Annotated in this window: 47 protein-coding genes (2 of these 47 cut by a window edge); 21 read left to right on the forward strand and 26 right to left on the reverse strand. The window is 70.7% G+C overall.

The annotated features are described in order from the left end of the window. The 3 genes in view from CAP_RS24145 to CAP_RS24155 are tightly spaced (at most 34 nt apart) and all read left to right on the forward strand, a layout consistent with a single transcriptional unit that may run on beyond the window. Positions 1-658 carry the 3' end of an ABC transporter permease gene (locus CAP_RS24145; protein ID WP_044245032.1) on the forward strand. 1058 nt of this gene lie to the left of the window's left edge, so only the last 658 of its 1716 coding nucleotides appear in the window; its start codon lies beyond the left edge, outside the window; the stop codon is at positions 656-658. 34 nt (positions 659-692) lie between these two features. Next, positions 693-1568: an ABC transporter ATP-binding protein gene (locus CAP_RS24150; protein ID WP_081865209.1), complete on the forward strand. Its 876-nt coding sequence runs from the start codon at positions 693-695 to the stop codon at positions 1566-1568. Then, positions 1565-3091: an ABC transporter permease/substrate-binding protein gene (locus CAP_RS24155; protein ID WP_044245033.1), complete on the forward strand. Its 1527-nt coding sequence runs from the start codon at positions 1565-1567 to the stop codon at positions 3089-3091. Before CAP_RS24150 ends, CAP_RS24155 begins: the two co-directional genes overlap by 4 nt. On the opposite strand, the gene CAP_RS45440 is transcribed toward CAP_RS24155, so the two are convergent. Both CAP_RS45440 and CAP_RS24165 read right to left on the reverse strand, forming a co-directional pair. Then, positions 3092-4426, reverse strand: a complete 1335-nt coding sequence (locus CAP_RS45440; RefSeq protein ID WP_052375804.1) for a PAS domain S-box protein — start codon at positions 4424-4426, stop codon at positions 3092-3094. A gap of 430 nt (positions 4427-4856) precedes the next feature. After that, on the reverse strand, positions 4857-6200 hold the full coding sequence (locus CAP_RS24165; RefSeq protein WP_052375806.1) for a PAS domain-containing protein: 1344 nt from the start codon (positions 6198-6200) through the stop codon (positions 4857-4859). A 474-nt stretch (positions 6201-6674) separates the two neighbouring features. Between CAP_RS24165 and CAP_RS24170 the strand changes: the two genes are divergently transcribed. From CAP_RS24170 to CAP_RS24180, 3 genes are all read left to right on the forward strand, one after another. After that, positions 6675-8060, forward strand: a complete 1386-nt coding sequence (locus tag CAP_RS24170) for a sigma-54-dependent transcriptional regulator (RefSeq protein WP_044245034.1) — start codon at positions 6675-6677, stop codon at positions 8058-8060. Positions 8061-8118: 58 nt separating this feature from the next. Beyond that, positions 8119-10320, forward strand: a complete 2202-nt coding sequence (locus CAP_RS24175; protein WP_044245035.1) for a HAMP domain-containing sensor histidine kinase — start codon at positions 8119-8121, stop codon at positions 10318-10320. Positions 10321-10831: 511 nt separating this feature from the next. Continuing rightward, the gene (locus CAP_RS24180; RefSeq protein ID WP_044245036.1) at positions 10832-11986 is read left to right on the forward strand and encodes a lysylphosphatidylglycerol synthase transmembrane domain-containing protein; all 1155 of its coding nucleotides are present in this window, start codon (positions 10832-10834) and stop codon (positions 11984-11986) included. A gap of 128 nt (positions 11987-12114) precedes the next feature. On the opposite strand, the gene CAP_RS24185 is transcribed toward CAP_RS24180, so the two are convergent. From CAP_RS24185 to CAP_RS24195, 3 genes are all read right to left on the reverse strand, one after another. Continuing rightward, entirely contained in the window at positions 12115-12420 is a 306-nt protein-coding gene (locus tag CAP_RS24185; protein ID WP_044245037.1) for a PIN domain-containing protein, read from the reverse strand. Positions 12421-12451: 31 nt separating this feature from the next. Continuing rightward, positions 12452-13111: a hypothetical protein gene (locus CAP_RS50850; protein ID WP_156041096.1), complete on the reverse strand. Its 660-nt coding sequence runs from the start codon at positions 13109-13111 to the stop codon at positions 12452-12454. Positions 13112-13512: 401 nt separating this feature from the next. Next, positions 13513-14487 (reverse strand): hypothetical protein, encoded by a 975-nt coding sequence (locus CAP_RS24195; protein WP_156041097.1) that lies wholly within the window; start codon positions 14485-14487, stop codon positions 13513-13515. 540 nt (positions 14488-15027) lie between these two features. On the opposite strand from CAP_RS24195, the gene CAP_RS24200 reads away from it, so the two are divergent. The 3 genes from CAP_RS24200 (at position 15028) to CAP_RS24210 (ending at position 17683) form a co-directional block, all read left to right on the forward strand. After that, positions 15028-15450, forward strand: coding sequence for a hypothetical protein (locus CAP_RS24200; protein WP_231511658.1), 423 nt, complete (start codon positions 15028-15030; stop codon positions 15448-15450). 66 nt (positions 15451-15516) lie between these two features. Continuing rightward, positions 15517-16119 (forward strand): hypothetical protein, encoded by a 603-nt coding sequence (locus CAP_RS24205; RefSeq protein ID WP_044245041.1) that lies wholly within the window; start codon positions 15517-15519, stop codon positions 16117-16119. Positions 16120-16165: 46 nt separating this feature from the next. Next, positions 16166-17683, forward strand: a complete 1518-nt coding sequence (locus CAP_RS24210; protein ID WP_044245042.1) for a glycogen synthase — start codon at positions 16166-16168, stop codon at positions 17681-17683. A gap of 54 nt (positions 17684-17737) precedes the next feature. Here the strand turns inward: CAP_RS24210 and CAP_RS24215 are convergent, their stop codons facing one another. Continuing rightward, positions 17738-19048 carry a DUF3829 domain-containing protein gene (locus tag CAP_RS24215; RefSeq protein WP_052375808.1) on the reverse strand — a complete coding sequence of 437 codons (1311 nt, stop codon included), beginning with the start codon at positions 19046-19048 and terminating at the stop codon, positions 17738-17740. Between the two features lie 248 nt (positions 19049-19296). Between CAP_RS24215 and CAP_RS24220 the strand changes: the two genes are divergently transcribed. From CAP_RS24220 to CAP_RS24240, 5 genes are all read left to right on the forward strand, one after another. Then, positions 19297-20115 carry a hypothetical protein gene (locus CAP_RS24220; protein WP_044245043.1) on the forward strand — a complete coding sequence of 273 codons (819 nt, stop codon included), beginning with the start codon at positions 19297-19299 and terminating at the stop codon, positions 20113-20115. 376 nt (positions 20116-20491) lie between these two features. Continuing rightward, positions 20492-21907, forward strand: coding sequence for a hypothetical protein (locus tag CAP_RS55090; RefSeq protein ID WP_156041098.1), 1416 nt, complete (start codon positions 20492-20494; stop codon positions 21905-21907). Between the two features lie 34 nt (positions 21908-21941). After that, a complete protein-coding gene (gene recN, locus CAP_RS24230) occupies positions 21942-23648 on the forward strand; it encodes a DNA repair protein RecN (RefSeq protein ID WP_044245045.1) in 1707 nt (568 codons plus the stop codon). 403 nt (positions 23649-24051) lie between these two features. Beyond that, positions 24052-24939, forward strand: a complete 888-nt coding sequence (locus CAP_RS24235; protein WP_231511662.1) for a hypothetical protein — start codon at positions 24052-24054, stop codon at positions 24937-24939. A gap of 37 nt (positions 24940-24976) precedes the next feature. Next, positions 24977-27091, forward strand: coding sequence for a hypothetical protein (locus CAP_RS24240; protein WP_044245047.1), 2115 nt, complete (start codon positions 24977-24979; stop codon positions 27089-27091). A 36-nt stretch (positions 27092-27127) separates the two neighbouring features. On the opposite strand, the gene CAP_RS24245 is transcribed toward CAP_RS24240, so the two are convergent. The 3 genes from CAP_RS24245 to CAP_RS24255 all read right to left on the reverse strand — a co-directional run bounded on the left by CAP_RS24245 (position 27128) and on the right by CAP_RS24255 (position 30222). Further along, entirely contained in the window at positions 27128-28648 is a 1521-nt protein-coding gene (locus tag CAP_RS24245; RefSeq protein ID WP_044245048.1) for an FAD-dependent thymidylate synthase, read from the reverse strand. A 150-nt stretch (positions 28649-28798) separates the two neighbouring features. Then, entirely contained in the window at positions 28799-29617 is an 819-nt protein-coding gene (gene map, locus CAP_RS24250) for a type I methionyl aminopeptidase (protein ID WP_044245049.1), read from the reverse strand. Then, positions 29614-30222, reverse strand: a complete 609-nt coding sequence (locus CAP_RS24255; RefSeq protein WP_044245133.1) for a hypothetical protein — start codon at positions 30220-30222, stop codon at positions 29614-29616. Before CAP_RS24255 ends, map begins: the two co-directional genes overlap by 4 nt. A gap of 118 nt (positions 30223-30340) precedes the next feature. Between CAP_RS24255 and CAP_RS24260 the strand changes: the two genes are divergently transcribed. After that, positions 30341-31204 carry a hypothetical protein gene (locus CAP_RS24260; protein WP_044245053.1) on the forward strand — a complete coding sequence of 288 codons (864 nt, stop codon included), beginning with the start codon at positions 30341-30343 and terminating at the stop codon, positions 31202-31204. Positions 31205-31348: 144 nt separating this feature from the next. Here the strand turns inward: CAP_RS24260 and CAP_RS24265 are convergent, their stop codons facing one another. The 14 genes from CAP_RS24265 to CAP_RS24330 all read right to left on the reverse strand — a co-directional run bounded on the left by CAP_RS24265 (position 31349) and on the right by CAP_RS24330 (position 43241). Then, positions 31349-31558, reverse strand: a complete 210-nt coding sequence (locus tag CAP_RS24265) for a NifU family protein (RefSeq protein ID WP_231511663.1) — start codon at positions 31556-31558, stop codon at positions 31349-31351. Positions 31559-31716: 158 nt separating this feature from the next. Beyond that, positions 31717-33015: a M28 family peptidase gene (locus CAP_RS24270; protein ID WP_044245055.1), complete on the reverse strand. Its 1299-nt coding sequence runs from the start codon at positions 33013-33015 to the stop codon at positions 31717-31719. A gap of 14 nt (positions 33016-33029) precedes the next feature. Next, positions 33030-33878 (reverse strand): hypothetical protein, encoded by an 849-nt coding sequence (locus CAP_RS24275; RefSeq protein ID WP_044245056.1) that lies wholly within the window; start codon positions 33876-33878, stop codon positions 33030-33032. A 122-nt stretch (positions 33879-34000) separates the two neighbouring features. Next, complete coding sequence (locus CAP_RS24280; RefSeq protein ID WP_044245058.1) at positions 34001-35245, reverse strand: OmpA family protein; 1245 nt, start codon at positions 35243-35245, stop codon at positions 34001-34003. Next, on the reverse strand, positions 35242-35910 hold the full coding sequence (locus tag CAP_RS24285) for a hypothetical protein (protein ID WP_156041100.1): 669 nt from the start codon (positions 35908-35910) through the stop codon (positions 35242-35244). The genes CAP_RS24280 and CAP_RS24285 overlap by 4 nt, the downstream gene beginning before the upstream one ends. A 77-nt stretch (positions 35911-35987) precedes the next feature. Next, entirely contained in the window at positions 35988-36458 is a 471-nt protein-coding gene (locus CAP_RS24290; RefSeq protein ID WP_044245060.1) for a hypothetical protein, read from the reverse strand. 14 nt (positions 36459-36472) lie between these two features. After that, a complete protein-coding gene (locus tag CAP_RS24295) occupies positions 36473-37243 on the reverse strand; it encodes a DUF4349 domain-containing protein (RefSeq protein WP_231511664.1) in 771 nt (256 codons plus the stop codon). 173 nt (positions 37244-37416) lie between these two features. Then, positions 37417-37974 (reverse strand): CDP-alcohol phosphatidyltransferase family protein, encoded by a 558-nt coding sequence (locus tag CAP_RS24300; RefSeq protein ID WP_044245062.1) that lies wholly within the window; start codon positions 37972-37974, stop codon positions 37417-37419. A 56-nt stretch (positions 37975-38030) separates the two neighbouring features. Further along, entirely contained in the window at positions 38031-38477 is a 447-nt protein-coding gene (locus tag CAP_RS24305) for a universal stress protein (RefSeq protein WP_044245064.1), read from the reverse strand. An 85-nt stretch (positions 38478-38562) separates the two neighbouring features. Next, positions 38563-39096: a DUF4398 domain-containing protein gene (locus tag CAP_RS50855; protein ID WP_044245066.1), complete on the reverse strand. Its 534-nt coding sequence runs from the start codon at positions 39094-39096 to the stop codon at positions 38563-38565. Then, positions 39093-39401 (reverse strand): DUF4398 domain-containing protein, encoded by a 309-nt coding sequence (locus CAP_RS47125; RefSeq protein WP_231511665.1) that lies wholly within the window; start codon positions 39399-39401, stop codon positions 39093-39095. Before CAP_RS47125 ends, CAP_RS50855 begins: the two co-directional genes overlap by 4 nt. Positions 39402-39803: 402 nt before the next feature. Next, the gene (locus CAP_RS24320; RefSeq protein WP_044245068.1) at positions 39804-40775 is read right to left on the reverse strand and encodes a hypothetical protein; all 972 of its coding nucleotides are present in this window, start codon (positions 40773-40775) and stop codon (positions 39804-39806) included. Further along, positions 40775-41758, reverse strand: coding sequence for a hypothetical protein (locus CAP_RS24325; protein ID WP_044245070.1), 984 nt, complete (start codon positions 41756-41758; stop codon positions 40775-40777). Before CAP_RS24325 ends, CAP_RS24320 begins: the two co-directional genes overlap by 1 nt. Before the next feature lie 7 nt (positions 41759-41765). After that, the gene (locus CAP_RS24330) at positions 41766-43241 is read right to left on the reverse strand and encodes a serine/threonine-protein kinase (RefSeq protein WP_044245072.1); all 1476 of its coding nucleotides are present in this window, start codon (positions 43239-43241) and stop codon (positions 41766-41768) included. Between the two features lie 347 nt (positions 43242-43588). On the opposite strand from CAP_RS24330, the gene CAP_RS24335 reads away from it, so the two are divergent. The 4 genes from CAP_RS24335 (at position 43589) to CAP_RS24350 (ending at position 49743) form a co-directional block, all read left to right on the forward strand. Further along, a complete protein-coding gene (locus CAP_RS24335; RefSeq protein WP_044245077.1) occupies positions 43589-45400 on the forward strand; it encodes a serine/threonine-protein kinase in 1812 nt (603 codons plus the stop codon). 139 nt (positions 45401-45539) lie between these two features. Further along, the gene (locus tag CAP_RS24340) at positions 45540-46544 is read left to right on the forward strand and encodes a DUF362 domain-containing protein (RefSeq protein ID WP_052375815.1); all 1005 of its coding nucleotides are present in this window, start codon (positions 45540-45542) and stop codon (positions 46542-46544) included. 2 nt (positions 46545-46546) lie between these two features. After that, entirely contained in the window at positions 46547-48565 is a 2019-nt protein-coding gene (locus CAP_RS55095; protein ID WP_269324572.1) for a 4Fe-4S binding protein, read from the forward strand. Then, the gene (locus CAP_RS24350) at positions 48562-49743 is read left to right on the forward strand and encodes a hypothetical protein (RefSeq protein WP_044245079.1); all 1182 of its coding nucleotides are present in this window, start codon (positions 48562-48564) and stop codon (positions 49741-49743) included. Before CAP_RS55095 ends, CAP_RS24350 begins: the two co-directional genes overlap by 4 nt. A gap of 49 nt (positions 49744-49792) precedes the next feature. Here CAP_RS24350 and CAP_RS50860 read toward each other — a convergent pair whose 3' ends face one another. Continuing rightward, complete coding sequence (locus CAP_RS50860; protein WP_052375817.1) at positions 49793-52189, reverse strand: thrombospondin type 3 repeat-containing protein; 2397 nt, start codon at positions 52187-52189, stop codon at positions 49793-49795. A gap of 172 nt (positions 52190-52361) precedes the next feature. Between CAP_RS50860 and CAP_RS24360 the strand changes: the two genes are divergently transcribed. Continuing rightward, positions 52362-54308, forward strand: coding sequence for a hypothetical protein (locus CAP_RS24360; protein ID WP_044245080.1), 1947 nt, complete (start codon positions 52362-52364; stop codon positions 54306-54308). Between the two features lie 453 nt (positions 54309-54761). Beyond that, positions 54762-56174, forward strand: a complete 1413-nt coding sequence (locus CAP_RS24365; protein WP_052375819.1) for a glycosyltransferase family 2 protein — start codon at positions 54762-54764, stop codon at positions 56172-56174. Positions 56175-56203: 29 nt separating this feature from the next. Here the strand turns inward: CAP_RS24365 and CAP_RS24370 are convergent, their stop codons facing one another. Both CAP_RS24370 and CAP_RS24375 read right to left on the reverse strand, forming a co-directional pair. Next, on the reverse strand, positions 56204-56830 hold the full coding sequence (locus CAP_RS24370; protein WP_044245081.1) for a cysteine hydrolase family protein: 627 nt from the start codon (positions 56828-56830) through the stop codon (positions 56204-56206). Positions 56831-56868: 38 nt separating this feature from the next. Then, positions 56869-57671: the 3' portion of an aldo/keto reductase gene (locus CAP_RS24375; RefSeq protein ID WP_044245082.1), read on the reverse strand. Its footprint extends 253 nt past the window's final position; 803 of the gene's 1056 nt are visible here — the last part of the coding sequence; the start codon falls outside the window, past its right edge; its stop codon occupies positions 56869-56871.

Here is a 57671-nt window from a genome sequence, read left to right on the forward strand (position 1 = left end):
GATCGCCGTCTTCGAGGCGGGCTTCGACCAGTACGACTCCAAGCTCGTCTACACCGACCTCTACGAGGCCCAGGCCTTCTACGACCAGGGCGACACGGTGACCGGCGTGGAGATGAAGGTCGCCAACATCGACGACGCGCCGGACATCGCGAAGGAGGTCTCGCGCACGCTGGGCAGCGGCCTCTATCACACCATGGACTGGGAGGAGCTGAACCACGGCCTGTTCACCGCGCTCCGCATCCAGCAGATCGGGATGAGCGCCGTGCTCGCGCTGATCATCGTGGTCGCCGCCTTCACCGTGGTCGCCACCCTGATCATGGTGGTGCTCGACAAGAAGAAGGAGATCGCCGTCCTCAAGGCCATGGGCGCGACGAACTTCGCGATCCTGCGCATCTTCGTCTACCAGGGCGGGATCATCGGCGTCGCCGGCACCACCCTCGGCCTGCTCCTCGGCCTCGCGGTGTGCAAGGGCCTCCTCGTCTACGGCTTCCCCCTGGACCCCAAGGTCTACTTCATCTCCCACCTGCCCGTGCTCGTGCGCTGGACGGAGTTCGTGATCACCGGCGTCATCGCCATCGCGGTGTGCCTGTTCGCGACCATCATCCCCAGCACCTACGCCGCCTCCCTCCACCCCGCCGAAGGCTTCCGCGACCGCTAGTCGCCCGCACACCCACCCGCATGCCCGTGCGCCGATGATCGAGCTGCAGAAGGTCACGAAGCGCCACGGAGACCTCCTCGCCGTGGATGGCGTCTCTCTCCGCGTCGAGCCGGGAGAGCTGCTCGTCCTCCTCGGCGGCTCCGGCTCGGGGAAGACCACCACCCTGAAGATGATCAACCGCCTGATCGAGCCGACCTCCGGGCGGATCCTGCTCGACGGGCGCGACGTGGCCGAGACGCCCCCGCACGCGCTGCGGCGCAGCATCGGCTACGTCTTCCAGCAGATCGGCCTCTTCCCGCACCTCACCATCGCCGAGAACATCGCCATCACCCCCTCCCTGCTCGGCTGGGCCCCTGCCCGCATCCGGGCCCGCGTCGACGCCCTCCTCGATCTCGTCGAGCTCGACCCTGCCGCGATCCGCGACCGGCGCCCCGACGAGCTCTCCGGAGGACAAGCCCAGCGGGTGGGGGTCGCACGCGCACTCGCCGCAGAGCCGAAGGTGATGCTCCTCGACGAGCCCTTCGGCGCCCTCGATCCCCTCACCCGTGACCGGCTGCAACGCTCCTTCCTGCGGATCCGGCGGCAGCTCGGGCTCACCGCGATCTTCGTGACCCACGACATGATCGAGGCCATCCTGCTCGGCGACCGCATCGCGGTGATGGGCCGCGGGCGCCTCCTCCAGGTGGGCACGGCCCGGGAGCTGGCGCGCGCCCCGGTCGACGACGAGGTGGCGCAGCTCCTCAGCACCCCGCAGCGGCAGGCGCGCCGGGTGGAAGCGCTCCTCGGCGGTGAAGGCGGCGAAGGCGGCGACGACGGCGACGACGGCGACCACAGCGACGACGGCGCGGCAGGGGACACCGACGTTTCGCCAGGCGAAGCACCGGGCGAAACGTCGAAGGAAACGCCATGAAGGAGCAGCTCGCGCTCCTCCCGGGCTACCTCGTGGCGCACCTGCAGCTCACGCTGGTCGCGCTCACGCTGGGGGTGGGCCTCAGCGTGCCGCTCGGGATTGCCCTCTCCCGCTCCCGCCGGCTGGAGGCGCCGGTGCTGGCGGTCGCGAGCATCATCCAGACCATCCCCAGCCTGGCGCTCCTCGCGTTCATGGTCCCCGCCCTCGCGGCGCTCGGCCTGAAGAGCATCGGCTTCGCGCCCGCGATCGTCGGGCTCTTCCTCTACAGCGTGCTTCCCATCCTCCGGAACACCGTCGCCGGGCTCGCCGCGGTCGATCCGGCGCTGCGCGAGGCGGCGCGCGGGGTGGGCATGACCCCGGGCGAGCAGCTCCGCCGGGTCGAGCTGCCGCTCGCGATGCCGGTCATCGTGGCCGGCATCCGCACCTCGGCGGTGTGGACCGTGGGGACCGCGACCCTCTCCACGCCCGTCGGCGCCCCGAGCCTGGGGAACTACATCTTCAGCGGCCTCCAGACGCGCAACTACACCGCGGTGCTCGTCGGGTGCATCGCGGCGGCGGCGCTGGCGCTCCTGCTCGACACGCTGGTGCGCGCCCTGGAGGCCGGCATCCGGCGGCGTAGCCGCGCCCTCGTGGGGACCAGCCTGGCGGCCCTCGGCGCGCTCGGCGTGATCGCCGCCGGCTCGTTCGTCGCCAGCGCGGCCGCGGCCCGCAGCGAGGGCGACCGCATCTCCATCGGCGCCAAGACCTTCACCGAGCAGTACATCCTCAGCCGCATCCTCGCCGGCGCGATCGCCCGCGAGACCGGCCTCCCCACCGAGGCCGTCGACTCCCTGGGCTCCACCGTCGCGTTCGACGCGCTCCGGAACGGCCAGATCGACGGCTACGTCGAGTACACGGGGACGCTCTGGACCACGATCATGAAGCGGAGCGAGATCCCCGGAGATCGCGCCGCGCTGCTCCGCGAGGTCGACGACTACCTGCGCGCCGAGCACGGCATCGTGGTCGCGGCCGCGCTGGGCTTCGAGAACACCTACACGATCGCGGTGCGGCGCGCGGACGCCACCCGCCTCGCCCTGCGGACCGTGGGCGACCTCGCCCCCCACCTCGGCGCGATGTCGCTCGGCGGCGACTACGAGATCTTCCAGCGCCCCGAGTGGCGCTCCCTCCAGCGCGCCTACGGCCTCGCCCCCCGCGAGCAGCGGAGCATGGACCCCTCGCTCATGTACGAGGCGATCCGCGCCCGGCAAGTCGACGCGATCACCGCCTTCTCCACCGACGGCCGCCTCGTCTCGTACGACCTCCAGGCCCTCGACGACGACCGCCACGCCATCCCCCCGTACGACGCCATCGTCCTCGTCAGCGCCCGCACCGCGCGTGAGCACGGCGACGTCGTCACCGCGCTGCGCGGGCTCGCCGGCAGCATCGACGCCGACCGGATGCGGCGCATGAACGCCGCCGTCGACGAGCAGGGCGACACCCCCGCGACCGTCGCCGAGCGCTTCCTCCGCGAGCGCCTTCCCTAGTCAGCCACCCCGCCGGCGCGTCGGCCCTTGCGCCGCGAGCGCGTACGCCACCCCCCGCTCCAGCGTCCCGAGCGTCACGATACCCCCGAGGTCCGCCCCGCCCTCCACGAGCGACTGCGCGACGCTCGGCCGGATCCCCGTCAGGACCACCTCGGCCCCGAGGAGCCGCACGCTCCGCGCTGCCATCAGGATCGCCTCCGTCACCTCCAGCCCCGCCTCCGGCACGCCGGTCACGTCGAGGATCGCGATGCGCGCCTGCTGCCCCGAGATGCCATGCAGCAACGTCTCCAGCGCCCTCGCCGCACGCTCCCGCGTCATCTCGCCGACGAGCGGCATCACCACCACCCCCTTGGCGATGGGGATCAGCGGCGTCGAGATCGCCTCCAGCGTCTCGCGCTGGATCTGCAGCATCTCCTCCTGCAGCTTCCGGTTCCTCTCCTCGACCCGCACCCGCGCGGTGATGTCCGTGGAGATCGCGCAGGTGCCCAGCGGGCCGTACGTCTCGTCGATGACCGGGAAGGTCGTGGAGAAGTAGACGTGCTCGCCGTCCGCCTCTTCCCAGTGATGCTCGCCCAGGATCGGCTCCCTCGAATCCAGGCACGCCTGGTCGAGCTTCCGGACCGCCTCTGCCTCCGCGCTCGCGCCCGGCATGATCTCGTCGAGTGTCTTGCCGAGCATGTACGCCGCGTCCATCGACATGACCTTCGCGTTCATCTCGTTCATGACCACGTGCCGCCCCTCCAGATCGCGCACGCAGATGGGCATGGGCGCGTTGTGGATGACCGCCCGCAGCAGCGCCGCCATCCGCTGCTGCTGCTCCTCGGCCTCCTTCTGCGTGGTGACGTCGAAGCTGTGGGCCACCACCAGCCGCCCCCCGGCCCCGTCGTCGATCGGCGCCAGCGTCGCCTCGCGCCACAGACGCGACCCGTCGTCGGCGGTGAACGGCGTCGCCGGTCCCCGCACCACCTCGCCGGCGAACGCCCTTTCGAGGAGCGCGCGGTAGCCGTTCTGCGCCGACTGCTTGAGCGCGAAGATGTTGACCTTGCCCTCCACGTCGACGCGCTTGCGCCCGAAGCTGCCGCAGTGGGCCTCGTTGCAGGCGACGATGAGCCCATCGGACCTGTAGATCGCGAACGGGATCGGCAGCGCCTGGAAGATGGCCTCGTAGGAGACGCCCTCCACCATCTCCCGCGCGCTGCCCGCCCGCGTCCCTTGCGCGACCTCGGGGAGCAGCCCGCGCTCGATCTCCTCGACGCGCGCCCTGAGCCGCGCGTTCTCTGCTTCGAGCGCCGCGATCCTCGCCTGCGCGTCGCCCATCACCTGCTCGCTGTTCACGACCGGACTCCCTCTCTTGCTCTGACCGGTGAACGCGTCATGCGGAGCGCACGACGTGCACCACCTCGCGGCGCACCACCTCCACGGCGGACATGGGCGCGGCTAACGAGCGACAGGAGCGCCTGGGCGCCGAGCGGTGGGGGTGGCGTTGCGTCAGGCCATGCTTCATGACAAGGCGTCCAGCGCTTGAACGCCCCCCCCGAGCCCGCGACCGGGCGGCGTCCGAACCGCGCAAGCTAGCCTCTGTGCGACGCCGCGCACAACCAGGCAAAGCAGCCGCGCCTGCCCGGCGCCGGACGTTCACGGGCGTTCACCACGACGCGGTCATGCAGCGCCTCCGGGGTGTCCCATCTTGCCCCAAGTCACGGGGTGGCCCCTCACGATTTGAACGGGAGAACCGGGCAGGGACGCGCAATCCCTGCCGTGTGCCTCACCCGCGCCGCCTGGCGCCTGCGTACCCCTGCCCCCGCGCGGCCTGAGGCTTCGTGGAGAGTGCGTGGGCCACGCCGCGCTCCAGCGTCCCCAGCGTCGAGATCCCTGCGAGGTCCGCGCCCAGCTCGATCAGCGCCTGCGCCACGCTGGGCCTGACCCCGGTGAGGATCACCTCGGCCCCGAGCAACTTCACGCTCCGCGCCGCCCGCAAGATCGCCTCCGTCACCTCCGCGCCTGCCTGCGGCACCCCGGTCACGTCGAGGATGGCGATGCGCGCCTGCTGCTCCGAGATGCCCCGCAGCAGCGTCTCGACCACCTGCTCGGCCCGCTCCCGCGTCACCTCCCCGACCAGCGGCATCACCACCACCCCCTGCGCGATGGGGATGAGCGGCGTGGAGATCGCCCGCAGCGTCTCCTGCTGGACGAGGAGTACCTCCTCCTGCAGCTTCCGGTTCCGCTCCTCGACCTTCACGCGCGCGGTGATGTCCGTGGCGATCACGCAGATCCCCAGCGGCTCGCCGCCGTCGTCGAGGAGCGGGTACGTCGTGGAGAGGTAGAGGTGATCGCCGTCGGGCTGGCTCCAGCGGTGCTCGCTGGTGGAGGGCGTCCTCGACGCGATGACCGCCCGATCGATCGCCCGGACCTCGTCCGCCGCATCGGCCGGCAGCACCTCGTGCAGCGTCTTGCCGATCAGCACCCCCGGCCCCACCCCCATGATCGCTTCGTTCATCGCGTTCACGATCACGTGCCGCCCCTCCAGGTCGCGCACGCAGATCGGCGACGAAGCGTTCTGGATGACGGCGCTCAGCAACGTCACCCGGCGGCGCTGCACTTCCTCCGCCCTCTTCTGCTCGGTGAGATCCACCGTCACCGTGGCGACGAGCTTCACCCTCTCCTCGTCACGGATGGGCACCATCGTCGACTCGACCCAGATCCGATGGTCGCGCCCTTCCACCTCCACCTCCGTCGCGGGCAGCCTGGCGACCTCCCCCGCCGCGGCCTTCTTCAGGGCATGCACGTAGCCGTTGTTCGCCAGGCTCTCGTTCGCGAGGACGTTCACCTTGCCGAGCACATCCTCGCGCTGCGCCCCGAAGCGCCGGCAGTTGAGGTCGTTGAAGGCCACGATGGTCCCGTCGGTCCTGTAGACACAGAGCAACGTGGGCAACGCGTTGAAGATGGTCTCGTACGAGATGCCCTCCACCGTGCGCGGCGCCCCCGGCTCCACCCTCCCGCGCTCGGCCAGTAACCTCTCCAGCTCCTCGACCCGACCCTGCAGCCTCGCGTTCTCTGCCTCCACAAGCTGCAACCGCTCTTGCGTACTCGCCAGCTCTTCGCTCTTCAACCGCCTGCTCCCTCTGGGTCCCCGGCAGGCACTGCGCTCCTGACCCGCAGGACGCGACCTCACCCCCGCCGTGCACAGGACCATCACCGCCCCGGAGCCCGCCCGCAGAGGACGCATGACGCGTCGTCCCCTGCGTACGCAGACCGAGTTCGCCCCGGGCCGCACCCACTGTCACCCTCCCGTTGTCACCGACCCATCTGCTCGAACGTCCTGTCTGGACGCCGGCGTCACTCCGACCGGAGTCAGCTTATACGCCCTCACCATCTTCACAACTGTCCTCGCTCGGCCCCCAGCCCTCCGCGCTCCACCCGCACCACAGGCCGACACCCACCCGGCACCAGGGAAGAATTCCCTGCCCCCACCCCCTCCCTCCCCCGGCCGCTCCCACCTTTTCGCGCCCCCTCGACCCGGCCCGGGAAAACTGCCCGACCGGCGCCTCTGGCCTCGCGTGCTAAGGTCGGCCCTCCAAGCTTCATGGCGGCGCTGCGAATCCTGGTAGTCGACGACGAACCCGCCATGCGCGAGGTCCTCCACGCGCGCCTCTCGCAGTGGGGCCACGACGTGCGCACCGCCGACAGCGGCGCCGCCGCCCGCGCCTACGTGGACGCCCTCGACCCCGAGGTGGTCATCTCCGACGTCGTCCTGCCCGACCTCAACGGCGTCGAGCTGCTCCACACCCTCAAGGTCGACCGCCCCGACCGGGTGGTCCTCCTCATCACCGCCTACGGCTCCATCGGCACCGCCGTCGACGCCATGCGCCGCGGCGCCGCCGACTTCCTCACCAAGCCCCTCGACTACAACGCCCTGCGCGAGCGCCTCGCCGAGGTGATGCGCGACCGCGACGCCCGCGCCCGCGCCGCCGCCGCCGCCGCCGCCCCCGCTGCCCCCACCGCCCCCGAGGGCGCCGCCCCCGAGCCAGAGCGCCTCGGCCCCCTCGTCGGCGCATCCGCCTCGCAGCGCGCGCTCTGGGAGCTGGTCCGCCGCGTCGCCGACAGCGACGCCACCGCCCTCATCATCGGCGAGAGCGGCACCGGCAAGGAGCTGGTCGCCCGCACCATCCACGACCTCAGCGCCCGCAGCAAAGGCCCCTTCGTCCCCGTCAACGCCGCCGCCATCCCCGAGGGCCTCACCGACTCGCTCCTCCTCGGCCACATGAAGGGCGCCTTCACCGGCGCGACCGACACCGGCGTCGGCATGTTCCAGCTCGCCCACGGCGGCACCCTCTTCCTCGACGAGATCACCGAGATGCCCATCGCCCTCCAGGCGAAGCTTCTCCGCGTCCTCGAGGACGGCGTGGTCCGTCCCGTGGGCAGCACCCGCGAGCTGCGCTTCGACGTGCGGGTCATCGCCGCGACCAACCGCGACCCCATGGTCGCCGTCGAGGAGCGCCACCTCCGCCAGGACCTCCTCTTCCGCCTCGATGTCCTGCGCGTCACCATCGACCCGCTCCGCAAGCGCCGCGAGGACATCCCCGTCCTCGCCCGCCACTTCATCGCCCTCTCCAACCAGCGCCACGGCGCCACCGTCACCGGCCTCTCCGACGACGCCCTCACCGCCCTCGCCGCCCACGACTTCCCCGGCAACGTGCGCGAGATGCGCAACCTCATCGAGCGCGCCGTGGTCTTCGCCCGCGAGGGCCTCATCTCCGCCCGCCACCTCCCCTTCGGCGAGCCCGAGCCCCAGCGCTCCCCGCCCCCCACGGGCATCGTCCTCCCCGAGGGCGTCACCAGCGCCGAGGCCGAGCGCATCCTCATCATGGAGACCCTCCGCCGCACCGGCAACAACAAGGCCGAAGCCGCGCGCCGCCTCGGCATCGACGTGAAGACCCTGCGCAACAAGCTCAAGATCTTCGGCTCATGACCCTGCGCGCTCTGCACCGCGCAGCGCGCCTCGCCCTGCGCGCCTTCGCCCTGCGCGCATGACCGTCGTCGGGCGCATCTCCTTCGGCGTCACGGTCGCCCTCATCGCCCTCGTCGGCGTCACCCTCTGGCTCGTCGCCCGCGTCGACGAGCTGGCCAGGCTCAACGTCGAGACCGTCGAGGTCCAGGTCGCCGCCACCGACCGCGCCGCCGAAGCCCGCCGCCTCGTCGACCCCCTCGAATCCATCAGCAGCAAGTACCTCGTCAGCCGCGACCCCGCCTACGCCGAGCGCGCCGAAGAGCTCGAAGACGCCCTCTCCCGCGAGCTCACCGCCCTCGACGCCCTCCCCATCGACGCCGCCGAGCGCGCCGCCGAGGCCTCCCTCCAGAGCGCCTTCAAGGCCCACCTCGCCGCCTTCGGCGTCGAGCGCCTCCACGGCCTCGAAGGCACCCCCGAGCGCGTCGACGCCCTCGAAGCGTCCCTCGACACCGTGCGCCAGGCCCTCGCCGAGCTGACCCGCAGCTCCCGCCGCGCCATGACCGAGCGCTCCACCGCCGCCCTCGCCAGGAGCGAGGAGGCCGCGCGCCTCTCCTTCGCCGCCGCCGCCGTCGCCCTCCTTGGCAGCCTCGCCGTCCTCGCCTTCCTCCTCCGCACCGTGAGCCGCCCTCTGCGCGCCCTCGTCGCCGGCACCCGCGCCGTCTCCGCCGGCGACTTCTCCACCCGCATCGACGTCCGCTCCCGCGACGAGCTGGCCCACCTCGCCCGCGCCTTCAACGCCATGGTCAGCGAGCTGGAGCAGCTCGAACGCCTCAAGTCCTCCTTCGTCTCCCACATCTCCCACGAGCTGAAGACCCCCCTCGTGGGCATGATCGAGACCAACCAGCTCCTCCTCGACGAGGTCCTCGGCCCCCTCGACGATCGCCAGCGCCGCATGCTCGATCTGCAGCTCAGCTCCGCGCGCCGCCTGGAGGCGATGATCTCCGACCTCCTCGACGCCTCCGCCCACGCCGCCGGCCTGCGCTACGTCTACTCCGCCCACGACCTGCGCGCCGTCGTGCAGCGCGCCGCCGCCGTCCACGAGGCCCGCGCCCACAACCTCGGCGTCCGCCTCACCGTCACCGCGCAGCCCGACCCCATCCCCGTCCTCTGCGACGCCGACCGCATCGCCCAGGTCGTCCAGAACCTCGTCGACAACGCCCTCAAGGTCACCCCCCGCGACGGCACCCTCGACGTCACCGCCGACACCGTCGACGACCGCGACCTCGACGCCGACCTCCTCCCCCCCGGCGCCGAGCGCCCCCGCGGCCGCTTCGCCCGCATCACCGTACGCGACACCGGCCCTGGCCTCCCCGACGACGAGCGCCGCCGCATCTTCGACCGCTTCGCCCGCGGCCGCCACGCCGCCCGCGGCTCCGGCGCTGGCGTCGGCCTCGGCCTCGCCATCTGCCGCGACATCGTCTCCGCCCACCGCGGCTTCATCGGCGCCACCTCCCCCGAGGCTGGCGGCGCCGAGTTCACCGTCATCCTCCCCCTCCACTTCGCCGGCAGCGTCCCCCCCAGATCTCTCCCTGCCCTCACCGCCGCCGGTCTCCTCTCCACCCTCCCTCTCGTCTCTGCCGCGCTCCCTCTCGTCTCTGCCGCGCTCCCTCTCGTCTCTGCCGCGCTCCCTCTCGTCTCTGCCGCCGCCCTCGCCCTCGGCGCCACGGCCTGCACCCCGCCCGCGCCGCGCGCCGTGCTCCCTGGCGACACCCTCGTCTCCCGCGGCGATCTCGTCGCCGCCCGCGCCGCCTACGACCGCGACGCCACCACCTCCCCCTTCCCCGAGGAGCGCGCCCACGCCGCCTTCGCCGCCGCGATGCTCCTGCTCCACGGCGACCCCGACGACCCGCGCGGCGCCGCCCGCGAAGCCCTCTACGCCGTCGAGCAGCGCTACTCCGGCACCCACTGGTCCCGCTCCGCCCGCATCGTCCTCGACCAGATCCACGCCCGCGCCGTGGCCCGGCTATCCCTCCGCGAGGAGGCCGCGCGCCGCGCCGAACTCCAGCTCGAACTCACGACCCTCGTCCTCCGCAGCGATGAGATCTGGTACGAGATGGTCGAGATCGAGATGCGCCTCGACGAGGCCCGCGACGAGCGCGGCAAGCTCCTCGGCGAGATGGCCCTCCTCCGCGGCCGCCTCGAAAAGCTCCAGGAAGAATCCGACCGCGTCCGCGGCGAGCTCGACGCCCTGAAGCGCATCGACCTCCGCCGCCGCCCCTGAGCGCTCGAGGATCTCCGCAACCTGGTGCGGCGGCACGGCCTCCAGATCGGCGTACGTGGCCTCGCGGTGAAGGTGAACCCGGTGCCCCATGGTGTCTGTCCATCCATGGCGTGCCCCCCTTCCGGGGACGGAGGTTCGCCACCCACACCCAACCTCCCACCTGCCGACACTTTTCGTGCGGGGAGGCCTCGCAGCAGAAAACCTGCCGACACTTTTTGTGCGGGGAGGCCTCGCAGCAGAAAACCTGCCGGCACTTTTTGTGCGGGGAGGCCTCGCAGCGATCAGCTCGTCGTCCCGTGGTCCGCCAGGCAGCTTCCCGTTGTAGTGGGCGACACCATCCAGTTCACCCACCGAGGTCTGCCCGTGATCTGACCCACACCCTCGGGTCCCGCAGAGGTCCTCCGCAGCGCTGCCCCCGGCGGCAGGGGGTTGGCACGCGCGGTGCCCCGCCAGATGGGCGCCTCGATGGGGGAACGTGCCGATCGCGCAGGGCCTGTGCTAGTGCCGGGCCGTGACCTCGCCTGCTGCGGATCCCCTCGCCGCACCGCCTCGCGGCTTCCTCCAGCGCCACGCCTTCAAGATCGTGGCGTCGCTCCTGCTGGGGACGGGGCTCGCGTGGTTGCTCGCGCGCGGGGGGCTCCCTCTCGTTCCCCCGGCGCAAGCGTTCGCGAGCCTGCGGCCGTGGACGGTGTGGGCCTATGTCGGGACGCTCGCGCTGGTGCACCTGTTTCGCGCCATGCGGTGGCGGCACCTGCTCCGGCCCCTCGGCGCGGTCTCTCTGCGCAGCACCCTCGCGGTCTCGTGGATCGCGTTCGCCGCCATCCTGCTGTCGCCGCTGCGCACCGGCGAGGTGGTGCGGCCGTACCTGATCACGCGCCGCAGCCGGATCCGGCTCTGGGAGGCGACGGGCACCGTGGCCGCGGAGCGCATCATCGACGGCCTGGTAATCAGCCTGCTGCTGTTCACCACGCTCCAGCTCTCGACGCCGCTCTCGCCGCTGCCCGACCACGTGGGTGATCTCGCCGTGCCCGCGTCGGCGGTGCCCCGCGCGGCGTACGGGGTGCTCGCGCTGTTCGCGGTGTGCTTCGCGCTGATGGGGGTGTTCTTCTGGCACCGCGACCTGGCGCGCCGGGTGACGCGCGCGATGGTGGGCGTGGTCTCCGTGCCCCTCGCCGAGCGCCTCGCCGGGATCGTGGAGCGCGTGGCCGACGGTCTGCGCTTCCTGCCCTCGGCGCGGCGCCTCTTGCCATTCCTGCTGGAGACCGCGGCGTACTGGACCATCAACGCGAGCGGCGTGTGGCTCCTCGGCTGGGGCACCGGGCTCGCCGACTTCACCCTGGTGGAGGCGTGCGTGGTGGTCGGGTGCATCGGGATCGGGATCCTGGTGCCCGCCGGCCCTGGCTACTTCGGCGCGTTCCAGCTCTCGGGCTACATGGCGCTGGCGATGTTCTTCCCGGAGGCGACCATCAAGGGCCCCGGCGCGGCGTTCGTGTTCCTGCTCTACGTGACGCAGGTGGGCTTCCACATCCTCGGCGCCTTCCTGGGGCTGGCGCTGGACGCGGGGACGGAAACGTCGAACGAGGAAGAGGGCGCAGCGGTCACCAGCACGCCCGAGCCGAGGTGCGGCGACACGACGCAGGAAGGCGTGACGGCCGAGGGGCGCTGAACGGCGGGCGAGCTACGTGCTCCACCTCGCGTTCGGCCACCTCGCTGCGGAGAGACGCAGAAGGCTCGCTCACCTGTCCTGGCGAGCCACCCGGAAGACGCGACACCGCGGGAGGTAGTCTCCCCTCATCAGCATGTTCTCACCAGTGCCCTGACGAAATGCTGGTTGAGCTTTGCGAGATCCTGCGGATCCTGCGTGTACACCGTGTCCCCTTCTTGATCGGCGAGCGCCATCACGACGGCGTCCGCGACGCTGGGCCCTCCACGAACGCCGCACTGCTTGCAGACAGGGTGGGCAACGCCCTGGAGTCCCTCTGCGGCAACTCGGGCCAGGTCTTCGGTCAGCTCGATGATCTCGACCAGGTCGAGGACACGATTCAGGTTGTGGGTGGAGCCACCCGCGAGCCACTCCACGAGGATGGGAGACGGCACCATGATGGCTTGATCGTCGAGGCTGTCGCGGATCTCACTCGACGTCGCGGCAGCAGAGGGTGGCCGAGCCGAGGAGCTTAGGGGTGCCGTAGAGCTGGCCGCCCTCGGCGGTGCAACTGCCTGGATCGTTCACGTCGAAGGTGGCTTCTGCGCTGGCGATCTGAGAGGGGGAGCCGACGACGGCACTGCACGGCGCCTCCTCCGGAGCGGGATGCAGATCGTGCTCACTGTTCGTGCAGATCGCGTCGTCGTAGACATGCACCCTGGCAGAGCACGCGCTCTGAGGGCCTCGCCGGCAGGTGCATGGCGTGCAGTGGGTGTGGTCCTCGACGCCGCTGTAGAAGTTGGAGAGCTGCGGGTAGCCCATGGGGCACGCGTCGGCGTCGCCGGTCTTGAAGACGCACTGCTGGAAGCCTGGCGTGGGCGTGAGGTCGTCGGGGACGCAGATCTGCGTCCGATCGGCGCAGGGCTCCATGGGCTCCAGGGAACCGCAGGCCTTGGCCATGAGGTTCCAGGTGAAGGTGGCCCTGGGAACCTGAGACACCACCGGCTCACAGCCGCCGAGGCGCGTGGGCGCGACGCGGATCGAGGTGGGCGTGTCGATGGAGTCGAAGGGGGTGCACGCGCCGTCCCAGCCCGCAGGAAAGTCGACGGTCCGAGAGATGGCGCCACAGGTGCCGTCCGTCGTGCTCACCTCGACTCCTTCTGGAAACTCACAGGTGCTCGGGGAGCATTCGCAGGGGCCGCATGCGTCGAACATGTTCAGGCCTCTGTAGCCTTCGTAGAGGGTCATCGGCGCCCGATCAGGGCATGCTGGCGCCTTTCCGTTCTCTCCCTGCCACACCAGGATGGGTCCTTGCCAGTCGAGAGGCGCGGGCGGGGCGCACGACCCGTAGAAGCAATCTCCGCACGGGTCTCTGCACTGCACGCAAGGGTCGGAGCAGGTGTACATGTCGATGCGCCCGGTGGTGCACGAGGCCATGACGAAGGCCAGGACAGTGCCGAGAAGGAGAGCGCACAGGGTATTGCGTAGCAAGGAAGGAAGCACGGAGGCTCCAGGGTTCGAGGGTGAGTGCTGCGGATCGGACAGCGAGATCACGAGGGGGTGCGGCAGCAGAAGGTGGTCGGCTGGGCAGGCAGGGGCTGGCCAACGAGCGCACCGCCTTGCGGGATGCAGACGTCAGGCTCCGTGTCCTTGATCTCCCCTCTCAGGCTCACGAAGCGAGAGGGGCCGGCGTTGGTGACACAGCCTTCGAGCGTGGGAGTCACCGTGGTGCCCACGGAGCCGACACAGGTCTCTTGAGTGTCGAGGGTCACGAAGACGCGGCAGTGACTCTCCTCGGGGAGCTGACAAGCGCAGGGCGAGCACGAGGACTGATCGTCGACGGCGCCGTGGAAGCGGCGCAGCTCCGGGTAGCCGGCGGGGCACGTCTCGGGATCACCCTCGTTGAAGAGGCATTGCTGGAAGCCCTCGGGTGGGTGCGTGGCGCAAACGCCCGAGTCTGTGGAGCATGGGCTGAGCGCCGCGGTCGGCGCGCAGGCGCGGGCAAAGGTGTCCCAGGAGAAGGTCATGTGCTTGTCGACCTGAGGGACGAGCGGCACGCAGTCGGAGCGCGTAGATCGCTGGAAGAAGACCGAGATGGGCTTCTGGATGGGGGGAAAGGTGAAACAGGAGCCATCCCAGTTGGGGGGCACGAGGATGTCGACGAGGGGATCGACGCAATCTGGGCCGGCGGCGCTGACGCGGAGGCGCTCGGGGAAGCCGCACTCGGGCGTGGTGCAGGCGCAGGTGCCGCAGCTCCCGGTGCTGCGCAGGTCGGTGTGGCCCTCGTAGGCGAGCGCAGGGGCGCTGGGAGGACACGGGGGGGCTTCGGCCTCGGGGCCCGACCATAGCCACACGGGTCCTTGCCAGCCGAGGGGAGCCTGGGCGACGCATTCACCGCTGGGGCAAGGCGGCTGGGGCTCGGCAGGCGCTCCAGGGAGCGAACTGTCCACATCGCAGGAGACGAATGCGATCGGGAAGAGACAGAGGCAGCCGCGAAACGGCAATCGATGCAGGGCGGTATGCATGGGGGCGCTCCCCTTCCGTGAGGCAGGTAGACGTGGGCCGAAGGCGCAGGCGCTCGCCGTGCGCGTGACGTGAACCGTGATGTACCACGGGTATTACGAGCGTGAGGCGGGATCGCCAGCGAGAGATGCGCGCATAAGAATCATTGCAGACGGGCCGCGAGAATTGCCTTACGGCACGGTGTTCACCGCGATCAGCGCGTGCTCAGGGCAATGATGCAGGGTATCGATGGCCGCAGACGAGCCGCATTGCGTGACACGTTCTTGAACGTCTCCACGTAATGCACCGATCGTCGCGATCACGAAGGGAGCGCGCCGAGAAATACGGTTGCGCCGTGGGCAAGGTGGGTGAGGCTGAGGAGCAGCAGGAAGGGTGGGTGAGTGGTGCAGTCCGCTGAGCGGGGGGCGAGAGGGGCGAGAGGGGCGGGAGGGGCGGGAGGGGCGGGAGGGTAAAGAGCAGGGGTGGAGCGGGGTCCAGAAAACTTGGCCCGGGGGGCTGGGGGCGGGTAACCCCGCGGCATGCGCCGCCTGATCTCCGCTGTCGTGCTCACGTTGGCCCTCGGCGTTGCCGCCGGGGGGCTCGTCGTCGTGGAGGCGAATGCGGGGGCGGCGTACGACTCGCCCTACACGTACGAGCAGACGTTCGGCACGGCGCTGCGGATGGTGCGCGTGGACCTGGGGATGAAGGTCACGGAGAAGGATGTGGAGCACGGCTACATCCTCTTCGAGTACACGAGCCCCGAGAGCGGGAAGCGGGTGTCGCAGGGGTCGGTGGAGATCGTGGGAGGGAAGCGCGGGGTGCACGTCTCGGTGCAGCTCCCGGCGATGCCGCAGTACCATGAGCAGATGATCCTGGATGGGCTGGTGAAGAAGCTGTCCACAGAGCACGGGGAGCCGCCGCGGCGGGAAGCTCCGCCAGCGCCGGCGCCCAGCACGGACGCGGGCGCGGATGCTTCGTCGGGATGAGCCGAGGCGACGCGAGCGCGCGGCGCACGGCCTGCCAGCAACGGCCTGCCAGAAGGAGAGATCAGGATGAGCATGGTGCGGTTCCGGGCGGCGGTGATGGGGTGCGTGCTGGCGGCGGTGGCCGTGGGGTGCACGCCGCTGACGAGTTTCACGGGTGAGTCGAAGGTCCGGGGTGGCGGGCAGGGATGCGTGAGCCGCTGTCAGCAGGAAGGGCTGGAGATGAGCGCGTTCGTGGTGATGGGGGACTACTCGACAGGGTGCGTGTGTCAGGCGCCCGGCGCGGCAGCCCCGGTCGCGCCAGCGCCGGCCTCAGGGCCTCCGGCGACGTCACCAGGGTCTCCCGGGGCGCCCACGGGGCCCGCAATACCCGCGACGTCTCCCGCAGGACCCGTGACGCCCGTGACGCCCGCAGGGTCGGATGCGCCGACTGCGCCTCAAGGGTCGCTGGAGGCGCCCTCGCAGGTGGGGGCGGTCTCGCAGGTGGGGGGCGCGGGGGCGATGCCGTCAGGGGCGGGGGCGATGCCGTCAAGGGCGGGGACGACGGCGGCGGCGCGGGGGGGCGTGGGCGCTGGGGCGGCAGCGGCAGGCGTGGTCATGCAGATGCGGCGGCAGCAGGAGGAAGAGCGCAGGCGCTACTCGGAGGGTTCCCGGTCGCCGCGAAGCTGGTAGGTAGGGGGGCCGTGCGTCGGCGCGGTGTTCCACCATCGAGCTCCCTATGGCCCGTCTGAAGATCCTGTTCGCGGTCTCCGAGTGCGTTCCCTTTGCGAAGACGGGTGGGCTCGCCGATGTGGCGGGGGCGTTGCCGACGGCGCTCGCAGCACAGGGGCACGATGTGCGGGTGGTGATGCCGCGCTACCGCTCGGCGATGAAGCACCTCGTGGATGGGTCAGGGGCGCCACTGCCAGGGGTGCGGCGGCACGAGGCGCCACTCGGGGTTCCGCTCGGGGGGCACGAGGTGTGGACCGCGGTGTGGGAGGCGCGCGTCGATGCGTCCGGCAAGGTGATGCGGAGGGTGGACCGCGCCGCGCGGGCGCCGCGGGTGTACCTGCTGGAGCACGGGGTGTTCTTCGATCGGGACGGGGTGTACGGGGACTCGCTGGGGGAGTTCGGGGACAACCTGCAGCGCTTCACGCTGCTGTCGCGGGGGGCGCTGTCGCTGTGCAAGGCGCTGTCGTTCGTGCCCGACGTGGTGCACGTGCACGACTGGCAGACGGCGCTGGTGCCGGTGTACCTGAACACGCTGGAGCGGGACACGGAGCTCGGGCAGGCAGCGTCGGTGCTGACGATCCACAACATGGGCTACCAGGGGTGGTTCGAGGAGCATCTGTTCCCGCTGACGGGGCTCGGGTGGGAGGTGTTCCGGGAAGGGGGCCTGGCGGCGCACCACCAGGTGAACCTGTTGCAGGGGGGGCTGCACCACGCGACGCTGATCTCGACGGTGTCGCCGCGCTACGCGCAGGAGATCCGGACGCCGCAGGGGGGCGAGGGGCTCGACTGGGTGCTGCAAGGGCGGGGCGGGGACGTGGTCGGGATCCTGAACGGCATCGATGATGCGGTGTGGAATCCGGCGACGGACGAGCACCTGGCGGCGCGGTACTCGGCAGAGGATCTGTCGGGGAAGCAGGCCTGCAAGGCGGCGCTGCAGCGGGAGATGGGGCTGCCGGAGCGGGCCGACGTGCCGCTGCTCGGGGTGGTGAGCCGGCTGGCGAACCAGAAGGGGATCGATGTGCTGGCGGGGGCGCTGGGGCAGATCCTGTCGATGGATGTGCAGGTGGTGGTGCTGGGCTCGGGCGAGGGGTGGGCGGAGGAGCTGTTCCGGCGGCTGAGCGCGTCGGGGGATCGGTTCCGGGCGCACATCGGGATGAATGAGGGGCTGGCGCACCGGATCGAGGCGGGGGCGGATCTGTTCCTGATGCCGTCGCGGTACGAGCCCTGTGGGCTGAACCAGCTCTACAGCCAGCGGTACGGGACGCTGCCGGTGGTGCGGGCCGTGGGGGGGCTCGACGATACGGTCGACGCGAACCTGACCGGGTTCAAGTTCGGGGACCTGTCGGTAGAGGCGCTGGCGCAGACGGTGGCGTGGGCGGTGCACGCTTACCGGACGCAACCGGAGCGGTTCCGGGAGATGCAGCTCCGGGCGATGCGGAAGCCGCTCGGGTGGGCACACGCGTCGCGGCAGTACGAGGCGCTGTACCGGCTGGCGGTGGCGCGGCGGCAAGGCCGCGGACTTTAGCGTTCGGGAGGGGATGCGTTCAGGGGACGCCGGGCGACGTCCCCCGGGAGGAGATCACTCCTTGGCGGGCGCTTCTTCGGCGGGCGCGGGCGCTTCGCCGTGCGGGGCGTGGTGCGGCTCGCCAGGAGCGCCGGGTGCACCGGGTGCACCGGGAGGCGCACCGGGAGGAGCGCCCATGCCGCCGTGAGGCATGGGGCGGGGCTGGGTCTGGCCCTGGGCGATGAGGCTGCGCGAGAGGGCGCGGTGCTTGGCCTCGATGACCGAGGTGAAGGAGGTGATCACGGGGAGGAACGTCTCGGGATCGACGCCCTTGTCCGTGATCTTGGGCTCGGCGTCCTTGAGGGCGCGGAGCATGCCTTCGAGGGCGGGGGTCATGATCTTGGGCCAGGGGTCGGTCGAGTGGCTCTGGCTGAAGGTCTTGAGGGCCTCGGAGGACTCCTCAAGCTTCTTCACGGCCGCCTTGTGGGCTTCGAGGTCGACCTTCTCGCCAGCGAGGCCGGTGAGGACGAGGCGCGCGTTGTCGAACGCGGTCATCGCGACCTTCTGGCCCTCCTCCCACTTGGAGGCGTCGGCGGGGTTCTTCTCGCGGTGGGCGGTGAGGGCGGCGCCGAGCTTGCCGTGCAGCTCGTCAAGCTTGCCGAAGTCGGCGACGAGCTTCTTGTGGAGCTCCTTGCCCTTCTCGAAGCTGTCCTTCTTGTACTCCTCGCGCTGGTAGTAGTTCTGCGCGGCGGCGATGTTCTTGGCGAGCTCCACGGCGTACGGCGCGAAGGCCGCGAGGGCCGCGTCAAGCTCGGGGAGGGCCGGGTCCTTCAGGCCGGCAGCCACGGTACAGGCGCGGGCGTTGCGCTCGTGCGGGGCGCGGGCGACGAAGTTGAAGGGGCGGCCTTCGCCAGGCTTGCGGGCGCTGTCGGCAGGGCGGGCGTCGCGGCTCGGGGGGGCCTTGGGGTCGGCAGAGCCGATGGCCGGGGGCTTGGCAGGCTTGGGGAGGCCAGGCTTCGCGTCCGGTCCCTTCGCGTCGGGGCCCTTCGCGTCGCCAGGCTTGCCCGAGGGAGGCGGGCTGCCGAAGCTCGGGATCTTCTTCTCGCTGGGCTCGTCCTTGCCGAGGCTGGCGAGGTAGGCGTCGCGGGCCTCCTTCAGCGTGAGGGTGCCGTAGTAACAGACGTCGATCCGGTACTCCTTCATGGTCTGGGGATCGACCTTCGCCAGCGGGGCCACCGGGCTGCGCGGGTTCAGCTTGCCCTTGGCGCTGGCAGAGTCGGCCGGCACCGGCTCTTGCTTCGCAGGAGGCGGGTCCTCTTTGCAGCCAGCGGCGCCGATGGTGGCAAGTACGAAAGCAATCGACAGAAGCGACCGGACGGGTTTCATGGGAAGTGCCTCCTCAGCGCGGGGAGGCGGGATGCCCCCCGGCTGCCAAGAGCTGGGACGGGGCGCATCATGCCCGAGCCGCAGCGGCATGCAACTGGGCGTAAGCCCCGGGATCCGGGCTCTCTGTCCGGGGGGTCCGGGTTCAAGAGTCCGGTTGGGCCGTCAACCGTCGGAACTTCGCGGTTGTTCCTGAAAGAGGGAGCACGCTGGTCCCCGGGCCGCGATGACGCTAGAGGAGGCGCGCTCCCGTGAAGATCCGCCACCTGACCCTGGATGAGCTCACCATCGATGACGAGCGCGCGCTCCGCCACGTCGGCCTGTACGCCGCGCTGAAGGCGGCGCTGCGCCGGGATGGATACCGGTTCCTGGTGCCAGAAGGGGGGGCGAGCTGGGACCGGGTGGTGTTCCTGAACCTGACGTTCTGGAGCCCGAGCGAGGGAGGCGATCTGCTCACGGGGGATCACCTGCCCGCGGACGTGGTGACCCACGTGGCGTGGCATCACCTGGCGGCGCGGGCGCTCGGGCTCGATGGGCCAAAGCCGTCGGTGGAGGGGGCGCTCCTGGCGGAGGCGATCGCGAGCGCCTTCGATCTGTACCTGGTGGGGCGGCTCCTCGGGCGGTCGCCGGACTCCGAGTTCCTGGAGACGCAGGTGCCGGCGATGGCCGAGGCGGCCGAGGCCGCAGGGCTCGGGGAGGAGGGCTTCGAGGCGCTGCTCTCCGAGGTGGCGCAGGATCCGGATCGGGCGTTCGAGGATCTGCGGGCGCTCCTGTTCGACGCGGCGAAGGCGCTGGTGCGGTGCACCTCGATCGAGGGCGCGGCGGCGGTGCTCGACGGGCTGAGCGGGCACAGGTTCGCGCCGATCCTGCACCACTACGAGCTGTCGACCTGGATCCTGCACGCGCGGGCGGGGGGCGGGTCGATGGACGCGGATCCGGTGGCGCGCGAGGTGGACGCTGCGCTGCGCGCCGCCCCGGTCGCCCTCGACTGGCTCGAGGAGCGCTGGGTGCGGGCGGGTGAGGGGACGGCGGTGGGCGACACGACGGGCACGTCGACATCGGCGGGCTGACCAGACGCCGGGGAGCGGAAGTCGGGGACGCACGGGGCCGGGCGTCGGCGGTTCAGGCTGGGGCGACGGCGCGGGGCGGATGGGTGGAGGCGGCGGGTCCACCGCGGGTCGCCGCGGGTCGCCGCGGGTCGCTGCGGGTCGCCGCGGGTCGCCGCGGGTCGCTGCGGGTCGGCGTGGGTCGACGCAGGTCGCCTGGCCGTGAGGGCGCCGCGTTCGGCGTTGCGTGCTCAGGCGAGGTGGGTGATCTTGTCTGCACGGCATGCAGCTAGCCTGCTCGGTTTGTGGTGCGCAGGAGGAGAGCGACGCCGGACGCGAGGTGCGCCCGGCGCCTTTCGTCTGTGCGTCGTGCGAGGCGCGTCGTCGGGAGCCGGTGCGCGTGACGGACAAGGACCCCGATGATCTGGGGGCGTTCCTGCCCCCGATCGATGCAGAGGTGCCTCCTCCGCCGGAATCTGCCGAGGTGATCTCTTTGCGGGAGCTGGAGTACCTGGAGACGATGCACGCGGCCGACGTGGACACGTCGGTGTCGGATCCGCTGGTGCCGCGACCGCCGCCGCTGCCTTCGTCGGGGATTCCCGGGCCGCCGCCGCTGCCGCGCGCGACGCTGGGGTCGTCGCCGGGCGAGGGGCGGGCGTCGTCGCCAGGGCCTGCGCCCGCCGTGCGTGCGTCGGGCGCGTCGGGCGCGTCGAGGGGGAGTGAGCCGCAGTCGCTGGTGGACCGATCGATCTTCAGCGTCGACTCGGTGCCTCCCCCGAGGATGGGAGGGCGTGACGACGACGGGATCTCCGTCGACATGGATCAGGCCGTGGACTCCAGCCTGTCGGACATGCGGCGGTTCTCCGGGGCGTCGAGGCCAGACTCGGCGCGGCGCCGGGCGGTGCGGGCCGACGAGGATCTGCTGCTCAACCTGAGCGGGGGGCTGTTCAGTTCGAGCTCGGCGCTGGTGAACGCGAAGCCGGAGGCGATGCTGGCGCCTCCGCCCATCAATGCGGTCACGGCGCCGGTGGCGCCCACGAAGGCAGCGAGCCCGGTAGCGGCGCCGCGCCTGGACGCGCCGGACCTGGAGGTGGAGGTCGCCGCGCCCCGGAAGCCTCCGCGTGGTCTGGTGCTCGGGGGTCTGGCGGTGGTGGCATTGGTCGCCATCGTGGGCGTTTTCCTGGCGACGGTCGGGTCCGACGACGCACAGCCAGAGGCGACGAACACCACGCCATCGGCATCGGCGGAGGTGGGGGCGGGCGCGACGGCTGGAGCACCGGGAGCAGACAGGGTGCAGGAGCGGCAACCCCTCCCGGGGGATAGCGCGTCGGCGTCGGCGTCGGCGTCGGCGTCGGCGTCGGCGTCGGCGTCGGCGGTGGTCGCCGCGGCGGCAGCTCCTTCCGCGAGCGCGGCGGCGCTGGCGGGCTCCGGCGATGCGCGGAAGAGTGAGCGCACGACGGCTGGACCGTCGACACGTCCCGCGTCCACGGCGACGGCGGCGGCGGCGGCGCCGACAGCGGCGGCCGCAGCGGCAGCGCCCGCAGGGGGCGGTGACTTCAACCGCTCTGCAGCCATCGCCGCGCTCAACGGGGCGGCGGCGACGGCAGCCATGAGCTGCAAGAAGGGGGACTCCGGGGGCGCCAAGGTGTCGGTGACCTTCGCGCCGTCCGGCCGGGTGACCTCGGCCAGGGTGGAAAGCGGGCCGTTCGTCGGCACGCCCACGGGGGGGTGCATTGCCACCGTGTTCCGGAGCGCGCACGTGCCTCCGTTCAGCGGAGGGCCGGTCGCCGTGTCCAAACAGGTCAACATCCGCTGACAGGGCGCACCGAGCTGCCTATGCTCGCGGCCCCGTGCTGGTCGCGCTTCGTGTTCGCAATCTGATCTTGATGGATGCGCTCGAGCTCCGGCTCGAGCCTGGCTTCAACGTGCTGACCGGCGAGACAGGCGCCGGGAAGTCCATCGTGGTGGGCGCGCTGTCGCTCGTGCTCGGAGGCCGCGCCAGCGCAGAGCAGGTGCGGCCCGGCGCCGACGAGGCCGAGGTGGAGGCGCTGTTCGACGTGGGCGGCGCGGAGCGGGTGGCGGCGGCGCTGGAGGCAGCGGGGGTGTCCGCGGAGAGCGGGGAGCTAGCGATCCGTCGGGTGGTGCAGGCGAGCGGTCGCTCACGCGCCTACCTGAACGGTCGGCTGTGCACGGCGTCGGAGCTGGCGGCGCTGGCGCCCGATCTGGCAGACATCGCCTCGCAGCACGAGAGCGTGGCGCTGACGGATCCGTCGACGCACCTGGGATACCTGGACCGCTTTGCGCGCCTGCTGCCGGCGCGGAACGAGCTGGCGGCGGACGTGCACCGGCTGCAGGAGATCACGGGCGAGCTGCACGCGGCCCGGGAGCTGGAGCGGGGGCGCGGGGAGCGGGAGGCGTTCCTGTCCTTCCAGCTCCAGGCCATCGATGCGCTGGCGCCACGCTCGGGAGAGATGGCGGAGCTGTCGGCAGAGCGGAGCAGGCTGCGGCACGCGGGGAGGCTGCACGAGATCACCCAGCGGGCGTCGGCGCGGCTGGATCAGGGCGAGGAGGCGCTGTGCGACGAGCTGGCGCGGCTCGCGTCCGAGCTGCGCGGGGCGGCCGATCTGGATCCGGCGCTGAAGCCGGCGGCGCGGGCACTCGATGCATGCTGGGAGGAGCTGCGGGAGGCGGCGCGGGAGATCGGGCGCTACGCGGAGCGGGCCGAGGCCGATCCGTCGCGGCTCGCGGAGGTGGAAGATCGGCTGTACCGGCTGGAGGGGCTGCTGCGTCAGCACGGGCCGACGCTGGAGGACGTGCTCGCGACGCGGGCGCGGCTCGCCGAGGAGCTGTCGCGGCTGTCAGGGGTGGAGAGCCGGGTGGCGGAGCTGGAGCGGCGGCGCGGCGAGCTGCTCGCGGTCGCCGGGGAGCGGGCGCGGAAGCTGTCGGCGAAGCGGCGGAAGGCGGGAGAGAAGCTCGGGGCAGCGATCTCGACGGAACTCTCGGAGCTGGGCATGGGGGGAGCGCGGGTGGTGGTCGACGTGGCGCCGCTCGGGGGAGAGCGGGCGGAACTCGCCATCGACGGGGCGCGGCTGAGCCAGGAGGGGATCGATCGGGTGGAGTTCCTGATCTCGCCGAACAAGGGGATCGACCCGCGGCCGCTGCGGCGGATCGCGTCCGGCGGTGAGCTGTCGCGCGCGCTGCTCGCGCTGAAGCGGGTGCTGGCGGAGTGCGGACCTGCCGGGCTGTACGTGTTCGACGAGGTGGACGCAGGGGTGGGCGGGGCCGTGGCCGACAAGATCGGGCGCGCGATCGCCGATGTGGCGCGGCACCATCAGGTGCTGTGCATCACGCACCTGGCGCCGATCGCGGCGTTCGCGGGGGCGCACTACGTGGTGTCCAAGAGCGACGCGGGGGGCGTGACGCGAAGCAAGGTGGCGCGGGTCGACAAGAAGGACCGGGTCGCGGAGGTGGCGCGGATGCTCTCGGGGGCGAAGGTGACGCCCTCGGCGCTCAAGGCAGCGACGGAGCTGATCGAGGCCGCCGGAGGCGCGCAGTAGGGACGGCGAGGGGCGGCGAGCGCGGCGAGCGCCACAAGCCGTAAGCGCGGCGAGCGCCACAAGCCGCGAGCGCGCCGGGCGAGAGCGCCGCGGGGGCGCGGGGGCGCGGGGGCGCGAGGGCGTGGGGGGGAGTGCGGGGAGCGTTCCCGTGCGGCCGGGAGGCCGAGGCGTCGCGCCGGGCGCTGCACGCAACTGTTGGGGCGGCTGTCGTGAGCGCATATTCCGCGCGCATGCTGCGCGGGGAACCTGCGCGCTGACGCTGGGTGACGCGCCGCTGCGCAGCGTCAGGCCACGGCGTCTGGGGGGCTGGGACGGGATCTGACATCACCCGCGGTGTGATGTCTGTTTCCACATCCCGCGGCGCATTGTAGCGCGTTGGGGGACTTTTCCACGAGACAGCGAAATGAGCACGATCCCGCCGCCACCGTCCTCCTCCTTCGGGAGTCGGGGTACCGCCCGTGAGGTACACCCCACGGCGGCAGAGCGGCGGTCCACGCGCAGCAGCCAGCAGACCTTGAAGCGGCCGATGGACCGGGAACTCGAGTCGCTGAGGGTGCTCAGCGGCACAATCCTGTTGATGAGGGCCCTGTCGGCGGAGGAGATGAAGAAGCTCCCCGTGCTGCAGATGTACGTGTTCAAGGCGAAGCAGAACACGATCGAGAAGAGCCTCGGTCGCGCCCGGAAGAAGCTCGGGATCCAGCCGTCGCGGCGGGACCCGGAGGGACTCTTGCGGAGGGCCTCGGAGCTGGGCATCGGGGTGGACCCGGAGCACATCGAGGCCGCGCGGCGGTTCATCGACGCCTGGATCAGCGATGCTGCGAACGAGACGTTCGAGCGGCAGCTCGCGCACGCGGACAACGCACGGCTGTCGTCACGGCGGGCGCTGCGGGCCATGCGGCGCGCGTGGCGCGAGCTGGCCGAGGCGCTCGACAAGGCCCGGTGGCACCCGATCGACATCGAGGATCTGAAGGGGCGCGCGGAGGCGCTCGGGCTGCAGTTCGCGCCCATCCCGCGTGACCTGTCGGAGCTGTCCTGGGTCCGGGTGATGCAGAAGGCGACCTCGCGCTCGGCGCCAGCGACGCTGCACGCCTGGGCGGAACTCCTGGAGCGGTACGAGGCGCCGGCGCAGGCGCGGCTCCTGCTGAAGCGGGTGGCGCAGGCGTCAGAACGTTACCGGGAGCTGCCGGTGCTGCCCGACGACCACCTGGACGCCATCACCAAGGGTCCACCGCACTCGCCCGAGCTGGAGGAGCGCCTGGAGGCGTTCCTCTCCGTGCTCTATGCGCCGTGATTGAACTGCGAGGGCGCCGCATGGGAGGACACGGGCCATGATATCGCGTCAGAGCGGCCAGACGCCCGAGGCCCGCGCCCTGGAGGTGGTGGCGCGGTGCCGTGCGCTGCGGGCGAGGTTGCGAGAGACGGGGCGGTTCGACGTGACGCTCGCGGCGAGGTGGTTGCTGCTGGTGGGAGAGCAGCTCCGGCGCGGGGAGAGGGTGCCGGCGTTCGCGCGCTACCACCGTCGGCGCCTCGCGCGGGAGCACCTGGCAGCGCTCGTGGGCGTGATGGAGGCGCGCGCGACAGGAGGGGATCTCGACAGCACGCGCTGCGGAGAGGAGGCTTCGCTGCGGTTCCGGGAGTTCCTGGAGTCGGTGCGGGTGGCGGTGCGCTGGGTGTGCCTGGCCCGGCCGTTCGAGCCCACAGAGCTGCCGGGTTGGGCGGCGCTGTCACGGGCGGTGTGGCGGTTCGATGAGGCGCGGGCGGCGCTGCACGGAGGTGCAGGCGCGGAGGGGGGCGGGGTGGAGAGCGGTGAGGTCGCGCGAGGGGAGGGCGCGTCTGCTTCTGCGAGGTGGTGGGAGGCGGTGGAGCGGTACGTGCGGCGCGGGTCGGCACGGGCGAGGGTCGAGGGGCGCGCGGCCGTCGAGCCAGGGTTTGCGCGGATGCTGGAGCGGGTCGTGGGCCGCCGGGGGGCGCGGGTCAGCGAGGAGGCGCGGCGCTGGGTGGCCGAGCGGCGGAGTGCCGCCGCGCTGAGCCGGGGGTGGGCTGCGGTTCCAGCGGCGCACGGCAGGGGCACCTCGCGCGCGGGATGGTCGGTGGCACCTGGGGTGCTGCGTCTTCTCCCATCAGGCGATGCACCTTTCGTGGCGTCACCACGGGCGACGACGGCGTGCGAGGCCTGCGGTGCGTTCTACGTGGCGCAAGACTCCGGGGGCGTCGCGCGTCTGCGACCGGGCGAGGCGCTGTCATCCTTCCTGAGGGGACCCGCCTTCGACGGGGGGATCAGCGCGCTGCAGCACGTGCATCCGGCACGCGCGGGGGCCGGGTCGCTGCTGCTCATGGGGACGGGGCTCGGGGTGCTCCACTGCGTGTCCGATCAGGCCGGGCACGTCGAGGAGGTGTGGCGCGTGCACCTGGAAGGGTGGTGGGCGCGCTCGGGGGAGCCCCGGCCGCTCCGTGCCGGTGAGCCGCCGAGTCCTCCGGGGAGCGGGAGCGCGCTCGACGAGATCACGGCCATCGCTTCGTGGGGCGGGCGCGCGGCACGGGGCGTGGTCGCGGCGACGCGGCGCCGGGCGCTGTTCGTGGTGCGCTTCGCGCGGGGGGGAGCCTGGGTGCGGCGGCTCCTGGTACCCGCGCGCAGCTTCGTGCGCGCGCTGTTGCCCGTGGCGGGAGGGCTCTTCGGCCTGACGGCGATGGGGGAGCTGGTGAAGCTGCCCGGGAGCGCGCTGCGAGGACGCGGGATGGCCGAGTTGCTGCGCTTCACCGAGCCCGCCCGTGCAGGAGGGTGGGCAGGGCGGGTCGCGGTGGCAGCCCTGGATCGTCAGGTGGCCCCAGCGCTGCTCTTCGCGGGGCCCAGAGAAGCGTCGCTCTACGATGCGGAGGGAGGACGGCTCCTGCGGTTGTCGCCCCTGGGTACGCGGGCCGTGTGCGCGGCGACCGCCGATCTCGGCGGGAGGCGTCATGTGATCCTGGGGACGGCGGAAGGTCAGGTGGTGCTGTGGGACGCAGAGGGGCTGCGTGCTTGCAGCAAGGTCGGCGAGGCGGGGTGTACGTCGCTGGAGCCGAGCGCGGAACTCACGGTGGGCAGTGCCGAGGTGGCGCACATCGAGGTCGCGCCTGCTCCGGCCGGCGAGAGCGAACGGACATGCCATGTCCTGGTGGCGCTGGGAGATGGCTCGGCGCACCTGCTGCGCCTCGAGGTCGGTGAGCCTGCCGGGTCTTCGCCAGGTCAGGCCCAGCTCCTGCCGCTCTCTGCGGAGCTGGGCGACGCCGACGCGGCGATGCCAGGCGCGACACCTGGAGGGCCACCGGGCGCCCTTCGCGCGCCGCTCCCGACGGTCGAGCGCGCTGCGATGCCCCGCGACGACGTGCCCGAGAGTGGCGCGCGCTGGTCGCGGCCGGCACTCGATGAGATCTGGACCGCCGACCTCGCCACGCGGCGCGGCTAGTCCTGCGTACCCTGGATCAGGGGCCTGTCGGCGGGATCAGCCGCGCGCCAGGGCGTAGTCGTTGAGGTCGACGCGGATGAGATCCTTGAGCCACGGGTGCACCGAGATCGCGGTCCGGTACAGCCCCTGAGCGATGCGCCGGTAGCTCGCGTGGCCCTGCTTCGCCGAGCGGAGCTCGATGATGTGGAACAGCTCCCGCAAGTTGAGCGTCCACAGGGCCCGGATCCGGTAGCCGAGAGGCACGGCGTACTGCGCTTCGAGAGGGTGGTCCTTCTCAAGAAACTCCCAGGCTTCCTGAGCATTCAGCAGGGCGAGGTGGAAGGTCTCTCCGCAGCCCAGCTCTCCGAGTTCGATGGGGGTCTCGAAGCCCAGCCGGCAGCTCAGGCGCTGCACGGCAGGGGTGAGCATCCGGTGGCGCTGGAGATCCCTCCAGGCCCCGAAGTCGAGCATGAGCTCGAAGGTCATCGTGGATGCCTCGAAGCCGCGCGGCGGGGCTTCGTAGGGGCCGCGTCGCGCGCACGACGAGGCGACCACGGAGGCGAGATCGGTCTGCGAGGTGTTGCGGAGCGCCTCCATCACGGCGAAGGCATGCAGTCCGGGCTGGCTCGCTTCGTACGACAGCGCCAGCGCGATGCGTTCGAGCGCGTCCTTGTCATGGCGCACGAGCCGCACCGGCTGGCTCACCACCATGGTGGCGTTGAGGCCCTCGTCGGGCGGGGTGTACACGCGCCGCAGGGACCCGGCGACGGTCTCCGGGAGAAGCTGCCGGTGCTCGCTCGTGGCCGCGTACTTCACGAGTGTGGGCGCCACCGAGAGCGCGGCGGTCCGCATCTCCGTGCCGATGCGGCGCACCTCCGCGAGGGGGCTGGAGAGCAGCTTGCTGAGGAGCATTTCGAGCACGCGCGCGTTCGCGGTGATCCCCAGGTTGGTGCGGGTGCTCGCCGGCAAGAGGCCGCGGAGAAGGTCGCATGCCTGAGCGCGGATCACGGCGTTGTAGGAGGCCTCCGACGTGCCCTCCGCCCGCGGGGTGCGCGTCCGCAACGCCTCGGATACCTTGGGAATGAGGGTGAGGTACGTCGAGAACAGGCGGCGGCAGGCATCCTGGTAGCGTTCGCGCGTGGCCTCCGGCAGCTCCGGCAGATCCACGAACGAGGACTGATCGAAGACGACGTACCGAGTGCTCTTCTCGGTGTAGGAAGCGAGGCGCAGATCCTCGATCGCCTTGGAGGCGATGATGCTGATGTTCTCGACGGCCAGGTGGACCACCGCGTGCTCGGCGACGGAGGCGTGGCCGTACCCCACGACCCACTTCTCGTGGAAGGTGCGCGCCTTCTCGGAGGCGAGGCCGAAGGCGTGCCGCGGGGTGTCCGTCACGTCGAGATCCTGGTCCATCAAGAGGCGGGCCAGGTTGGTCCGGAGATCGTCCCGGCTCCGCGAGTAGTACGCGAAGAGCACGGCGATGACCTCTTCGGGCAATCCCGAGAGAGCGAAGACGTCAGCGGTCAAGCTCGATACGTAGGGCGCGATCCGGCTGCGCTCGTCCTCATCCAGAGCCATACGCCCGCTTTACCCTCCCATGCGCCTGCGGTCGAGGGGATGTGATGGGCCTCGGCGCGCGCCTTCGCGGCCGGACGGAGCGCTCCCGCTGGCACACCGGCGCGCGAGCACGCAATGCGACGCGCAGCCACGCACGTCGTGGAAGGACCGCTAGACGGCCTGGACAGCCTGTAGCTCGAACGGATCGGGGAAGATCTCGCTCTTCTCGAGCGACCGGGACCGGCGCGTGAGCACCTCGCAGCCTGTCTTGGTGACGACGAGCGTATGCTCGAACTGCGCGGACAGCGAGCCGTCGGCGGTCACCGCGGTCCACTTGTCTTCCAGGACCTCCACCTCGTGCGTCCCGATGTTGATCATCGGCTCGATGGTGAAGACCATCCCCGCGCGGAGACGCAGCCCGGAGCCCCACTTGCCGACGTGCGAGACCTGCGGCGGCTCGTGGAAGCGGCGACCGATGCCGTGCCCCACGAACGCGCGCACGACCGAGCACCCCTGCCCCTCCGCGAACTCCTGGATGGCGGCGCCGATGTCACCGAGCCGTGCGCCGTCCCGCACCTGCGCGATGCCGAGCTGGAGGCTGCGCCGCGCCACCTCGGTCACGAGCTTGGCCTCCGGCGAGGGCTCACCGATGAAGAAGGTCGCCGACGTGTCCCCGTAGAAGCCGTTGTAGATGGTGGTGACGTCGACGTTGATGATGTCACCCAGCTCGAGCACCTGGTTCCCAGGGATGCCGTGGCACACCACCTCGTTGATGGAGGTGCACACGCTCTTCGGGAACCCATGGTAGTTGAGCGGCGCTGGGTAGCCGCCCCGCCGGAGCGTGTCCTCGTGGACGAAGGTGTTGATCTCGTCGGTGGTCATGCCGGGGCGAATCATGTCGCCGACGGCGAGGAGCGTCTCCGCGGCCATCTGGCCCGCGATGCGCAGTCCCTCGACCTCTTTGACCGTCTTGATGCTGACGTTGCTCACGGTGCAGAAAGCTCCCCCAAGGCGACAGCCTCGCGCACGATGGCGGCGACCTCGGCTGTGTCGGGTGACAGGTGCCAGTGAATTCCAGGCTCGCCGGTCTCCTCGACGAAGTGACGGATGAACCCGATGAAGGTAAGGCCTCGGAGCCTCGAATCAAACGCTTTGGCGATGCCGTAAGCGAGGCTCGTCGGCCGGATGAGCAGCTCGAACGCTCGATCGTCCACCTTGGGGGTGGCGAGCGGAGGATAGCCGATCTGAATTCCGAGGTGGTAGATGCTCTGGTCGCCGACCGAGTCGACCGTCACGGTGTTGATGCGCACGCGGGCCACCACGTCGGCCTTCAAGGCGCGCTCACGAAGAAGCCGGTCGCCCCTCGGTGAGCTGTTCTCGAGCGTGAGCCCGACGGCAGCAGGCTCGATGTTGTCGTCGAAAACCTGCCGGGCCCAGGCGTCGTAGGGAGCCAGGGCGCGCTCGCTGCCTGCCGCGCGGGGAGGGGGCTCTGAGGCGCCACACGCCGCGCTCCCGCCTACGAGGAGGGCAACTGCCAGGGCGGCAACGAGCGGTGCGGGCGCGCGGATCATGGACTCGGTCGGGGTCGGTAGCATGTCGACCACGGTTTGTCAGCGCGGGGGGCCGATGATAGCCTCGGGAGACGGCTCGCAGACCCCAACGGGCCGGAGTCCAGAGCTTGACATGCCCCGCGCGGGCCGGAGAAAGCAGCACATGAAAGCGAAGAGGCTCCTTGGAGCAACGCTGGCCGCCGGGCTGGCGCTTGGTGCAATGACGGGCACCACGGTTGCCGAGGCGCAGGGCAAGAAGGCCGGCAAGGCAGAGCAGGCGCCTCCGGCTGCGACCACGCCCCCCGTGACGAACAAGGGCATCGTCCTCATCCCTCGGGTGCGTGATCCCAAGGGCAAGGCCATCGCCTGGGGCATGGACTACGCGCAGGTCGCCTCCGTCATCAACAAGGTGATCGAGGAGTCCTACGCGGAGGAGTTCAAGAAGACGCCCACGGGCCCCCAGCAGGAGCGCCTCGAAGCCAAGATCGCGCAGGATAAGTTCGAGTTCCTGCAGCGCCGCGTCGACTTCGGTACGACACCCACGAGCATCGACCGCACTCCCCTCAAGGGCGAGTACACCTACAACAACGGCGAGGCGATGCTCACCTACGAGCGTGGCACCACGAAGACCTACTTCTTCTTCATCAAGAAGCGCCTCTGGAAGATCATCGACGAGCGCACCCTCGGGCAAGGCAGCAAGAGCGGCGCGACGTTCACGGAAGCCCTCTCCAGGCTGGTCACCCTCTACGGCGTCCCTGGTCGCGTGCTCCAGGCCGACCCCGACAACGGCCGCGAGAACACCGAGGTGGACTGGAAGGATGCGTCGACGCACCTCCGGGCCGTCCAGCGGGGGGACACCGAGATGGCGATCATCCTCGAGGACAACGCCACGCTCGGGAACCTCGACGCCTTGAGGTCGAACAAGGCCACGGATGACAGCGGCATCGATCCCGCGGTCGCCGCGGCGGTTCGCAAGGGCGAGCCTGAGCCGCCCCCGAAGCAGGACGACAAGAACAAGAAGAAGTAGCCACGACGGCTCTTCCGGGCGCTGCCCTCATGCAGCGAGCAGCGCCCGGTATGACGTCCCCTCGTTCACGCACACAACGACGGCCCGCGCCCGCGCAAGCGTCCGCGCTCGCTAGGCATCATTGCGAAGGGGCGTCCTGTGCGCTCACGAGATCAGGGAAGCGCCTTCGGGCACCCTGGCACCGCTGGTCACCACCACCTTCGCCGAAGGCGCAACGGCCAGCACCGCGGGCTCGATCACGCCGCGCGTGGTGAGGGTCACGCCAGGACAACCCGAGTAAGACCCCGCGAGGTGCAGCGTCAGGTGATCAGGTTCGACGGCGACGATGTAAAGCTCGCCTCCATCGGCCTTCACGAGCGGCGCAAGGACCTCACGGCAAACCTTCAGAAGCTGATCAATCGAGGCAGGCATGTTCCGTGGCGACCGGCGGCAGTGCCGACGCGTAGCTCACGGTAGCATGGGTTCCATCCCCCACGGAATGAAGAGGCGCGGCGCCGATCAAGGGGTGCCCGTCAGAACGTGAAGCATACGGGGAAGCTGTAGAGCAAGCACTGTAGCCGGAAGCTGGCGCGCTCCAGCGAGAGCTCATCTTCGGAGGTGAAGGTGTGACCTGGTTCCAGCAGGGCCTTCACGCGTGCGCGATCCCCGAGCAGCCGCGCTGCAGAGATGGGGCCCGTACCCGGGATGGAGCGCCAGGGCGTCGCCGCCGCATCCATGGCCCAGTGCATGGTCTCGGCGTCGGTCGGGAGATCGGCGCCTGCAGGGGTGAACCGGAGGGGTGCCTGCTGGCCATCCACGCTGGCGAGCAGAGAGGCGATCCAGCGGGCGGTGCGGGCCATGCGGTCGTAATGGAGTGTGTCCGGCAAGTCGGAGGGCTTGTGGTAGCGCGGGGTACGACCGCTGGACAGGAACAGGAACGGCACCTGCCGGTCGCGGAAGACGTCGTAATCCGAGACGGGCTGCGGCCGGTATCCTGGCAGGTTCTCCACGAGGTGGAGTCCCATGCGCCGGACCGAAAGCCCCTCTTCGTGGGTCCCATCCACCAGCGCGCCGAGCCCTGAGGTCTTCTCCGCGCCGCAGGCAAACAGGGTGTCGGCAGAGGAGCGCCAGACCACTCCGCCCACCAGATCCAGAATGACAGCCAGCCGGAGCGACGAGAGCGCGCCGACCTCGCGCGGGGGTGCGTCGGCGAAGCGCACCGATCCCTGCGTGGGCAAGCCGAACCAGGGTGCTTCTTCCGTGTTGAAAAAGGCGAAGATCACCGGGTGACTCAGCCTCAGTGCGCGGACGGCAGGCGCCGCCGCCAGCAGCACCGCCACGGCAGCAGCGTTGTCGTCGGCGCCGAGGACCAGTCCATCCTCGGTGTTCCCGAGGTGATCGAAGTGCGCTCCCACGAGGAGCGCCTCGGTCGAGGTCGGGTCGGAGCCCGGCACCCAGCCGAGCACGTTGTCCCCGAGGGTCTCGCCGCTGCGCGTGGTCGGGATGGGCATGAAGTAACTGCCCACCGAAGGTAGTGGTGGCACGCCCAGGGTCTCGAGCTGCTGAGCGATGTAGCGCGCGGCATCCTCGTTGCCTTTCGTCCCCGGCACGCGGCCTCCCAGAGCGGGCGACGCCAGATGCTCGACGTGCGCGCGCATCGTCGGGGCCAGCGGGTCGCCCGGAGGAACATCCGCACCGGAGAGGCGCCGGACGCCAAGCTGGTCCAGGAGCAAGAGCAGCGCGATGGCAGCCACGAAGAGCCAGACGCGGCGACGACGGTGACGACGCCGCACGCCGGGGTCGCGCACGACCGCAGAGCTGCCTTCAGGCACCAAGGCTCACCTGCTCAGATCGGCGACGCCAGGACCACCACGCCAGCGTCCGGAGCGAGCTCGGGGACGCGCAGGGCTGCGGCGCCGAAGGTCCGGCCGGTGAGTTCCATCGTCCCGCTCCACGGTCCCGAGGCCGTCTTACCCACCGGATCCAGCTTCTCGACCGCCTCCGTGTTGACGTCCGGCGTCACTGCTTGAGCGTAGACCTTGGGCCCCTTGAAGACGAAGGCGTACAGGAGGGGAGCCAGCTTCAGCTTGTCGCGCTCGGCGATGGTCACCGCTTCCCGCCTCGCCGCTTCCTGGAGTCGGTAGGCGTAGGCGCGAAACGACCATCCCGCCACCAGCATCCCCTTGGCCTGGCCATCCGCGGCTTTCACCGGATATGCCACCACCCACTGCTCGTCCGGGCCGTTGCGCACACCGCGCATCTCCTGCATCTGGCCGAAGACCTCCACCAAACCCGACCCCGGCTCGACCGCTTTCTTCAGCTCGGGAAAGGTGGCAGCCACCGACTTGTTGGCGAGCAGGTCGGGATCCGCCTCGCTGCGGAGGATCATGCCGGCTGGATCGGCGAACGAGAAGAAGGTGACCTTGGCGACCTGCAGATCCTTGTCCGAGGCCCGCGCCGATTCGAGCGCTTTGCGGAGTCCCACCAGGTCGGCCCCAGGGTCGGTGTCGACCATCTCGCCTACCTTCTTCGCTCCGCTGGGGAGTCCACGCCGCACCTGCTCCACGTCGGTCCGCAGGATTGGCGCCATCTTCGCGGTGATGTCAGTGGCGTACTGCTGCGCCACCTTGCCATCCTCGTTGCAGCCTCCGAGGAGCAGGGCGCACAGGGCAGTGGTCAGGAGCAGGAAGTTCATCGCGCTCCAGGGCGGGCGGCATCCTGCGGACCGATAGGATCGGACAGTGCGGTGGGTCGGCTTCATGGTGACCTCGGACGCTCGGAGTGGCGGGATGTTCCTGCGCGCAGGAGCATCTCGGTTCAAAAAAGGCGAGGGCTGACGAACACGATCTCGACCCGCGCGTTGCGGCTGCGGGTGGGGCCCGTGGGATCGGCGACGGGCACGCGGGCGCCGGCGAGCACCGTCTCCACGTGCTGCACCTGCGCGGCACCGAGGACGCGCACCAGCGCATCAGCCCGCGCTTTCCAGGTGGCCTGCTCCTTCGGGGAGGGCTCGCGGTCAGCATGCAGGACCGCTGTCAGCGGAAATTCAGGGTGCGACACCGCGAAGCGGGCCAGCTCCTGGAGCCGCTTCTCTCCCGCTGGCGTCAGGGAAGCGTCCTTGCCGAAGAGCCCTCGCAGCGTCACCACCACCCCCCGGTCGTCCCGGATGGGATCCCACCCGGGCGCCGCCGCGATCTCCTTCAGGAGCACGTCCCCTCCACCGGGCCCCGCGGCGACAGGCATGCCGGCCTGCCGGACCGCCGTGAGCACCTTGAGACAGCGCGCGCGCACGCGGGAGGCCTCGTCGATGGGCGAGGCGCTTGCAGCCGCCATGAGCGCGGCATCGAGCTTGTCCACCGCAGCACTCGCCTCAGCTACCTGGGCGGTGAGGTCGGAGGTGACAGCGGCGGGAAGGCCTCCTCTCGGTGCTGCAGGCGTGCCTGCCCCGCGGCTCCCTGCTGCCAGAGCCGCTTGTCCAGCCCCCCCTGCGCCTGCAGCGGGCTCCGTGCCCGGCCCTGCATTCCCGAGCAGGAGACGCGCGCCTGCGCACAGCGTGCGTGCCTGCAGTGCGAGGGACTTCGCCGCCTCGACGCGCGCCTTCTCTCGCTCGGGATCAGCCTTGCCCGAGGGCATGACGGCCTGCGCTTCGCGCGCGACCTTGACCTTCATCTCGACCGCGTCGAGCTCTGCGGCGGCGCGCACCTGATCGGCCTCGACGCGCGCGAGTTCCGCCTGCGAGGTCGCGCGCGTCTCACGCGCATCGGCCTGCACCTCATCGGCGTGTGCCAGCCGTGAGAGCACGTGCGCCCGCGTGTACGCCGCAAGGGCCTGCTCTCCGAGGATCTGAGCGCCGGCCGGGTCCTCTTCCTCGTGAGCCCTGCGCGCATCGACCCGGAGCTTCTCCGCGTGTGCGAACGCGGTGGGCGCGTACCGCCTCGCATCCTGTGCAGCAGCGCCGCGACGCACCTGCTCGACCTCTCCCAGCACCGAGGGGGGCGGAATGGGCGCGCATGCCGCGAGCAGCGTCGCCGAGAAGGCCACTCCGAAGAGCTGCGCCTTCATCGTCCTCCTCCCTTCGCTGCCGGCTTGCTGGTTTCCTTCCCGGCCGCTCCCTGCTTCGTCGCTCCCTTCGGGCCCCCGGCCTTGCCCGTGGTCCCCGCCTTCGCGTTGCCCTTCCGGCTCGCCTCGATCCGCGCCGCCTCGCTGGCGGCAGCCGCCTGCGATGCCTCACGCGCAGCCGCCTCCACGCGCTCAAGCTCCGTGGTGGCGCGCGCCAGCCGTGCCTGTGTCTCCGCGAGGAGCACGCGCGCCCGTTCGAGCTTCGTCGTCACCTCGCGCGCTTGCTGCGCAGCGTCCTGCATCGTCTTCTCCGCCTCGGCAGCGCGCAGGAGGTCTCGCGCCGTCTCCGCCCACTCCAGCGCCAGCCCGTGGAGTTGATGAGCATGGGTCTGATCACCGGCTGCCCGGGCACCGTGCGCCCGTGCGAGGGCGCGCCGCGCGTGCTCGATGGGCTCCGCGACGACGCGCTGGGCTGCAGCAGGCCGGGTAGCCAGCTCGCGGAGCAAGTCCTCGGCCTTCGCCCCATCGGTGCCGCGTGGCGCAGGAGGGATCTGCGTCAGTGGGCGCTCGTCCCCACCATGAGCCTGTGCTCCCTCGGGGGTGAACACCATGAGCGCGCAGAGCGCCACGGAGGCCAGCAGGGGCGAGCGCAACAGGCGAAAAAGCACGCTCGCCAGGTAGCAAAGGGGGCTTGCGCGGGCAAGCCGCGCCGCTTCACGTGCAGAAATGCGGACACGCCGCTGCCTCAGTCGGGCAGGAAGTTCCTCACCGACCAGTCGATCTGCGCTTCTTGACGCGTCACCTCATCCTTCGTCCCACCTGCTTCGAGCAGGAAGACGTGGTCGTCGTCCACGAAGATCGTCAGATAGTACAGGTGCGGTGTCCGGCCCTCGTCGTGCCCGAACCGAAGCTGAACCCCCGAGAGCCCGTTCCGGCACTTCACGTTGCGCTTCTCGATGAGCGCATAGCCTCCCGTGTCGCGCATCCTGTTCTCCAGGACCTTGGCCCAGAACGCGAGGTCGCCCTTGGGATCGTTGTCCTGAGCGCGTACGCCGAGCACCACGCCCTCCGCCGTGGTGGCGCGGACCTCGTCACTCTCGTAGCGATCGTCGAGCAAGACGAAACCGGGCGGCGTCGCCGGGGTGTACGGAAGACCGCAGCCGAGCACGGCTCCGGCGAGCACCGAGACAGAGATCAGGATCTTCGAAGGAAGCATGAGCAGCGCCTCACCTACAGGGACAGCAGCCTCGAAAGACCAAGCTGGTTCAGCCACGGGATGGGGAGCCTGGGTCCCGAGGGATCGATGCTCTCCCGCGGACGGGGTTGAAAGCTCACACGGATCGTGGAGAACGTCGCCTTGTCGCGCAGGAGCTTCAGCCGCCCTTCCAGCCGCTCGATGTCCGCGGAGACGCGGCCGAGTTCCGTCTCCAGGACCAGCGACTCTTCCACCTTCGCCGCCCTGTCGAGCAGCTTCTCCACGCGGTCTCGGACAGCACGCGCGTTGCGGAGCCGCACCTCGGCGTCGATGAACTCTTCGGTCACGTCCTCCACCTGAACGTTCCGATGCACCATGTCCCCGGCATCCTCCAGCCGACGCATGGCCTCGTCGAAGCTCCCCACCGGTACCCGGAGGGTGATCGTCTGATCATCACGCTTCGCCAGGAAGCCTCCGAGATCGCGCCCGATCGCCTCGACGCGATCCAGCGACGCCTTCACCTCGAAGACCGACATCATCACCGTCGCCGTGTAGACGAGCAGCGGCGCGCGTACGGCAACGGCCTGCGCCGTCGGTGCGTCTCCCTTGCCGCCCGAGCCCTTACCGCTCGCCGGTGGTGGCGGAGGAGGGGGCGCCTGCTTCGCGAGCTCCTGCATCTCGGCGCGCCCTCCGGCGTCCTCATCAAGGAGCGACCAGGAGCGCCCCAGATCACCTGCCTCCATCGCGACGGGCCCACCGACGCTCTCTGCGGAGGGAGATGGGGCGGGGGCGCTGGCGGTTGTCACGCGGGCTTCGTGAAAGCCACCGCTGCAACCGAGCCCCCCGATGCAAAGGAGCAATGTCTGGGCGAAAAGAAGGGTGCGCATGCGTCCTTGGGGAGGGTGTCGCGCCGGAGAACGCCCGCCTCCGTGCCACCTTACACCTCTTCAGCCCCGCTGTGCCCCGGGCAGCGCCCCCGTCACCCGGCGGTCGCGCCACGACCGTGGCGGATCTGCCGGATCCAGTAGGACACGCCAGACCCCACCCCGGCCACCGCCGCGGCCCAGAGCGAGGCTGTCAGCGCTGGCGGCCACGCGATCGCCGCGAGCACCGCAGCGAACTGCAAGACCGTCGCCGCCTTGCCTGGAATGTTCGCGCGAGCGATGGCGAAGCGCGCGCCACGAAACCGTGGCGAGAGGCCTATCCAGAGCACCAGGGGGAGCTGGAGCACCTCCCGGGTGCACAGCGCCACGATGCCCCAGAGCGGGATCCGCTCCTGCACGACCAGGGTCACCACCACGGCCATGGCGAACAGCTTGTCGCAGATCGGATCGATCACCGCTCCCGTCGCCGTCGCGTGCTTCGAACCCCGCGCCACCCACCCGTCCAGCATGTCGGTGAAGCCTGCGAGCGCCAGCACGGCCAGCGCTGGCAGCGGCCGGTCCGCGACGAGAGGAAACAGCGCACCGAGCGGCAGCCGGGTGTAGCTGATCAGGTTCGGCAGGAGCAGCAGGTCACGCGCGGAGATCTCGGGCATGAGAGGCCGCTGGGGGGGAGCGCTCGGAGCTGACCGACGCCCCCCGGTGGGAACCTTCAGGAAGAAGGCTCGGACGAGCGCACCGTGAGCACCGGCGTCTCGGATTTGCGGATCACCTTCTCGGCCACACTGCCGAGGAACAGGTGAGCCACGCCTTTGCGTCCATGGGTCCCCATGACGATCATCGCCGGCCTGACCTCCTCCGCAGCAGCGATGATCTCGTTCGCCGCGTCTCCCTCGCGCAGCAAGCTCCGGAGGCCGCCCGACTGGGAGGCGAGCTGCTCGAGCGCGCGAGATGCTGCGGCCGAAACCTCCGTGTGGAATCCCGGCATCAGCGTCGGTTCGAGGCCAGGATAGGTGTAGACCGGGAGCTGGTAGACGTGGAGCAGCACGACCTCCGCCCCCGTCCTTGCCCCCAGCTCCTTCGCCTTGTGGATCGCCTTCAGGGATGCGGATTCGAAGTCCACGGGGACCAGGATCACCTGCTGTGTAGCTTCCGCCATCGCGCTCACCTCGCTGTTGAGTGACGTCGCTCCTTGACGCCTTCGCGGCATCCTGGATCAAAACCTGGCGCCTCGGTGGAGATTGTCAGTCTTCTTCCGGCAGATCCGCGACCGTGGCTCTCTCCTTCACGTCCGTCGGCCAGGCGGTTCCCGTTCTCCAGCCCGGCACATGCGATTCCCCCGGCACAGTGGCCGATGCGGGCGCCCCGTCTCCAGGAATGTCTAGCGCACCGATCGCCCGTGGCAACCTGGACTGCGCTTCCTCCAGGGATCGCGCAGCCTGCGCGTGCTGCACCCGCGCGGCGTCGAGCGCCTCCCGCGCCGCAGCGCACCGGGCTTCGAGCCGCGCACGCTCCGCCATCCGCTCGGCGATGTAGATCGCGTCGGCCGCGGCCTGACTTCCCGGCTGGGTGCGAGCCAGGCTCTCGGCGACTTCGAGGGCCTGACTCGCGGCTGCAAACGCTCCCGGAGCGCTCGACGCATACGGCTCCGCCCAGGCCTCGTCCATCGCCGCCCTTGCGCGCGCCACGGCGTGATCCTGACGGCTACCCGTCTGCGCCTGACCTGCGCACCCCGTGAGCCCCACGACCAGCATCACTGCGACAAGCACGCCTCTCATCGCCCTGCCCTCCTCCGCGCAACCTCGTTGATCTTTGCGGCCTCGTCCGAGATCTGACCGGTGTCATCGAGGGTGCGGTGCACCGCGTCCCGCAGCCCTGTTTCCCGGGCTGCGAGCAAGGCGACCTCGGCGTCGAGTTCCGCCCGCCGTGCCAGCCCCACGGCGCCTGCACGATCCCCGACAGCGAGCCGCCCGCTGGCGCGCTCCAGGTGCTCCTGCGCGAGCGCCACGTACATCTGTGCGGCAGGCTCTGCCGAGGCCCCTGCTTCCTCCGCGGCCCGCAGTGCTGTCCGCGCGCGGCCCATCTCGGGGAGGGCACCTCCTCCCAGCGATGCACATCCTCCCAGCAGGGCCGAGAGCCCCACGAGAGTCAGGCACCGCTCAAGGCGAGAGAGATAGGTCCACATCACTCCTCCGGACGACTCCAGGAGCCCGCCTGCAACGAGCCCTGCGCGACCATGCAAGCAGAGAGCGGACCAGGGCAACTTTCCGAGGTCGATGCGAGGAGGGCCCGGAAGCGCAGATGCATAGGGAAATAACCATGGTCGCGGCCGGCCCCCGTGAACGACTTCCGCGCTCACCGGAGCCGCGACTGGCTCTCCTCCGAGGCGGTCGCAGTGCAGGAAATGCACGAGCAGAAGGCCACGGTTGCCGCCAAGGCATCGCTCGCCTGCATCCTCGCGCCACTCACGCCCGTCTCTGCGGCGTCAGTGGCCCACGTCCGTGGCGCATCCGTTCTGCTCGCCGGAGCACTGAGTGTCGACGCACGCGCCACAGGCCTCCGGATCATCCGACCCACCGGAGCCACAGAGGACCGCGCAGGCCTCGCTGCACTTCTCGCAGATGCACTTGTTCAGCGCCTCCGCCTTCTTGTCGCTTCCCGGGCACGTCGGCGCCGCGGTGCCTCCGCTCAGCAAGATGGCCGCCCACTCGCCGCAGGACACGCAATCCACACACGCCTCGTCGACACAGGAGGCCCCCGCAGCACAGTCTCCGTGGCCGCTGCAGCCATCGCCGCAGACGTTGCCCGCGCATGCATGAGGAAAGCACGACTGCTTGACGACCCGTCGACAGGCCCCCGCGCCGTCACACTGTCTTCCCTCGTAGATCGCATCGCCCTCGCACGATGCCGTCCCCTCCGGGCTGCACGAGGTTCCTTCGGCGACGGGAGTGACGAGACACTCGCCAGTCGCCATCCTGCAGGTCCTGAGCACGCAGAACGTGGACCCGCACTGGAGAGAGCTGGAGCACCCCTTGCAGACACCGCCCTCGCACGCGAGTGGACCCATCGCGCCGCACGTCTTGCCGTCTTCCAGCGGCTCATGGACCGGCCCGCTGAACGTGCAGGAGTCCTTCGTACACTCCTCGCCATCTTCCGGCAGGTCGTCCAGATCCGGGATGGCGACGGCCCGCCCCGCCCCGTCGCACTGCAGTCGTTTGCAGTCTCCGACCACCTGCGCGGCGACACGGATGCCCGCGCTGGCGGCCCCGTCGACCTGGCAACTCCCGGCCTCACAGCGCCACTGACCGCACTCGGTCGACGGCGGGCAGCTCTCTGCCGAGGTGCACGTCCCCTCCCCTCCAGGCTGCCGATCCTCGTAGTCACCGTAGCCATAGACGACGGCGCACCCACCCGCGAGCATGAGCGCCACGACGCCCGGGAGAGCTGCGGCGCGCATCAGAACGACCCCTTCAGCGCCAGCGCAGCACCGCCAGGCAGCGGGAGCACCTGGACCGCCGTCGTCGTGGCGCTGTCCTTGCCCCCCGTCAGCACGAGCCACCCGCCCACCCCGAGCCCCACGGCGGCGACCCCCCAGGAGATCCCGTTCATGACGAGGAGCGTGTTCGAGCCCTCGATCAGCTCTCGCCCCGCGGGCGTGCACCCGCCCGCGCACGCCGCCTCGATGTCTCCATCGCGCCCCATGATCAGGCCCCCCGTGACGCCTGCGGCCACGGCACCGGCGAGCCCGACCCCGCCGATCACGAACCCCAGCGTGCGTCGTCCGCCCGTCTCACCCGCCCCGCCCGTGCCCGACGGCGCCGCCCTGGATGCGCCGTCGGCTCCCCGCCAGTGCTGCGGATCGGCGACGCCGCCCACCTGCAGCAGCACTTCCCTGCTCTCCCCCTCCGCGAGCACCACCGACAGCCGCTGCTCCGGATGTCCCTCCACCGTGAAGACCACCTCGTGCTTACCGGGCTCCATCCACCGCGAAACCCCGATCTCCCCGGCGGCGAGCGGGGTCCCGTCCACGCGGACCTCGTTCTCTGCCGGCGTCCCCGCCTGGAGCCGGATCGCCAGGCGAGGGACGCGCGCCTCGAGGGCTGCCCTCCGCTGCTTGGCAAGCGCCATCCGGTCATCGGTCGCTTCGAGCAGCGCCACGCTCTGGTTCCAGTAGTCCAGGGCGCCACTGAGCCGCCCTGCGTCCTCCTCGCACTGGGCAAGGTTCATGAGCGTCCCGGCACGGCGCAGCAGCTTGAGGCTCTCCGCGAACTTTGCGCACGCCGTCGCCCGATCTCCACGCTCGGTCGCGCTGCGCCCTTCGAGAAAGAGGCGCTGCGCGGCGGCCTCGGTGCTCTCCTCTGCCAGCGCGACAGGCATCCGCACCAGCGACACGACGGCGGCCGTGGCGGCCCACAGCACGGCACGGTTCGAAGCACGCATCAACGCCTCACCACTTGTTCATCAGATCCTGCTGCTTCTTGGCAGCCGACGTCACCGGGGGCTTCCCGGTCGAGGTCCGCGCCGTGCTGGGCGTGCTCCTCACCGACCCCGCAGGGGATCCTCCCACCGATCCGACCGGAGGCGAGGAGGACGCCACCGGAGCGTGCGTCGCGGCGGACGGAGACGGCTCACCCATGACGGGCGTGGGCTCACCTGGCACAGGGGTGGGCGGGGCGACCCACGACGACACAGAGGACGACGCAGACGGCGCGGGAGCGGGCCCCCCCAGCGATGCGGCCGCGGGCTGGGTGGTGACGGTGTCCGCCGACGCCGGTTCCCCGTCCGGAGCAGAGCGCCCCCGCAACATCGCGACGAGCGCGATCCCCGCCACCACAGTCCCGACCAGCGCAACGCCTGCACGCACAGACGGCCCAGGGCGCAGTTGCCGGACATCCACCGGCTCCTGCACGGCCGTCGTCGCGTTGAAAGTCGCCGTGCGACCCAGCGCCGATGCCGGCAAGCGGGAGGTAACTGGCACCGTGATCCGCACGGCTTGCTTCCCCGCGGCTCCGCCGTCGGACGGCCCGAAGAGCGCCCCTTCTCCGGATGCGAGGAGCGTGCGCAGCGCTTCGCGCATCTCCTCCGCGCTCTGAAACCTGTCCTTTCGCTCGAAGGCCAGCGCCTGATCCACGATGGCTGCGAGGCCTGCGGAGACGTCCGGACGGTGCGTGAGGACCGGCGGAGCCGCACGGGTCATCGCCGCGAGGAGCAGCTTGTTCGCGGTGTCCGCCTCGTGCACGAAGCGCCCCGTGAGCAGGCTGAACATCGTCGCGCCCACCGCCCAGAGATCGGTGCGGGCATCGATCTCGTGATTGTGTCCGAGGGCCTGCTCCGGCGGCATGTACGCGGGCGTGCCCATCGTCGCTCCCGTGCGCGTGACCGAGCTGGTACCCGCGGGCATCTCGCGCAGCCGAGCGATGCCGAAGTCGAGCACCTTCACCTGCCCGTCCCGGGTCAGAAACACATTCTCGGGCTTGATATCGCGGTGAACGATCCCTTTTACGTGCGCCGCAACGAGCACGTCGAGGACACCCAGCGCCACCCGGACCACCTCGCCGGGGTCCAGCACCTTCGTCGGCTCACGGCCCATGCGCGCGTCTGCCGTCTCGCCTTCGAGCAGGTCCATGACCAGGAAGACAGACCCTTCGTCGGTCACGTCGTCGTCGAGCACCGCCACCACCCCGGGGTGACTGATGGTGTTCGCCGTGTACCCCTCGCGCAGGAAGCGCTCACGCCATTCCTGGTCGTGCGCCAGCTCCAGGTGGAGCAGCTTGACGGCGCCCAGCTTTCCGTTGCGGTGCCGCGCGGCGTACACCGACGCCATCCCTCCGATCCCGATCAGCCGCTCGAGCGTCCACTTGTCTCGGAGGACGGTACCGACGCGCTCTCGTGCACGTCGTTCCTGGATCGCCTCCCTGTCCACAGACCCACCTCGGAAGAAATTGGGATCAGGCTCTCACGCTAGCACGGGGGCGCGTCGTACGGCGTCCCCCGACCTGCTCACCAACGGCCCAGCGCTCCCGTTCGGCATGCCATCCCGTTCATTGCAGATCGCAGCCTGAAGAACCAGGCATGAACGTGAGAAACCGCAGCCCCGCCGTCACTTTCGCGGGTTCTTTCTCCGCCGCGCTCCCTTCCAGGTAGGCTGGTCGGGCAGGCTGGCCACGCGCCGCCAGTGGCCCGTCCCGCCTCCCCCGCTCACCCCCCGATCCCGGGGTGGGCATCACCCGCGCGCCGCGCACTGCACGCCTTCCAACGGCCTCGCCTGGTATGACGCTGGACTCGACCTTCCGCACCACCACGGTTCAGGCCTTCGCCCACACGGTGCAAGCGTCCGAGGTGGAGAGCGGGACGGCCCGGATCGAGCATCCCACCGTCTCCCTGAAGTCCTCGGGCTCCGGCTCGGGCTCGGGCTCCGGCCCCACCTCCTCCTCTGCCCGCGGCCCTTCCGTGCTCCCCGAGTCGGGGCACCTCGTCGGCGGCCTCTACCGGCTCATCCGCCTGCTCGGCCAGGGCATGTTCGGCAAGGTCTACGTCGCCCAGCGGATCGACGTCCCCGAGCATCAGGTGGCGCTCAAGCTCCTGCCCCGCTCGCACTACGCCAGCCGCAACGTGGAGCGCGAGCTGGTGATGCTCGCGACCGTGGGCCACCCCAACGTGGTGCAGCTCAAGGACCACGGCATGACGGCCGACTACGTGTGGCTCACCATGTCCGTGTACGACGGCGAGACCCTCGAACAGCGGCTCAAGCGTGGCCCGCTCGGCATGCGTGAGGCTTACGAGGTCTTCCTGCCCGTGGCGCGCGGCCTCGAAGCGCTGCACGCCGCGGGCCTGCGCCACCAGGACGTCAAGCCCGACAACCTCTTCCTCGCCCGCTTCAGCGGCAGGGTCCACCCCGTGCTGCTCGACCTCGGCGTCGCCGCCGAGCGCGAGGCCACCTTCTGCGCCGGCACCGCCCTCTACGCCTCTCCCGAGCAGCTCCACGCCCTGAACGCCTACCCCGGCGCGGTCACGCTCGACGAGAAGATGGACACGTACTGCCTCGCGGCCACCCTGCTCACCGCGCTGGTGGGCCCCGCCTTCTTCCCCGGAGAGGAGGCCCGGAGCCGCCCCCAGCTCGAAGAGGCCCTGAAGACCCGCGCCGAGAAGCCCCTCGCCGAGCGCTCCCTCCCCGATCTCACCGGCCGCCCGCGCGAGCAGCTCGAAGAGGCGTTCCGCCGCTGGCTTGCCCTCGACTCCGCGCAGCGTCCCTCCATGTCCCAGATGGCCGACGAACTCGAGGTCCTCCTGGAGCCCGAGCGTGAAGCGGCACGCAAGGAGGAAGCGCGCCTCGCGCGGCAACGCACCTCGCTCACCCGGCTCCGCATCGCCGCTGGAGCCCTCCTTCTCATCGGCGCCGCGGCTGCCCTCCTCGTCTTCTCCAAGCGCGAGACCCTGCGCGTCGCCGGCGAGCTGGAGCGCGCGACGAGGCTCGGACAGGAGTCGTTCAGCAAGCTCGACACCTGCGTCGCCTCGCACCGCATCGCCGAGCAGCGAGGCGCCGATTGTCAGCGCGCGCGGGAGCAAGACCGGCAAGAGCACAAGCAGACCATGCTCGCGTTCGAGCGAAGCGGCAGCAGCACGGCAGCCGAGCAGCTCCGCGAGATCCAGAACCTCCAGAACCTCCACGCCACCCGCCTCAAGGCTTGCGAGGACGAGGCCGAGGAGGCGGCGACGGCGGCCGCGGCAGAGCAGGATCGCCAGAGCGACGCCTGGGAACAGGAGCGCGCGGCGCTCGTCGCCGAGAGGGACACGGCGCGCACCCTCGCCGAGGAGCGCGCGACCCAGCTCGCCACCCTCACGGAAGAGAAGAAAACCTGCGATGCCGAGCGCGCAACCCTGACGGCCGAACGAGAGCGCAACCAGCCGCCCTCTCCCTCATCCACGGGCGTCTCTCCCGCGTCCCTCCCCTCGACTGGCACGACGACCACACCTCAAACCACCGCGAGCCCTGCCCCTCCTCTGCCTCCCCCCGAGCCATCCCCCTCGGAACCTCCATCGAACACCCTGCCCAAGGATCCCAATCCCCTCGCGCTCCCCTGACCTCGAGCGCATGCCGAGCGCACGTCAGCCGCACGCCAACCGCACGCCGAGCACACACCAGCGGCGAACGATCTGAACGGAATCTCCCTGGAACGGCGCCTTGTTGTCGCACGGCTGCGAGGCTAACCATGGAGACGTCATGGATGCCCTCTCCCGACGAGACATCCTGCGCCGCCTCGGTGCGGCGGGCCTCGTCCTCGGCAGCGCCGCGGTCCTCGCCCGCGCGCGCTGGGACCAGGGAGGAGCCGCGAGCCTCTCCCTCGACGGCCCCCAGGTCCGGGACTACCGCAAGCGCGACGCCCCGCCCGAGCTCCCGCAGCTCGTGGTGGCCAGAGGCACCCCCAGCGGCGATCCCGCGAACCCTCGCCTCCTCGCGAGCGACCCCGCAGACCTCGTGCGCAAGGCTGTCGGTGCCCTCGGCGGCATGCAGCGGTTCATCTCGCGCGGCGACATCGTGGTCGTCAAACCCAACATCGGCTGGGACCGCACCCCCATCCACGCTGCCAACACCAACCCCAGGGTCGTCGCCGAGGTGGTGAGGCTCGCGTACGACGCTGGCGCCAAGCGCGTCATCGTCACCGACGCCTCCTGCAACGAACCGAACCGCTGCTTCCAGCGCTCGGGCATCTGGAAAGCCGCCTACGACGTCGGCGCCGACGTCATCCTCCCGAGCGCCCACCGCTTCCGCCAGATGCGCCTCAAGGGCGAGGTCCTCGACGACTGGCCCGTGTACACGCCCCTCGTCAACGCCGACAAGGTGATCAACGTCCCCATCGCCAAGCACCACAACCTCTCGCGGTACACGGGGGCGATGAAGAACTGGTACGGCTTGCTCGGAGGAAGGCGCAACCGCCTGCACCAGAACATCGACACCTCCATCGCCGACCTGGCCACCTTCCTCCAGCCCACCCTCACCGTCGTCGACGCGGTGCGCGTCCTCCTGCGCAACGGCCCGCAAGGCGGCAACGTGGCGGACGCGAGGGACATGCACACGGTCATCGCCACGACCGACCAGGTGGCCGCCGACGCCTACGGCTGCCAGCTCATCGGCCGCAAAGCCGACGAGATCCCCTACATCCACATGGCCCATCAGCGCGGCCTCGGCACCATGCACTGGCAGAACCTCCGCCTCGCCGAGGTATGAGCATGGTGTCCCCGAGCACGCCCGCGACGACCCTGTCGGCGAAGCCCGCGCCCGCGAAGCCCTTGCCCTACAGATCTCCACCCCCGAAGGCCACACCCCCTCACCCCTCCTCCCTGAGGGCCTGGCTCGCCAAGGCGCGCCTCACGAAGAAGCGTCCTGGCTCGGGCCTCCCGGCGCGCAAGACCATCCAGGTCCTCGTCTGGGTGCGGCGCCTCGTGCAGGCCGGCTGCCTCGCCCTGTTCTGCTACCTCCTCTTCCAGACCGGCTTCCGCGGCTCGTTCGCCTCCGCGGAGGCGCGCGTCCGTCTCCCCCTCCCCGTCGAAGGCTTTCTCCTCGCCGACCCCTTCGTCGGCGCGATGACCCTCCTCTCCACCCACACCGTCTACCGGGGCCTCCTCTGGTCCCTCGGCATCCTCGCGCTCACCCTCGTCTTCGGGCGCGTCTTCTGCGGCTGGATCTGTCCTTTCGGCACCCTCCACCACCTCTCCGCCTGGGTCTTCCCCTCGCGCTACGGCAAGGGAAGCAAGCGCGTCGAGGCCAACAAGACCCACCCGGTCCGGCAACGGGTCAAGTACTACCTGATGTACGCCTTCCTCGCGGCCAGCCTCGCGGGCAGCGTGATCGGCGGCCTCTTCGACCCCATCTGCATCGCCGTGCGCGCCATCGGCCTCGCGGTGATCCCTGCCGCCCAGTACATCGCCGGCTTCGTCACCACCGCCGCCACCGCCACGGGCATCCGCCAGGTCCAGTTCGCCTCCGACCACGCGCAGGACTTCCTCGCGGCCAGCGTGTGGCAGACCAGGCAGTTCTACTTCCACCAGACCTGGCTCATCGGGGCGCTCCTCGTCGCGGTGCTGTTCATGAACCGCTTCATCCCGCGGTTCTGGTGCCGCGTGCTCTGCCCCCTCGGCGCCTTCCTCGGCGTGTTCGCGCGTTACGCGCTCTTCGGCATGGAGAAGGACCATGCGAAGTGCACGGACTGCAACCTCTGCCTCGTCCACTGCCAGGGGGCCGACTCCCCCCAGGGCGGCGTCAAGTGGCGCCAGGACGAGTGCCACATGTGCCTGAACTGCGAGAACGCCTGCCCCGAGGACGTCATCAAGTTCCGCTTCCTGCCGAACAGGAAGAGCGCCCTCGTCAAACCCGACACCGGTCGGCGCACCGCCATCGCCACGGCCGCCGCGGGCGCCGCCCTCATCCCCGTCGCCCGGATCGCCGACGTCATCGACGCCAACTACAGCCCCGTCGTCATCCGTCCCCCGGGCGCCGTCGAGGAGCGCGAGTTCCTCGAACGCTGCATCCGCTGCGCCGAGTGCATGAAGGTCTGCCCCAACAACGCCCTGCACCCCGCGTTCTTCGAGGCGGGCGTCGAGGGCGTCTGGACCCCGATCCTCATCCCCCGCATCGGCTACTGCGAGCACTCCTGCGTGCTCTGCGGCGACGTCTGTCCCACGGGCGCCATCCAGAAGATCACCGAGGAGCAGAAGATGGGCATCGGCCAGAAGCCCATCTCCATCGGCACCGCCTTCTACGACATCGGCCGGTGCCTGCCCTGGTCCATGAGCGTCCCCTGCATCGTGTGCGAGGAGTTCTGCCCCACGTCGCCCAAGGCCATCTGGGTGGAAGAGGTCGAGGTCCCCAAGCGCGTCCCCACCGCCCCGGCCGCAGCGGCCCCCGCCCTCCCCTCACCCGATGGCCACGCCGCCCGACCCCCCCAACCGCCCGACCCCGCCCTCGCCGGCCAGCCTCCCCAGCCCGCCCCGGCGCTGCCAGAGCCGCCGAAACCGCCGGAGCCGCCGGTACTGGCAGAGCCCCCGACCCAGGCCCACGAGGACCACCTCGTACGCATCAAGGTCCAGCGGCCCCACGTCGACCCCTCCCTGTGCATCGGCTGCGGGGCCTGCGAAAAGGTCTGCCCGGTACAGGACAAACCGGCGGTATACGTCACCAGCGTGGGTGAGACCCGATCGAAGACGAACGTGATCCTTCTCGAAGACACGGACTACAATCAGCCATCATGAGCTTTCACCGAACCCCTGGCCTTGTCGCGGGGCTTGCGGCGCTGACGGCGACCTGCGTGTTCGCCTGCGGCAAGCCGTTCACCTCGTTCACCGACGACACGGACGGCGGCACCACGAGCACCGTCTCCCCCACCACCACGAGCGGCGGCGGCGGGGGCGCCGGAGGCATGAACCAGGGAGGCGGTGGCGCAGGCCCCGGCACGGGCGGCATCGGCGGCACGGGCGGCATCGGTGGCACCGGCGGCAGCACGTCCACCAACTGCGATCTCGACGACCCCACCGCGTGCAGCGCCGGCCAGTACTGCTCCGCCGGTTCTTACACCTGCGTCTCGTGCAGCACCCTCGGCGTCCTCACCTTCGGCAACCCTGTCCCGCTCGACCTGCAGGCCCCCGGCCAGACCCCTGCCGCCCCCCGCGTGCGCATCGCACCCGGCGGCGTCGAAGAGCTCCTCTTCACCTCCATCAACCCGGGCGCCAGCACCGACATTGCCATCGCCACCCGCAGCGGCACCTCCTGGGGTCAGGGCACCTTCATCCCCGGCACCAACGTCAACTCCGCGACCGCCGAAGCCTCGCCCCTGCGGATCCCCGCCAATGTCACCATCCCCAACGTGGCGATGAGCGAGCCCATCTTCTTCACCGCCACCATCAACACGCGCCGCAAGGTCATGGCTGGCACACCCTCGACCGCGCGCATCGAGGTCCCAAACCTCAACGCGGGCGGCTCCGACTCCTACTCGGTCGCCCTCGCTTACGCCGCCGCCCCGCCCCGCTACTGGTACATGCGCACCGTCGGCGCCGTCAGTGATCTCAGGTTCGTCACCCAGACCGCGGAAGAGACCACCCCTACCCCGCTCGCCAACATCGTCCTGCCGGGCACCTGCACCCTGACCATCACCGGCGGCATGGACCTGGCTCCCTGGGTCACCCCGAGCGGCACCCACCTCCTGTTCCAGGCCAACCCCCAGTGCAGCACCGCCTCGCTCGTGCGGGGCTTCTACGTCTCGCTCAACACGAACGGCACCGTGAACGGCAATGCCCGCGAACTCACCATCGAGGGCCACCCGGACACCTCCAACGTGCGCACGCCCTCCCTGTCGCCGGACTTCTGCTCCCTCTACTTCGCCGCAGAAGACGTCAACAACGAACGCAAACTCTACTCCGCGCGCCGCCGCTAGCACGGCGTCCCCTGAACCAGGGGCCTGCTGGCCCCTGCGCTCCTCTAGCTCACCACCGCCGCGTCCTCCGCCCACCGTCACGGCGACGCCGCGCCGCGAGCAGCAACCCGAGCGCCAACCAGCCCACGCGCCCACCCCCGGACGCTGCGCCGACCGTGCTGCAGCCGCAGCCATTTCCGTGCAGCGTCGGGACGCTGCTGACCGGCGGTTCTCCCGACGATGAGCCCGCGCCCTGTCCACTCGCCCCTCCGACGCCGGTGCTGTTTCCCCCGTCGCCCCCCTCCCCTCCTTCACCGCTGCCACCACCGCCCGTCGCGGTGCCGCCGCCCTCACCGCTCGTGGGCACCTCGGACAGGCAGCCCCCGGCCACGCACACCCCGGGCACGCCGTCCTTCTCGCAGGGCGTCTCCTGCGACTTCGGGAACGGGGCGCAGGCTCCGCTCTGAGGGTCGCACGCCGCCGCGACGCACACCGACACGTCGGGGCAGGAGAACGACGGACCGCCCACGCAAGCGCCAGCCTGGCACGTATCGTCCAGCGTGCAGGGGTTGCCATCCTCGCACGCTGCGCCATCGGGCTTCGGGGGGCTCTGACAGTCGCACTCGTCTCCGACCCCGTCGCCGTTGCTGTCACCCTGACCGGTGTTCGCGATCGTCGGACAGTTGTCCTGCCCGTCGACGACCCCGTCATTGTCGTCGTCGGGATCGCACGCATCGCCTGCGCCGTCTCCGTCGGTGTCCACCTGGGTGGAGTTCGCCACCGCGGGGCAGTTGTCGATGCCGTCGGCGACGCCATCGCCGTCCTGATCGAGCACGCACGCGCCGCTGATGCAGGAAGCCGTGGTGGCGCACTGGGTGGTCGTCGCGCAGCTCCCCAGGCACGCCGCGTTCGCGCACGTGTACAGCCCGCAGCTCTGCGACCCTCCGTCCACGCACGCCCCGTTCCCGTCGCAGATATCCGCGTTCTCCAGCGCGCCGCCGCTGCACGAGGCGGGCCCGCACGCCGTCCCCGCGCCTTGCTTCTGGCAGGCCCCTGCCCCGTCGCACGCGCCCGTGTTCCCGCACGTCGACGCCTCGACGGCGCACTCCGCTCCCGGATCGCTGCCTGCCTGCACGGGGCCGCACACCCCGTCGGGGCCACCGCCCTTCAGGGCCGCCGAGCACGCCGTGCAGAGCGTGTCGCACGCGCTGTCGCAGCACACACCATCCACGCATGCGCCCGTCGCGCACTCTCCTGCCGCGGCGCACACCGCGCCCACCTCCAGCAGGCACGCGCCCTCGACGCACACGCTGCTCGGACCGCACGACGTCCCGTCTGGCGCGATCGGTCCAGCGCCGCAGAGCCCTGTCCCCGGATCGCAGCTCCCCGCCTCCAGGCACACGCTCGGCTGACAGACCACGGGATCGGCGCCCATGCACACCCCGGCCTGGCAGGTGTCCACCTGCGAGCACGCGTCCCCGTCGTCGCAGGCGGGCCCCGTCACGGGTGAGCAGATCCCGTCGGCGCTCGCCCCCATGGCCATCGCGCATGCCTCGCAGTCCCCGTCGCACGGCGCGTTGCAGCAGACCCCATCGGTGCACACGCCGCCCAGACAGTCGGCCGTCGACGCGCAGGGCTGGCCCACGTTGGTGAACCAGTTGACGATCGACGCCACCTCTTCGGGCGTCATGCCCTCCAGCGCCTGCGGAGGGAGCGTGTCGAGCTCTGCAGCGCTCGCGTGTGCCTCCGCCTGGGTTCCCCGCTGCCCGGCGAAATGCATGATGATCCGCGTCGCCCCGGCTGGCACGGGCACCGTGAACGTCACCGAGGGACCCTGCGTCCCAGCGCAATCGCCGACCGTCATCGAGACCGCCTGGGGGGTGACCGCAGCCCCAGGACCGAAGTAGGTGTGGTGGAGGCTTGGATCACTGCCAGCATCGACGTCATCGGTGGCGACCCAGCGATCCTCGATGGTGAACTGCGTGTCGCCCGTGAAGCTCTGGGTGATGGTGGTCGAGCCATCGGAGCCGACGTTCGTATCGACCCGGACCGAAGCGGAGATCGGCGCCCCCGTGGGGTTGTGCACGATCTCCAGGAAGCGCGCCCAGGCATGATCCGGGGGCACGTACACCTTGCGCGTGACCATGAGGCCGCCCATCGCCTGCGGCCCGTGAACGCTCTGACGGTCTGCGAGCTCCAGCGTGCCTGTCGACGCCCCGACGTAGGTTCCGTCGACCAGCAGCACCATGCCGCCGTCGTACGAATCGCCCGACCCGTTCGAGATGCTGCCCCGCGCGGTCACGTCCCACGCGTAGCCAAGGGCGTCGGTGAGCACGATCTCGACCGCGGAGTCACACTGCTGCGCCAGCGCCACGCCCGGAGCGGCCGTGAGGCATGCGGTGAGCGTCAGCGCAGCGCCGAGCGCCGCGAAGATCCCCCTGCGTCGGCCAACGGAACCGTTCTGCACCGCGACTCCTTCCGTCGTCTGTCATACATCCTACCGCCCACGATACCGACCGGGGTGGAGAATGAATCTCCGCGGAAGATGACGATTATACGCCGTGGTGTCGTGAGATGGACCACGTAATTTCAGGGATGTGTCTTGGAAGAGGGAGTACGCTGCTGGTTGCGGAGGCAACATGAAGCGAGCGCGGTGGTACGTGGCAGCGGCGATGCTCGCGCTGGGTGTGACGGCGGGCGCGACATCGTGCTCGAGCTCCAAGGGGCAGGTGCTGTTCGTCTTCCAGACGGACATGTCGCTCCCCAAGGACATCAGCGCGATCAAGCTCCTCGTGACCCTCGAAGGGCAGGTCATCTTCGAGGACACCTACGAGCGGCTCGGCGAGGAGGGGAGCATCAAGCTCCCGGCGACGCTCGGATTCCTGACGCCCGATGACCCGAGCCAGGCGCTGCAGCTCCAGGTGATCGGCACCCTGGGCGGCGACGAGGGCGTGAAGGTGCTCCGCGAGGTGGTCACCACCGTCCCCGAGAACCGGACGGCGATGATGCACGTGCCCATCCACTTCCTCTGCTACGGCATGGCGCACGCCGAGCGCGACGAGGCCGGCGCGCTGACCGTCAAGAGCAACTGCGAGGAGGGCAAGACCTGCGTGGCAGGGTCCTGCGTGGACGCCGAGGTCCCCTCCGCCGATCTGCCCGACTACGTGCCTGCCGAGGTCTTCGGGGGCGGTACTGGCAACGGCGACGGCGCCTGCTTCGACACCCTGGGGTGCTTCGACGCGGGCGTGAGCGCCGCGCTCGACCTCTCCAGGTTCGCGATCGACCCTGCGTCGTGCGAAGCCACCGCTCCTCCGGGCCTCTCGGAGATGAACGTCGCCCTCATGACCCAGGGCGGCGGCATCTGCGGCGCGCGGGGCTGCTTCGTCCCGCTCGACGCCGCCAGCGACGCCGGCTGGAGGACCGTCGAGGAGGGACGCATCCGGCTCCCGCCCACCGTGTGCGCGCGCGCCGCGGAGGGCACGCTGCTCGGCGTGACCATCGCGCCCGCGGGCAGCGGTGCCTGCCGCCAGAAGGCCACCGACCGGCCCACCTGCGGCCCCTGGGCAGCCTCGGGCACCAACTACACGCAGCCGAGCGGCGCCCAGCCGCTGCCCATCGCCCTCGGGCTGGTGCACCCCGTGACGATGGTGGTCACCGAGCGTGGGGTCTACTGGATCGAGGCGGGCACGCTCGACGCAGCCGGCGCCTCCGCGGGTGACGGCGCGATCAAGGGCGTCCCCCTGACCGGGGGCGAACCCCAGGCGATCGCCAAGGACCTCATCGCCCCCGCCGACCTCGCCGTCGACGACGCCGCCGGCCTCGTGTTCTTCACCACCGGCAGCGCTCAGGCAGATGGCGGCGCGCTCCTCGCGGCCTCGCTCACGCAGCCGCTCGTGACCCCGGTCCTGCAGGGGCGCCGCTTCCCCCAGGGCATCGCGCGCCGGAGCGGCTCGCTCCTCTGGGCCGAGCTGTGGGGCAACCAGGTGCTCGAGATCGCGACGACGCTGGCTGACGACCGCATCACCGCGCAGGGCGAGCCTGTCCTGCTCACCGGGAGCGAACCGCTCGGCGAGTTCCCGTACCGCCTCGCCGCAGCCGAGGACGTCGCCTGCTGGATCTACCAGGGCATGCTCGGCGACGGGAACGGCGCCGTCGCCTGCCAGCGCCGCGGCGAACCCGCGCAGCTCGTGGACACCGCGCAGAACACCCCGCACGCCATCGCGCTCGACGTCGGCGACTCCGGGAGCAGGGCCGTCTACTGGGCCAACATCGACGGAGGCACCATCACCCGCGTCCGCTTCGACGGCGATGGCTTCGGAGCCCCCGAGGTGATCGCCGAGGGGCAAACGCTGCCGACCGGCGTCGCCGTCGACGGCGAGCACGTCTACTGGACGAACCGCGGTGACAGGACGGTGATGCGCGCCCCCAAAGACGGCGGCGCACCCGAGATCCTCGCCCGCGACCAGAACCGCCCGGGCACCATCGCGGTCACCAGTGACGCCATCTACTGGCTCAACGTGGGCTCCTCCGACCCCGAGCCTGGCACCCCATCGCGCGACGGCGCGGTGATGAAGCTCCTGAAGTGAAGCGCTGACCCAAGGCGCTGATCCACGGCGCTGATCCACGGCGCTGATCCACGGCGCTGACCCAAGGCGCTGATCCACAGCGCTGACCCACGGCGCTCACCTCCAAGCGTCGCGAACACCCCTCCTCACTGCACGCCCCCTGAGCAGGGACTTCCAGACTGCCGGGGGAAACTTTCCCTGCTCCGCGCGCGGGGCAGCACCCCTGGCCTGGGAAGAATTCCCCGATCACACCTGCCTCGCGCGCATAGCTCCTCGAAATTCCCCGGGAATCGGCTGGGCATAGCCCTTGCCATCAGCATCCCCCGCTCACGGCCGAACGACACGGCGAAGCGCCGCGTTCCACGGCTGCGATCTCCAACACACCCCTCGCACCGACCGAGGCGGGCACGCACCGCCACGGACGCGCGAAGCACCCAGGAACAGCCAGGAAAGGGAAGGACGAACGTGACACCGATGTCGACCAGCAGCGCGCATGCTCAGGAGACCCCTGCATCCCGCCGCTACCAGTCGCTCCGCATCCTCGTACCTGCCGCGGTGCTCGTCGCGGTGCTCTCGCTCGGCGCCTGGTTCCCCGCGCAGCGCTTCGTCCTCGGTCGTGTCGACGGAAGCCTCGTCGACTCCCTCTCCTTCACCACGGTCTCCCTCCTCGCGGCGGCGCTGGCCTTCACCGTGTGGCGCATCGTCCTCGCCACCCGCTACCGCCCCGTCGCCCCTCCTGCCGGCAAGCACCTCCCCTTCATCACCGTCATCGTCCCCGCCTACAACGAAGGCCGCCAGGTCCTGGAGACCCTCGTCAGCCTTGCGCGCAGCGACTACCCCGAAGACCGCCTCCAGATCCTCGCCGTCGACGACGGCAGCCAGGACGACACCTGGCGCTGGATGCGCCGCGCCAAGGAGCAGCTCGGCGCCACCCTCGAAATCCTCCGCATGCCCCGGAACCGCGGCAAGCGCCACGCCCTCGCGGCAGGCTTCGCCCACGCCCGCGGCCGGATCGTCGTCACCATCGACAGCGACTCCGAGGTGCACCCCGACACCTTGCAGCACCTCGTCGCGCCCTTCGTCGCCGATCCCCGCGTCGGCGCCGTCGCTGGCAACATCCGCGTCCTCTCCCGCCAGGACGGCACCATCGCCCGCATCCTCGACGCCTCCTTCACCTACTCCTTCGAACTCATCCGCGCTGGCCAGAGCGTGCTCGGCGCCGTCCTCTGCACCCCGGGCGCCGCGGCGGCGTACCGCACCGACCTCGTGCGCATGGTCATCGACGAGTGGCGCGACCAGACCTTCATGGGCCGCCCTGCCAACATCGGCGAGGACCGCGCCCTCACCAACCTCGTCCTCCGCGCTGGCTTCTCGGTCGTCTTCCAGTCCACCGCCATCGTCGAGACCACCGTCCCGGCGACCTACCGCGCCCTCTCCCGCATGCTCCTCCGCTGGGGCCGCAGCAACGTCCGCGAGTCCCTCGCGCTCCTCACCTTCGTCTTCCGGCCCATCCGCCCCTCGGGCCTCCTCGGCCTGCGCCTCCTCGCCCTCCATGGCGCCCTCGCCATGCTCGGCGCCATGCTCGGCAGCGCGGCCCTCGTCGTCGCCCTTGTCATGGCCCCGCTCACCACCCTCGTCACCCTCTTCGTGGGCACCCTGCTCTCCGCCATCCTCCCTGCCCTCGCCTGCCGCCTCCTCCGCGGCCCCGGCCTCGCCCCCTGGATGGCCCTCTACGGCCTCTGGTCCACCTTCGCCCTCTCCTGGATCACCCCCTGGGCGATCCTCACCCCCCACAACAGTAGCTGGCTCACCCGCGCCCTCCCCTCCGGCGCGACCCCTGCCCCCGCCCCCCAGCGCGCCCAGATGGCGAGCATCGCCGATGTTTAGTCTCCACGAGGGGACGCGCGTCCCCTCCCCTACCCCTTCGAGAACTGCCCCAGCAGCTCCTCCGTCGTGACGATTGCGTGTGCGAATGACGGACCGTTGACCTGGTGCGCCGCGTGCATTGCTTCCTCCGAGAATGCCGCCGTCGCGTCCCGGACCAGCGTCACGTGGTATCCGAGCTCCATCCCGAACCTGCCCGTCGATTCCAGGCACGTATTCGCCACCATCCCCACCAGCACGATCTTCTCCACCCGGTGCTGCTTGAGCTGCATGTCGAGATCGGTGTTCGCGAACCCGCTCTGCGCCCAGTGCTCCCCGACCAGCACGTCGCCCTCCTGCGGCGCGAAGTCCGGGTGCCATTCTCCGCCCCAGCTCCCCACCGCGAAGAGCTGCTTCTCGTTCGCGCCCTTCTGCCCCGACGTCTGCTGCCTCCAGCCCTGGTAATCACCAGGACGCCACCTGCGGTGCGGCACCACGAACACCTGGATCCCCGCGGCCCGCGCCGCCGCCGTCACCTCCCGCAGGTGCTTCAGCAGATCGACTGCCTCCGCCGTCTTCTTCACCGCGGGCCAGAGCTTGCCGCCCTCGCTCAGGAAGTCGTTGTACGGATCGACCAGAAGCAGCCCTGTCTTCCCCGGCTCATAGCGTTCATCTCCCATGACACAACCTTCCTTTCACCGCGTCATCGCCCGCCGCCTCACGACACCGGAATGACCGGCGCATCGATCACGTCGCCCTTCCCGCCGCCAAGCTTCGGCGCGAACTCCTTGATGGAGGCGTGGGGCACCCCGAGCGACACCTCGCTCGCCGTGTCGAGCCGCGTCACCTGCTCGGGCGACAGCGACAGCGACAGCGCCCCGAGCGTCGCGTCGAGCTGCGCCCGCGTGCGTGGCCCCAGGATCGGGATCAGCGCCGTCGTCGAATGCGCTGCCTTCTCGCGCAGCCACGCAATCGCCACGTGGGTCGCGGGCGCCTTGGTCTCCTCCGCCACGGCCAGCACCGCGTCCAGGATCGCCGTCTCTCGCGCGCTCTTCTCGGTGTGGACCAGCATCCCGAGCCCCTTCAGCCGCCCCTCCTCACCCCCGCGGTACTTGCCCGTCAGGAACCCTCCCCCGAGCGGCGACCACAGCGCCGCGCCCAGCCCCAGCGCCTCGGCCATCGGCAGCAGCTCCCGGTCCGGCGTGCGCTCCGCCAGGCTGTACTCGATCTGGATCCCCGCAATCGGCGCCCACCCCCGCAGCTCTGCCAGCAGATCGGCGCGCGCCACCCGCCACGCCGGGAAGTTCGACAGCCCCGCGTAGTGGATCTTGCCCGCGCGCACCAGGTCATCCAGCCCGCGCACGATCTCCTCGGTGGGCGTCGCCCCGTCGGGCATGTGCACCCAGTACAGGTCCACCCGCTCCGTCTTCAGCCGCTTCAGGCTCGCCTCCAGCGCCCGCACCATGTTCTTGCGGCTGTTGCCCAGGTGCGAGACTCCGTCCTGCGGGGTGACCCCCATCG

The sequence above is a fragment of the Chondromyces apiculatus DSM 436 genome (genome assembly GCF_000601485.1).
GTDB classification, from domain to species: Bacteria; Myxococcota_A; Polyangia; order Polyangiales; family Polyangiaceae; genus Chondromyces; species Chondromyces apiculatus.

Coding starts and splice junctions, on each gene's coding strand:
- CAP_RS24150 (WP_081865209.1), top strand. CDS start 693: ATGATCGAGCTGCAGAAGGTCACGAAGCGCCACGGAGACCTCCTCGCC.
- CAP_RS24155 (WP_044245033.1), top strand. CDS start 1,565: ATGAAGGAGCAGCTCGCGCTCCTCCCGGGCTACCTCGTGGCGCACCTG.
- CAP_RS24170 (WP_044245034.1), top strand. CDS start 6,675: ATGGCGGCGCTGCGAATCCTGGTAGTCGACGACGAACCCGCCATGCGC.
- CAP_RS24175 (WP_044245035.1), top strand. CDS start 8,119: ATGACCGTCGTCGGGCGCATCTCCTTCGGCGTCACGGTCGCCCTCATC.
- CAP_RS24185 (WP_044245037.1), bottom strand. CDS start 12,420: ATGGTGCCGTCTCCCATCCTCGTGGAGTGGCTCGCGGGTGGCTCCACC.
- CAP_RS24195 (WP_156041097.1), bottom strand. CDS start 14,487: ATGCATACCGCCCTGCATCGATTGCCGTTTCGCGGCTGCCTCTGTCTC.
- CAP_RS24205 (WP_044245041.1), top strand. CDS start 15,517: ATGAGCATGGTGCGGTTCCGGGCGGCGGTGATGGGGTGCGTGCTGGCG.
- CAP_RS24210 (WP_044245042.1), top strand. CDS start 16,166: ATGGCCCGTCTGAAGATCCTGTTCGCGGTCTCCGAGTGCGTTCCCTTT.
- CAP_RS24215 (WP_052375808.1), bottom strand. CDS start 19,048: ATGAAACCCGTCCGGTCGCTTCTGTCGATTGCTTTCGTACTTGCCACC.
- CAP_RS24235 (WP_231511662.1), top strand. CDS start 24,052: ATGAGCACGATCCCGCCGCCACCGTCCTCCTCCTTCGGGAGTCGGGGT.
- CAP_RS24240 (WP_044245047.1), top strand. CDS start 24,977: ATGATATCGCGTCAGAGCGGCCAGACGCCCGAGGCCCGCGCCCTGGAG.
- CAP_RS24245 (WP_044245048.1), bottom strand. CDS start 28,648: ATGGCTCTGGATGAGGACGAGCGCAGCCGGATCGCGCCCTACGTATCG.
- CAP_RS24255 (WP_044245133.1), bottom strand. CDS start 30,222: ATGCTACCGACCCCGACCGAGTCCATGATCCGCGCGCCCGCACCGCTC.
- CAP_RS24260 (WP_044245053.1), top strand. CDS start 30,341: ATGAAAGCGAAGAGGCTCCTTGGAGCAACGCTGGCCGCCGGGCTGGCG.
- CAP_RS24275 (WP_044245056.1), bottom strand. CDS start 33,878: ATGAACTTCCTGCTCCTGACCACTGCCCTGTGCGCCCTGCTCCTCGGA.
- CAP_RS24280 (WP_044245058.1), bottom strand. CDS start 35,245: ATGAAGGCGCAGCTCTTCGGAGTGGCCTTCTCGGCGACGCTGCTCGCG.
- CAP_RS24290 (WP_044245060.1), bottom strand. CDS start 36,458: ATGCTTCCTTCGAAGATCCTGATCTCTGTCTCGGTGCTCGCCGGAGCC.
- CAP_RS24300 (WP_044245062.1), bottom strand. CDS start 37,974: ATGCCCGAGATCTCCGCGCGTGACCTGCTGCTCCTGCCGAACCTGATC.
- CAP_RS24305 (WP_044245064.1), bottom strand. CDS start 38,477: ATGGCGGAAGCTACACAGCAGGTGATCCTGGTCCCCGTGGACTTCGAA.
- CAP_RS50855 (WP_044245066.1), bottom strand. CDS start 39,096: ATGAGAGGCGTGCTTGTCGCAGTGATGCTGGTCGTGGGGCTCACGGGG.
- CAP_RS47125 (WP_231511665.1), bottom strand. CDS start 39,401: ATGGGCCGCGCGCGGACAGCACTGCGGGCCGCGGAGGAAGCAGGGGCC.
- CAP_RS24320 (WP_044245068.1), bottom strand. CDS start 40,775: ATGCGCGCCGCAGCTCTCCCGGGCGTCGTGGCGCTCATGCTCGCGGGT.
- CAP_RS24325 (WP_044245070.1), bottom strand. CDS start 41,758: ATGCGTGCTTCGAACCGTGCCGTGCTGTGGGCCGCCACGGCCGCCGTC.
- CAP_RS24335 (WP_044245077.1), top strand. CDS start 43,589: ATGACGCTGGACTCGACCTTCCGCACCACCACGGTTCAGGCCTTCGCC.
- CAP_RS24340 (WP_052375815.1), top strand. CDS start 45,540: ATGGATGCCCTCTCCCGACGAGACATCCTGCGCCGCCTCGGTGCGGCG.
- CAP_RS55095 (WP_269324572.1), top strand. CDS start 46,547: ATGGTGTCCCCGAGCACGCCCGCGACGACCCTGTCGGCGAAGCCCGCG.
- CAP_RS24350 (WP_044245079.1), top strand. CDS start 48,562: ATGAGCTTTCACCGAACCCCTGGCCTTGTCGCGGGGCTTGCGGCGCTG.
- CAP_RS24360 (WP_044245080.1), top strand. CDS start 52,362: ATGAAGCGAGCGCGGTGGTACGTGGCAGCGGCGATGCTCGCGCTGGGT.
- CAP_RS24365 (WP_052375819.1), top strand. CDS start 54,762: ATGTCGACCAGCAGCGCGCATGCTCAGGAGACCCCTGCATCCCGCCGC.
- CAP_RS24370 (WP_044245081.1), bottom strand. CDS start 56,830: ATGGGAGATGAACGCTATGAGCCGGGGAAGACAGGGCTGCTTCTGGTC.